General features: G+C 72.4%; 44 protein-coding genes. 26 read left to right on the top strand and 18 right to left on the bottom strand.

Annotation, left to right across the window (positions count from 1 at the left end):
- Nucleotides 1-186: 186 nt before the first annotated feature.
- From ACFXKG_RS37165 to ACFXKG_RS37155, 3 genes are all read right to left on the bottom strand, one after another.
- Nucleotides 187-903 (bottom strand): DUF5995 family protein, encoded by a 717-nt coding sequence (locus ACFXKG_RS37165; RefSeq protein ID WP_384848728.1) that lies wholly within the window; start codon nucleotides 901-903, stop codon nucleotides 187-189.
- A 50-nt stretch (nucleotides 904-953) separates the two neighbouring features.
- Entirely contained in the window at nucleotides 954-1,775 is an 822-nt protein-coding gene (locus tag ACFXKG_RS37160) for a lipase family protein (RefSeq protein ID WP_384848725.1), read from the bottom strand.
- A gap of 230 nt (nucleotides 1,776-2,005) precedes the next feature.
- Nucleotides 2,006-2,458, bottom strand: coding sequence for an anthrone oxygenase family protein (locus ACFXKG_RS37155; protein ID WP_384848723.1), 453 nt, complete (start codon nucleotides 2,456-2,458; stop codon nucleotides 2,006-2,008).
- A 92-nt stretch (nucleotides 2,459-2,550) separates the two neighbouring features.
- Between ACFXKG_RS37155 and ACFXKG_RS37150 the strand changes: the two genes are divergently transcribed.
- The gene (locus ACFXKG_RS37150) at nucleotides 2,551-3,132 is read left to right on the top strand and encodes a TetR/AcrR family transcriptional regulator (RefSeq protein ID WP_384848720.1); all 582 of its coding nucleotides are present in this window, start codon (nucleotides 2,551-2,553) and stop codon (nucleotides 3,130-3,132) included.
- A 76-nt stretch (nucleotides 3,133-3,208) separates the two neighbouring features.
- Here the strand turns inward: ACFXKG_RS37150 and ACFXKG_RS37145 are convergent, their stop codons facing one another.
- A complete protein-coding gene (locus ACFXKG_RS37145; protein ID WP_384848717.1) occupies nucleotides 3,209-4,588 on the bottom strand; it encodes a DEAD/DEAH box helicase in 1,380 nt (459 codons plus the stop codon).
- A 403-nt stretch (nucleotides 4,589-4,991) separates the two neighbouring features.
- Here ACFXKG_RS37145 and ACFXKG_RS37140 point away from each other — a divergent pair, with 403 nt between their 5' ends.
- From ACFXKG_RS37140 to ACFXKG_RS37130, 3 genes are read left to right on the top strand one after another with little or no spacing between them, the layout of a single operon-like run.
- Nucleotides 4,992-6,086: a Rieske 2Fe-2S domain-containing protein gene (locus tag ACFXKG_RS37140; RefSeq protein ID WP_384848714.1), complete on the top strand. Its 1,095-nt coding sequence runs from the start codon at nucleotides 4,992-4,994 to the stop codon at nucleotides 6,084-6,086.
- Nucleotides 6,083-6,274 (top strand): hypothetical protein, encoded by a 192-nt coding sequence (locus ACFXKG_RS37135; protein ID WP_384848711.1) that lies wholly within the window; start codon nucleotides 6,083-6,085, stop codon nucleotides 6,272-6,274. Before ACFXKG_RS37140 ends, ACFXKG_RS37135 begins: the two co-directional genes overlap by 4 nt.
- On the top strand, nucleotides 6,271-7,230 hold the full coding sequence (locus tag ACFXKG_RS37130; protein WP_384848709.1) for a PDR/VanB family oxidoreductase: 960 nt from the start codon (nucleotides 6,271-6,273) through the stop codon (nucleotides 7,228-7,230). Before ACFXKG_RS37135 ends, ACFXKG_RS37130 begins: the two co-directional genes overlap by 4 nt.
- Before the next feature lie 37 nt (nucleotides 7,231-7,267).
- Here ACFXKG_RS37130 and ACFXKG_RS37125 read toward each other — a convergent pair whose 3' ends face one another.
- The 4 genes from ACFXKG_RS37125 to ACFXKG_RS37110 form a co-directional block, all read right to left on the bottom strand.
- Nucleotides 7,268-8,332, bottom strand: coding sequence for a FecCD family ABC transporter permease (locus ACFXKG_RS37125; RefSeq protein ID WP_384848734.1), 1,065 nt, complete (start codon nucleotides 8,330-8,332; stop codon nucleotides 7,268-7,270).
- Between the two features lie 22 nt (nucleotides 8,333-8,354).
- Entirely contained in the window at nucleotides 8,355-9,392 is a 1,038-nt protein-coding gene (locus ACFXKG_RS37120) for a FecCD family ABC transporter permease (RefSeq protein WP_384848706.1), read from the bottom strand.
- 15 nt (nucleotides 9,393-9,407) lie between these two features.
- Nucleotides 9,408-10,460 (bottom strand): iron-siderophore ABC transporter substrate-binding protein, encoded by a 1,053-nt coding sequence (locus ACFXKG_RS37115; protein ID WP_384848703.1) that lies wholly within the window; start codon nucleotides 10,458-10,460, stop codon nucleotides 9,408-9,410.
- Nucleotides 10,461-10,624: 164 nt separating this feature from the next.
- Entirely contained in the window at nucleotides 10,625-12,652 is a 2,028-nt protein-coding gene (locus tag ACFXKG_RS37110; RefSeq protein ID WP_384848700.1) for a GTP-binding protein, read from the bottom strand.
- Nucleotides 12,653-12,966: 314 nt separating this feature from the next.
- On the opposite strand from ACFXKG_RS37110, the gene ACFXKG_RS37105 reads away from it, so the two are divergent.
- The 6 genes from ACFXKG_RS37105 to ACFXKG_RS37080 all read left to right on the top strand — a co-directional run bounded on the left by ACFXKG_RS37105 (nucleotide 12,967) and on the right by ACFXKG_RS37080 (nucleotide 21,353).
- Nucleotides 12,967-13,635, top strand: a complete 669-nt coding sequence (locus ACFXKG_RS37105; protein ID WP_384848697.1) for an antibiotic biosynthesis monooxygenase — start codon at nucleotides 12,967-12,969, stop codon at nucleotides 13,633-13,635.
- Between the two features lie 80 nt (nucleotides 13,636-13,715).
- On the top strand, nucleotides 13,716-15,923 hold the full coding sequence (gene pabB, locus ACFXKG_RS37100; RefSeq protein WP_384848694.1) for an aminodeoxychorismate synthase component I: 2,208 nt from the start codon (nucleotides 13,716-13,718) through the stop codon (nucleotides 15,921-15,923).
- Nucleotides 15,920-17,515 carry an AMP-binding protein gene (locus ACFXKG_RS37095; protein WP_384848691.1) on the top strand — a complete coding sequence of 532 codons (1,596 nt, stop codon included), beginning with the start codon at nucleotides 15,920-15,922 and terminating at the stop codon, nucleotides 17,513-17,515. Before pabB ends, ACFXKG_RS37095 begins: the two co-directional genes overlap by 4 nt.
- A gap of 41 nt (nucleotides 17,516-17,556) precedes the next feature.
- Nucleotides 17,557-19,203 carry a class I adenylate-forming enzyme family protein gene (locus ACFXKG_RS37090; RefSeq protein ID WP_384848688.1) on the top strand — a complete coding sequence of 549 codons (1,647 nt, stop codon included), beginning with the start codon at nucleotides 17,557-17,559 and terminating at the stop codon, nucleotides 19,201-19,203.
- A 1-nt stretch (nucleotide 19,204) separates the two neighbouring features.
- Nucleotides 19,205-20,431, top strand: coding sequence for an FAD-dependent monooxygenase (locus ACFXKG_RS37085; protein ID WP_384848685.1), 1,227 nt, complete (start codon nucleotides 19,205-19,207; stop codon nucleotides 20,429-20,431).
- Nucleotides 20,432-20,471: 40 nt separating this feature from the next.
- Nucleotides 20,472-21,353 carry an aminotransferase class IV gene (locus tag ACFXKG_RS37080; RefSeq protein ID WP_384848682.1) on the top strand — a complete coding sequence of 294 codons (882 nt, stop codon included), beginning with the start codon at nucleotides 20,472-20,474 and terminating at the stop codon, nucleotides 21,351-21,353.
- A gap of 147 nt (nucleotides 21,354-21,500) precedes the next feature.
- On the opposite strand, the gene ACFXKG_RS37075 is transcribed toward ACFXKG_RS37080, so the two are convergent.
- Complete coding sequence (locus tag ACFXKG_RS37075) at nucleotides 21,501-21,992, bottom strand: carboxymuconolactone decarboxylase family protein (protein WP_384848679.1); 492 nt, start codon at nucleotides 21,990-21,992, stop codon at nucleotides 21,501-21,503.
- A 272-nt stretch (nucleotides 21,993-22,264) separates the two neighbouring features.
- Between ACFXKG_RS37075 and ACFXKG_RS37070 the strand changes: the two genes are divergently transcribed.
- Nucleotides 22,265-23,305 carry a sporulation protein gene (locus tag ACFXKG_RS37070; RefSeq protein WP_384848676.1) on the top strand — a complete coding sequence of 347 codons (1,041 nt, stop codon included), beginning with the start codon at nucleotides 22,265-22,267 and terminating at the stop codon, nucleotides 23,303-23,305.
- Nucleotides 23,306-23,652: 347 nt separating this feature from the next.
- Here the strand turns inward: ACFXKG_RS37070 and ACFXKG_RS37065 are convergent, their stop codons facing one another.
- From ACFXKG_RS37065 to ACFXKG_RS37055, 3 genes are read right to left on the bottom strand one after another with little or no spacing between them, the layout of a single operon-like run.
- Nucleotides 23,653-24,549, bottom strand: a complete 897-nt coding sequence (locus ACFXKG_RS37065) for a biotin-dependent carboxyltransferase family protein (protein WP_384848673.1) — start codon at nucleotides 24,547-24,549, stop codon at nucleotides 23,653-23,655.
- On the bottom strand, nucleotides 24,546-25,193 hold the full coding sequence (locus tag ACFXKG_RS37060) for an allophanate hydrolase subunit 1 (protein WP_384848670.1): 648 nt from the start codon (nucleotides 25,191-25,193) through the stop codon (nucleotides 24,546-24,548). Before ACFXKG_RS37060 ends, ACFXKG_RS37065 begins: the two co-directional genes overlap by 4 nt.
- The gene (locus tag ACFXKG_RS37055; RefSeq protein WP_384848667.1) at nucleotides 25,190-25,951 is read right to left on the bottom strand and encodes a LamB/YcsF family protein; all 762 of its coding nucleotides are present in this window, start codon (nucleotides 25,949-25,951) and stop codon (nucleotides 25,190-25,192) included. Before ACFXKG_RS37055 ends, ACFXKG_RS37060 begins: the two co-directional genes overlap by 4 nt.
- 332 nt (nucleotides 25,952-26,283) lie before the next feature.
- On the opposite strand from ACFXKG_RS37055, the gene ACFXKG_RS37050 reads away from it, so the two are divergent.
- Nucleotides 26,284-28,143, top strand: a complete 1,860-nt coding sequence (locus tag ACFXKG_RS37050) for a glycoside hydrolase family 9 protein (RefSeq protein WP_384848664.1) — start codon at nucleotides 26,284-26,286, stop codon at nucleotides 28,141-28,143.
- Between the two features lie 86 nt (nucleotides 28,144-28,229).
- Here ACFXKG_RS37050 and ACFXKG_RS37045 read toward each other — a convergent pair whose 3' ends face one another.
- The 4 genes from ACFXKG_RS37045 to ACFXKG_RS37030 all read right to left on the bottom strand — a co-directional run bounded on the left by ACFXKG_RS37045 (nucleotide 28,230) and on the right by ACFXKG_RS37030 (nucleotide 35,054).
- Nucleotides 28,230-29,441: an aldose epimerase family protein gene (locus ACFXKG_RS37045; RefSeq protein WP_384848661.1), complete on the bottom strand. Its 1,212-nt coding sequence runs from the start codon at nucleotides 29,439-29,441 to the stop codon at nucleotides 28,230-28,232.
- An 86-nt stretch (nucleotides 29,442-29,527) separates the two neighbouring features.
- Nucleotides 29,528-32,080, bottom strand: coding sequence for an alpha-L-arabinofuranosidase C-terminal domain-containing protein (locus tag ACFXKG_RS37040; RefSeq protein WP_384848658.1), 2,553 nt, complete (start codon nucleotides 32,078-32,080; stop codon nucleotides 29,528-29,530).
- Between the two features lie 393 nt (nucleotides 32,081-32,473).
- On the bottom strand, nucleotides 32,474-33,814 hold the full coding sequence (locus tag ACFXKG_RS37035) for a Gfo/Idh/MocA family protein (protein ID WP_384848655.1): 1,341 nt from the start codon (nucleotides 33,812-33,814) through the stop codon (nucleotides 32,474-32,476).
- A 241-nt stretch (nucleotides 33,815-34,055) separates the two neighbouring features.
- Nucleotides 34,056-35,054, bottom strand: coding sequence for a LacI family DNA-binding transcriptional regulator (locus ACFXKG_RS37030; protein WP_384848652.1), 999 nt, complete (start codon nucleotides 35,052-35,054; stop codon nucleotides 34,056-34,058).
- Nucleotides 35,055-35,127: 73 nt separating this feature from the next.
- On the opposite strand from ACFXKG_RS37030, the gene ACFXKG_RS37025 reads away from it, so the two are divergent.
- The 9 genes from ACFXKG_RS37025 (at nucleotide 35,128) to ACFXKG_RS36985 (ending at nucleotide 45,855) form a co-directional block, all read left to right on the top strand.
- On the top strand, nucleotides 35,128-36,246 hold the full coding sequence (locus ACFXKG_RS37025; RefSeq protein ID WP_384848650.1) for a Gfo/Idh/MocA family protein: 1,119 nt from the start codon (nucleotides 35,128-35,130) through the stop codon (nucleotides 36,244-36,246).
- Nucleotides 36,243-37,172: a PmoA family protein gene (locus ACFXKG_RS37020; protein WP_384848647.1), complete on the top strand. Its 930-nt coding sequence runs from the start codon at nucleotides 36,243-36,245 to the stop codon at nucleotides 37,170-37,172. The genes ACFXKG_RS37025 and ACFXKG_RS37020 overlap by 4 nt, the downstream gene beginning before the upstream one ends.
- Nucleotides 37,169-37,912: a cupin gene (locus ACFXKG_RS37015; protein WP_384848644.1), complete on the top strand. Its 744-nt coding sequence runs from the start codon at nucleotides 37,169-37,171 to the stop codon at nucleotides 37,910-37,912. The genes ACFXKG_RS37020 and ACFXKG_RS37015 overlap by 4 nt, the downstream gene beginning before the upstream one ends.
- A 45-nt stretch (nucleotides 37,913-37,957) precedes the next feature.
- On the top strand, nucleotides 37,958-39,238 hold the full coding sequence (locus ACFXKG_RS37010) for an ABC transporter substrate-binding protein (protein WP_384848641.1): 1,281 nt from the start codon (nucleotides 37,958-37,960) through the stop codon (nucleotides 39,236-39,238).
- Complete coding sequence (locus ACFXKG_RS37005) at nucleotides 39,239-40,195, top strand: carbohydrate ABC transporter permease (protein WP_384848638.1); 957 nt, start codon at nucleotides 39,239-39,241, stop codon at nucleotides 40,193-40,195. It begins immediately after the preceding gene.
- Nucleotides 40,192-41,076 (top strand): carbohydrate ABC transporter permease, encoded by an 885-nt coding sequence (locus tag ACFXKG_RS37000; protein WP_384848635.1) that lies wholly within the window; start codon nucleotides 40,192-40,194, stop codon nucleotides 41,074-41,076. The genes ACFXKG_RS37005 and ACFXKG_RS37000 overlap by 4 nt, the downstream gene beginning before the upstream one ends.
- Entirely contained in the window at nucleotides 41,073-41,687 is a 615-nt protein-coding gene (locus tag ACFXKG_RS36995) for a hypothetical protein (protein WP_384848632.1), read from the top strand. Before ACFXKG_RS37000 ends, ACFXKG_RS36995 begins: the two co-directional genes overlap by 4 nt.
- A 301-nt stretch (nucleotides 41,688-41,988) precedes the next feature.
- Entirely contained in the window at nucleotides 41,989-43,761 is a 1,773-nt protein-coding gene (locus ACFXKG_RS36990) for an FG-GAP repeat domain-containing protein (protein ID WP_384848629.1), read from the top strand.
- A gap of 330 nt (nucleotides 43,762-44,091) precedes the next feature.
- Nucleotides 44,092-45,855, top strand: a complete 1,764-nt coding sequence (locus tag ACFXKG_RS36985) for a lysyl oxidase family protein (RefSeq protein WP_384848626.1) — start codon at nucleotides 44,092-44,094, stop codon at nucleotides 45,853-45,855.
- A 158-nt stretch (nucleotides 45,856-46,013) separates the two neighbouring features.
- Here ACFXKG_RS36985 and ACFXKG_RS36980 read toward each other — a convergent pair whose 3' ends face one another.
- Entirely contained in the window at nucleotides 46,014-46,442 is a 429-nt protein-coding gene (locus ACFXKG_RS36980; protein WP_384848623.1) for a DoxX family protein, read from the bottom strand.
- Between the two features lie 54 nt (nucleotides 46,443-46,496).
- Between ACFXKG_RS36980 and ACFXKG_RS36975 the strand changes: the two genes are divergently transcribed.
- Together ACFXKG_RS36975 and ACFXKG_RS36970 are read left to right on the top strand one after the other, a co-directional pair.
- Nucleotides 46,497-46,814 carry a MarR family winged helix-turn-helix transcriptional regulator gene (locus tag ACFXKG_RS36975; RefSeq protein ID WP_384848620.1) on the top strand — a complete coding sequence of 106 codons (318 nt, stop codon included), beginning with the start codon at nucleotides 46,497-46,499 and terminating at the stop codon, nucleotides 46,812-46,814.
- A 205-nt stretch (nucleotides 46,815-47,019) separates the two neighbouring features.
- Entirely contained in the window at nucleotides 47,020-48,243 is a 1,224-nt protein-coding gene (locus ACFXKG_RS36970) for a S8 family peptidase (RefSeq protein WP_384848617.1), read from the top strand.
- A gap of 72 nt (nucleotides 48,244-48,315) precedes the next feature.
- Here ACFXKG_RS36970 and ACFXKG_RS36965 read toward each other — a convergent pair whose 3' ends face one another.
- Nucleotides 48,316-51,198, bottom strand: coding sequence for a glycoside hydrolase family 3 C-terminal domain-containing protein (locus ACFXKG_RS36965; RefSeq protein ID WP_384848614.1), 2,883 nt, complete (start codon nucleotides 51,196-51,198; stop codon nucleotides 48,316-48,318).
- A 455-nt stretch (nucleotides 51,199-51,653) separates the two neighbouring features.
- Between ACFXKG_RS36965 and ACFXKG_RS36960 the strand changes: the two genes are divergently transcribed.
- From ACFXKG_RS36960 to ACFXKG_RS36950, 3 genes are all read left to right on the top strand, one after another.
- Nucleotides 51,654-53,333, top strand: coding sequence for an extracellular solute-binding protein (locus ACFXKG_RS36960; protein ID WP_384848611.1), 1,680 nt, complete (start codon nucleotides 51,654-51,656; stop codon nucleotides 53,331-53,333).
- Nucleotides 53,334-53,446: 113 nt separating this feature from the next.
- Entirely contained in the window at nucleotides 53,447-54,424 is a 978-nt protein-coding gene (locus tag ACFXKG_RS36955; protein WP_384848731.1) for an ABC transporter permease, read from the top strand.
- Entirely contained in the window at nucleotides 54,421-55,413 is a 993-nt protein-coding gene (locus ACFXKG_RS36950; protein ID WP_384848608.1) for a carbohydrate ABC transporter permease, read from the top strand. Before ACFXKG_RS36955 ends, ACFXKG_RS36950 begins: the two co-directional genes overlap by 4 nt.
- Nucleotides 55,414-55,633: the final 220 nt, after the last annotated feature.

Below are 55,633 nucleotides of genomic sequence, written 5' to 3'. Positions count from 1 at the left end.
CTTCGTGGGGGTGGACCCGCTGGTGGCGATTATGATCGGGGGGGCCGGCGGGCGGGGGGGCCTGACAAGGGGCCGCGGCGTTCGTCTCCGGGCCGGGGGCCCCCGGGCGTCGGGGGACTTTCGCCGTCCGCGCGGCGAACGTCCCCGGACCCCGATTTCTCCGGAGGTCCCGAAGGTCCGGAGGTCCTAGGCCGGCGGCGGGGGGACGACGGGCAGCAGGATGCTCTCGCCGACGACGCCGACGGCTTCCCCGAGGGCGATCTCGTGGCCGCTGTAGGCCAGCGGGTTGATGCCGTTCTTCTCGCGCCACAGGACCTGGGCGGTGTCCCAGGCGGCTTCGCGGGCGGCGGCCATGGAGAACTTGCTCAGCGCGTGCTTGAGCGTCTCGGCGTCCTGGGTGGCGACCTTGACGATCTGGATCTCGAACTCGGCGCGCACCTCCGCCTCGACGCTCGCGAGCAGGTCGTTGACCTTCTCGTAGTCCTGGTGGACCGGAGGGGTGCCGGGGGTGGTGCGGCGTTCGGCGCAGGTCTCGACGACGGCGACGGCGAGGTCGTGGTTGATGTGCGCGTTCATCCCGGCGAGGGCGAACTGGATCGGCCAGATGACGTGGTTGTCGCGGGCCCGGAACAGCGGCGCCCAGGCCGCGTCGACGGAACGGCCCGCGATCGCCGCGTCGACGTTGCGCAGGTACATCCCGGCGAAGATGACGTCCATGCGCTCCAGGAACGCGCTGTCCTGGAACGTGCCTTCGGTGACGTTCCGCTTCACCAGTTCGGTGACCTTCAGGTACATGCGGTTGAAGCAGCCGACGCCGTCGCTCGGGTCGAGATCGGCGCCGATCTGCCGCATACGGGCGATGGCTTCGTCGATGGTGGTGGGCGCGTTCGTGACGGTGGCCATGAATGGTTCTCCTTCGGTGGCGAGGGGGTGCGGGGGGGCGGGGAACGCGGTCAGGGGAGGTTCTTCTCCAGGGCGGACAGGTAGCTGCGCATCGCGTGGTCGCGGATCCCGTCCGTGGCCGGGGCGAGGGCGTCGGCGGTCAGCCCGGCGGCACGGTCGGCGAGGCCGCCCATCAGCGTCATCGACTCGCGGATCTTTCCGTGGGAGTCGATGTGGCGCAGGGCGTCGACATGGGCGAAGACGGGCTCGGGCGGCAGCTGGGGGACGATATCGTTGTTGTTGACGAAGCGGTACATGCGGCGGCCGAAGCCCTTGTTGTACGCCGTGGCCAGGATCCGGTCGCAGGTGCGGGGCTGGCCGTAGGTGTAGACGCCGTCGGCGGTCAGCTTCGGGGCCTCCAGGTGCATCCGGGCGCCGGCGAGCATGGCCAGCGCGCCGCCGAGGCTGTGTCCGGTGAACCACACGCTCTGGTTGTTCCCGCGCAGTTCGCCGAGGGCGGCGCGCACATCGGGAAAGATCGATTCCAGTGCCTGGGCGAAGCCGTGGTGGACGTAGCCGGTGCCGCCCGGGCCGGGGCTCGGCGGTGTGGTGGCGTCGGTGAGCCAGTCCTTGATCTGCTGCGGCTCCGTGCCGCGGAACGCGGTGACGATCATGTCGTCGCCGGCCATGGTGTACGCCTGGGTGTCCTGCAGGGGGAACGGCGGGGTGAAGCGGGTCTCGTGGTGGCGCACCTGGTCGAAGCCCCATTCACGGGCCTGACGTTCGATGGTGGCCTCGTCCTGGTAGGCGAGTTCGGACGCCAGGGCCAGCCAGTAGGCACGCTCCGGGCTGTAAGCGGTCGAGCGCTGGTCGATCACGACGGGGGCGGTCACGGGGGAGGGCTCCTTCCTTCACGGCGGCGAGGAAGGCCGGCGACCCCACCGGTCGCGCACAGCCACTTCCGCCACGGACAGTGAGGGAAACTTCGCACCGGCACGGTCCTGGCACCGGACCGACACGCCTGCCGGGATCCGGACGGCCTACGCTTCCCCTGCCACCGGCGCAGCGCACCACACCGGTGGCTGACGGAACCACGGGCGGTGAGCCCTGCCCGGCCGCGACCCTAGCCCTGGACGGCAGCGACCGCGAAGAGTGCGAAGGCGAGCACGATGACCGCCACCCGGACGTGGTGGAACCGGTCCCACCGTCCCATCTGCTCCTTCCAGTCCCCGGGTACGCCCTCGTGCGACCAGGTCGCGACCCGCGCGTTGATCGGCACCAGCAGCAGGACCGACATCACCACGCTCAGCACGAGCAGCGCCGTGCCCGCGCAGACGAGCGTCGCGCCCGCGCCGCCCCATGCCGACCCGGCCCACAACGCGCCGAGAACGACCGAGCCGATGTACCAGAACGGCATGATCCGGCCGAGAACCCGCGCCCCGTCGCTCCGGGCGTCGAGTCCGCCGTCGTCCGGAAGCCGGTCGAGGATCGGATTGACGAAGAACGCCACCGAGAACTCCACCCCCACCATGACCCCGACCACGACCACGGTCACCACAGCCAGTACGTCCTGCATGTGCCCTCCCCATCACTTCCTAGCGTCGCTAGGACTCGATTCGATGCTAGCCATAGCATCGCTCGATTGTCTAGCGCTGCTAGCATCGTGTCATGTCCGTACAGGAACGCAAGGAACGCGAGCGGGCCGACCGCCACCGTCTGATCGTCTCCACAGCCCGCGAACTCGCCGAGACCCAGGGCTGGGACGCCGTCACCACACGCCGTCTCGCCGAGCGCATCGACTACAGCCAGCCCGTGCTCTACAGCCACTTCCGCGGCAGGAACGACATCGTCGGGGCCGTCGCGCTGGAAGGGTTCGCCGAACTCACCACCGCACTACGGGCCGCGGCACCCGAGGGGACCGGGGGCCGGGGCACGGCCGGCGCGCTGGCCCGCGCCTACACCGACTTCGCCGCGCGCAACCCCGCCGTCCACGACGCCATGTTCACCCTCGACAACGGCCTCCCCTACGCCGACGACGCCACCCCACCGCCGCTCCGGGACGCCTTCCAGGCCCTGCTCGGCGCACTGGCCGACCCCGCGCACCCCGACCAACCGGACCTGTTCGCCGAGACGTTCTGGGCCGCGCTCCACGGGGTGGCGACCCTCACCCGCACCGGACGCCTCCCCGCCGACCGGGTCGCCGACCGCCTCACCCTCCTGGTCGACCGCTTCGTCCCGCACGCCCGGTGAGCCGGTCCGGGGCGGCGGGCGCGCGTGTGCCCGGGCCGGGTACGGGATCCGGGCTCGGGTCCGGCCCGAGCCGGGATCAGCCGCCGCGCCGCACCCGGGCCGCCTTGCGGGCCTCCGCGAGCTTGTGGGCCTCGCTGCTCCTGCGGGACGGCCTGCCGCCGGAGCCGCTCTTCGCGTCCTTGGTGCTGCCCAGGCCACGGAACGGGGCGTTGTGGTTCTTGGGCCGCGGCGCGGCGGGCCCGCCGTCGAGGGGCGTTCCGGAGGGGGCCTTGGCGCCGGTGATCCGGCTCAGCTCCGCCTCGCCGGATCGCACGGTGGTGACCTTGGGGGCGACGTCGGCGTCCGCCATGACCTGGCTCGTCTCGCGGCGCTGTCCCGGCAGGACGAGCGTCACGACGGTGCCGGAGCGGCCGGCCCGGGCCGTCCGGCCCGCGCGGTGCAGATAGTCCTTGGGATCGGTGGCCGGGTCCACATTGACCACGAGGTCGAGGTCGTCGACATGCAGGCCGCGCGCAGCGACGTTCGTCGCGACCAGAGCCGTGACCTGCCCATTCTTGAACTGGGCCAGGGTCCGGGTGCGCTGTGGCTGGGACTTCCCGCTGTGCAGGGCGGCGGCCGCCACACCGCTGGCCCGCAGATGCCGCGTGAGCTGATCGACACCGTGCTTGGTGTCCAGGAACAGCAGGACGCGGCCGTCCCGGGCGGCGATCTCCGTGGTCACGGCATACCGGTCCGGGCCGTGCACGGCGAAGACATGGTGCTCGATCCCGCAGACCGCGCTGGACGAGGGGTCCACGGAGTGGACGGCGGGGTCGCGCAGGTAGTCCCGCACCAGCTGGTCGACATCGCGGTCCAGGGTGGCGGAGAACAGCATGCGCTGCCCGTCGGGACGCACCTGGTCCAGGGCTTCGGTGACCTGTGGCAGGAACCCCATGTCACACATCTGGTCGGCCTCGTCCAGGACCGTGATGCGCACCTGTCCCAGCCGGCATCCCTTGCGGTCGATGAGGTCGTGCAGTCGGCCGGGCGTGGCGACGACGATCTCGGCGCCGTCCCGCAGCACGGCGGCCTGCCGTCCGACGGACACCCCGCCCACCACGGTCGCGAGCCGCAGCCGCAGCGCCTCGGCATACGGGGTGAGCGCCTCACCGACCTGCTGGGCCAGTTCCCTGGTGGGTACCAGAACGAGCGCCAGCGGCTCCTTGGGCCGCGCGCGCCGCCCGGCCGTCCGGGCGAGCATCCCCAGGCCGAAGGCGAGCGTCTTGCCGGATCCGGTGCGGCCCCGGCCCAGGACGTCCCGTCCCGCGAGCGCGTCGGGCAGTGCCGCCGCCTGGATGGGGAAGGGCACCGTCACACCGTGCTCTTCGAGCGCCCGCAGGATTTCGGCCGGCAGCCCCAGCTCCGCGAAGGACGCCGCCGGGGGCGGAGCCGTGGTGGCGTCCGACACCTCTGACATCTCATCCGGCTGCCGGGCATCGGCACGTACTGATTCGCTCACAGAGAGCCTTCCTCCGAAGGGACCGTACCGAGGAAGGCGCGGCGGGGACGCGGCCACCGGCCGGGGGACCGTGAACCGGGCACCGGGCACAGCGACGCTGCAAACGCTCCACGCTAGCACGGGGCGCACCGCCCGGGCCGCCCACGGCGGCGCCGCCCGGCCGCGGAACGACGGCCGGACCCGGCTGTGCGGATTGTCGGTCGCGTACCACGGCGATTCCAGATCAACTCTCCGGACGCAACTCTCAGAACGTGCCTTTCACATCGCACCTTCCGTACGGCGGAAGCCGTATTGCGTCCCTATTGCTTCCCTGTGACGGGCTTTCGGACAATGGCGCCACCACAGAGACGGGAGCAGGCCCATGCCGCACATCACCGCATTCGCCAGGAACCAGTGGTACGTGGCGGCCTACGGCCGTGAGGTCGGCCGGGAACTGCTCGGGCGTACGGTCCTGGACGAGCCGATCGCGTTCTACCGCACCGAGGCCCGCGCCGGGGCGCCCGGCGAGGTGGTCGCTCTCGCCGACCGCTGTGTGCACCGGCGTTACCCCCTCTCGGCCGGCCGGCTCGACGGGGACACGGTGGTCTGCGGTTACCACGGCTTCACGTACGACACGAGCGGGACGTGTGTGTACGTCCCCGGGCAGAAACGCGTGCCGCGCACCGCCCGGGTGAGCTCCTATCCGGTGGTGGAGCAGGACTCCCTCGTCTGGGTCTGGATCGGCGACCCCGCGCTCGCCGACACCGGCGTGATCCCGCGGGCGCCGCACCTGGCGGACGGCGCGCGCTGGACCACGGTCGGCGGCATGGAGCCCATCGACTGCGGCTACGGGCTGCTGGTCGACAATCTGCTGGACCTCTCGCACGAGACGTATCTGCACGGCGGGTACATCGGCACCCCGGAGGTCGCCGAGACTCCGATGACCACCGAGGTCGACGAGGGCGCCGGCATCGTCCGGGTGAGCAGGCACATGGACGACGCCGCGTGCCCGCCGTTCTACTCCCGCTCCACGGGTATCGAGGGCCGCATCACCCGCTGGCAGGACATCGAGTACCACGCCCCGTGCCTCTACCTGCTGCACAGCAGGATCGCCCCGCGCGGTGTGCTCCCGAACGCCGACGGCGGCGACCCGGACGCGTTCCACGTCGAGATCACCTACGCGATCACGCCGTCCACCGGCCGTCATGTCTACGACTTCTGGTCCGTCTCCCGCGACTTCGGCCACGGCGACGAGGAGATGTCGGCCTTCCTCCACGACTTCAACCGCGAGGTCGTCCGGCAGGACGTCGACGCGCTGAATCTGCTGCAGAAGGCGCTCGACACCGAGCCCCCCGGCTACCAGGAACTCAGCATCAACATCGACACCGGCGGCCTCGCCGCCCGCCGTATCCTCGCCCGCCTCGCCGCGCAGGGGGCGCGGCCGGCCGCCGCCACCGCCCCGGCGGGCTCCCGGTGAACCGCCCGCCCGGCGCCGAGGTCTACCGGGTCGACTGGACACCGGGCAGCGACGAACTCCACGGCACCTGCCACTGCGGGGCCGAACGGTCCGGGCAGGACCCGGTGGAGATGTGGGAGTGGATGCTCGGCCACCCCACCGGACACTCCCCCGGACAAGCCCCCGGCGCCGCGGAGGAGGACGGGTGAGCGGCGCCGCCCCCGAGCCCGAGAGCGAGTTGGTCGTCGCCGGACGCGCCGACGAGGCCGAGGGGATCGTCTCGCTGACGCTCCGCCACGCGGACGGCGGCCCCCTGCCCGTCTGGGAACCCGGCGCCCATATCGACCTGATCCCCGGCGCCGGTCCCACCCGGCAGTACTCGCTCTGCGGCGACCCCGCCGACCGGACCGCGTGGCGCATAGCGGTACGTCACGAACCGGCCGGGCGCGGCGGATCGGCGTACGTCCACGACCGGCTCACTCCCGGTACGGCGGTACGGGTCCGCGGTCCCCGTAACCACTTCGCCCTGCGGCCCGCCGCGCGCTACCTCTTCATCGCGGGCGGCATCGGGATCACACCGATCCTGCCCATGACCGCCGCCGCCGAGGCCGCGGGCGCGCGGTGGACCCTGCTGTACGGCGGCCGGACCCGCGCGTCCATGGCCTTCCTGGACCGGCTGGCCCGGTACGGGGACCGGGTGCGGCCGTCGCCGCGGGACGAGACGGGGCCGCTCGACCTGGCGTCGTACCTCGGCGCGCCGGAGCCGGGGACGCTGGTCTACTGCTGCGGCCCGGAACCCCTGCTCGACGCGGTGGCCGAACGGTGCCGCGACTGGCCCGCGGGGGCGCTGAGCGTGGAGCGGTTCTCGGCCGGGGGCTCCGATCCCCGAGCGGACTCCGGCGGGTTCGAGGTGGAGCTGGCCCGCTCCGGGCTGACCCTCACGGTGGAGCCGGGGCGCAGCATCCTGGACACCGTCGAGGCGGCCGGGGTGCCGGTGCTCTCCTCCTGCCGGGAGGGCACCTGCGGCACCTGTGAGACCGATGTGCTGGCGGGCGAGCCGGACCACCGTGACACGCTGCTCACGGCGGAGGAGCGGGCGGCCGGGAGGACGATGATGATCTGTGTCTCCCGCTGCCGGGGACCGAGACTGGTCCTGGATCTGTGACGCCGGCCCGCGCCGGCGCGAGGACCCGCCCGCCTCGCTACAGCACCCCCTTGCGCCACTCGCGGATCAGCAGATATCCGAGATACGCGCCCCCGACGGCCAGGGTGTAGATGCCGACCGGCAGGTTCTCGAAGAGCGGCAGTTGCTGTGCGCAGAGGTCCGCGAGCACCAGCAGCAGAGCCCCCATCAGGGTGGAGAGCAGCAGGTGCGGGCCCGAGCCGCGGGTGAGGCGCCGGGCGATCTGCGGGGCCGTCAGGGCGATGAAGGCGATCGGCCCCGAGACGCTGACCGCGCCGGCGGAGAGGACGATCGACAGGACGACGGCGGTGGTCTTCGTGGTCCTGGGCTCCGAGCCCAGTCCCCCGGCGATCTCGTCGCCCATCTCCGCGATGTCGAGACGGCGCGCGATCAGCGCGGTGCAGGGGGCGACGAGGAGCAGGACCAGCCAGATGGTGCCGGCGTGGTCCCAGGACCGGGCCGCCAGGCTGCCGTTGAGGTAGGCGGTCAGGACGGCCGCCTTGTCGCGCTCCACGGCGTAGACGACGTACTGCGTGACCGCCGTGGCGATGGCGGCCACCCCGATACCGGCCACGACCAGGCGCCCCGGGTTGCGGAATCCGCTGCCCGTCGACACGTACACCAGCGCCATGGCGAGCACCGCCCCGGCCAGGGCGCCGAGCGGCACGGGTACGGTGCCGGGCAGCAGCAGCGCCACGATGGCGGCGCCCGCGCCGGCGCCCGCGCCCAGACCGATCACGTCCGGGCTGCCCAGCGGGTTGCGGGTGACCGACTGGAAGAGCGCGCCGGACAGCCCGAGCGCCGCGCCCGTGCCGACCGCCACCGTCAGCCGCGGCCCGCGCAGTCGCTCCAGGACGAAGGCGTCCGTCCCGCGCGCGCCGCCGGTGACGGCGTCCGCGAGATCCGGGAGCGGGATGCCGAGCCGTCCCAGGGACAGCGTGGCGACGGCGGCGGCCAGCGTCAGGACCGCCGTGACGAGGGCGATCACGACCGATCTGCGCCGTACCGGCACCGCCACCGTGCGCCCGAGGGTGAGACAGCCGCGTGGCGCGGCGGTGCGGGCCATGGTCTGACTCCCCGTCATGCGCTCCCCCATGTGCTGCCCCTCATGTGCTGCCCTTCATCCCGCGCACGGCCACCAGCAGCGCGGGCGCCCCGACGAACGCCGTCACCACCCCGACCATCAGCTCCTGCGGGCGCAGGACGATCCGGCCCAGCACGTCCGCCAGGAGCAGCAGCGCGGGACCGGCGATCGCCGAGAACACGATCTGTATCCGGAAGTCGACGCCGACCACGGCGCGCACGATGTGCGGTACGGCGAGGCCGACGAAGGCGATGGGGCCGACCGCGGCCGTCGCCGCGGCGCTGAGCAGGGTCGCGGCGATCAGTCCGCCGGCCCGCAGCAGCGCCGGGTGCGCGCCGAGCGAGGCGGCCGACGCGTCGCCGAGGGCGAGCGCGTTGAGGCCGGGGCCCAGCAGCAGCGCGAGGACGAGTCCGGTCGCGGCGAACGGCTGGACGGACCAGAGCACGTCGAAGTCCCGGCCGCCGAGCGCGCCGACCACCCAGTAGCGGTAGCTGTCGAAGACCTTCGGTCTGCTCAGCGTCACCGCCTGGATGAACGCCATCAGCACCGCGGAGAGGACGGCTCCCGCCAGGACCAGCCGCACCAGGCTCGTACTCGCCCCCGCGGAGCCGATGACATGGACCAGGAACCCGGCCAGCAGGGCGCCGGGCAGCGCCCACCACATGGTGTCGGAGCGGCCCGACGCGCCCAGGAAGGCCGTCGCCGCGACGATGCTCGCGGCCGCGCCGGCGTTGATCCCGAGCAGCCCCGGATCCGCGAGGGGGTTGCGGGTGACCCCCTGCATCAGGGTGCCGGCGACGGCGAGGCAGACTCCCGCCAGCGCGCCGAGCGCCGTCCGCGGGTAACGGCTCTCGACGACGGTGGCGACATAGGGGTCGGCGGTCCCCGCAAGGACGTCCAGGACGTCCCCGAACGATGTGGTCCTGCTGCCGAACATCACGCTCGCGGTCCCCGCGAGGACGAGCAGGACGGCCCCGGTGAGCAGGGCGGGGACCCACCGGGCGGCCCCGGCACGCGAGGTGCCGGGGCCGCCCGTTCGGGCCGGTGCGGTGGTGGTCATCCGGTTCCGTACGCCTTACTTGTCGAGCTTGGCGACGGCCGCGTCGATCAGCGGGAGGTAGCGGTCGATGACCCAGGGAACGGTGAGCGGGTTGATGATCGAGGACGCGGTGACGAAGGAGGTGTCGTCACTGGCGACGAGCGAGTCGCGCTTGACGGCGGGGATCGCCGCGTACAGCTTCTGCGCCTCGGTCTCCTTACGGGTCTTGGCGTCCGAGTAGAAGGTGAAGACGAGGTCGCTGTCGGAGAGCTTCTCCGCGTTCTCCAGTCCGATCAGGGCCGAGTCGGTGCCCTTGGTCTCCTTGAACGTCTTCACCACCGGGTCGACGGTGAGGCCGAGGGAGGAGACCATCTCGACGCGCTGCTCCTCCGGGAGGAAGACGCCGAGTGTGCCCGGGCCGGAGGTGTAGATGTACGAGAACGAGACGTTCTTGTACTTCGGCCGGGTCGCGGCGGCGTCCGCGAGCTGCTTCTCGATCGTCGAGATGAGCTTCTTCGCGTCGTCCGGCTGCCCCAGCGCCTTGGCGATGATCTCGATCTGCTCGTCCCAGTTGGTGCTCCAGGCCAGTTCGGGGTAGGCGACGGTCGGCGCGATGTCGGAGAGGATGTCGAACTGCTCCTGGGTGACACCCGACCAGGGGGCCAGGATCACATCGGGTTCGAGTTCGGTGATGGCCTCGAAGTCGATGTCCTCCCCGCCGGCGAACTGCTTCGGCAGTTTGCCGCCGGCCTTGGTCACCGCGTCGTGGATCCACGGCAGGTAGCCGGTCCTGTCACTGCCCCACTCGTAGCTCTCGATGCCCACGGGCGTGTGGCCGAGGGCGATCGCGGTCTCCGCGGACCCCTGCCCCAGGGTCACGACCCGCTCGGGCTGCTCGGTGATCTCCGCCGATCCGAGGGCGCTCTTGATCGTGACCGGGAACGCCCCGTCACTCGCCCCGCTCCCGGCCGGGGCAGCGGACTTCTCGTCGCCGTCCGACGAACAGCCGCCGAGAACCAGGGTGAGCGCGGCGGCGGTCGCCGTGACGGCGAGGGTCCGACGACGCACGCGGGTGAACCAGGATGGCATGGGTGTTCCTCAGGTTTCGTGGGCAGCACAGATCGCAACTTCTTAGGCAAGCCTAAGCTAAGTCGGATTTTCCTTTCAACCGGCCCGCGCGCCCGCCTCCGGTCGCGCGGGCGCGCCTTCCGCCGTTCTCGGCCGCCGTGCCGTGTCGCCCGCCCCCGGTTCCGTCAGTCGTCGTCCCGCCGGACACCCACGCGGCGCTGCACGCGCAGCAGGTACTCCGTGCGGTGCAGCGGGTCGTGGTCGGTGCGCGGTCGTGCCGGGGGCGCGCCCGGGACCTGCCGGTAGTGGTCGAAGAAATACTCCAGCACGCCCTCGCCGCTGGTCAGCGACGGAAGTTGGAGTTCGAGTCCGTGCACCGAAGCGGCCGGGATGTCACCCTCCACGAGGTACGAGGCGCCCTGCGGCGCCGAGGTCCTCGGGACGGCTCGCAGCCGGGCCAGTACGGGGAGCACCGCGCCGAAGAGGTCGGCCGGGATGTCGAGCCGGAAGCGGTGCACCGGCTCGTACACCCGGGTGCCGGCCCGCTGCAGCGCGTCCATCAGGACCAGTGGGGTCAGGTGGCGGAAGTCGCCCGCCGTGCTCGACATGCTCTTGTCGAAGACGGCGTGGGAGTGGCTCTGCCGCGGGGCGTAGCCGGAGTGGGTCAGGGTGACCAGGCAGTCGGTGACCCGCCACCCGTACAGCCCCTGCTCCAGGGTCTCGGTGACGGTCTCCCGGACGGCCTTGATGAACGCGTAGGGCATGGAGCCGAGTTCGACGCCGAGCCGGAACTCGACACCGCTGCCGGCGGGTGCCGGTTCGACGCGCAGGCCGACGGTGGCGAGGAACGGGTTGGCGTCCTTGTCGAGGATCTCGGCGGCGGCGCCGGTGCCGGCCGGCCGCTCGATGTGGAGGGTCGTCGTCTCCCGGAACGTGACGCCGATGCCGAAGTCGTCCGCGAGCGTCGCCTGGATCACCTCCTTCTGCACCTCGCCGTAGAGCGAGACGGAGGTCTCCTGCCGTACGTCGTCCCGGCGCAGCCCGATCAGCGGGTCCTGTTCGGCGAGGCGGACCAGCGCGAGATGCAGTGCTCCCCGGTCGGCGGCGCGCACCGGGGTGACGACGGTCTCCAGGGTCGGCGGGGCGAAGTGGTGGGCGGGCGCGGGTCCGGGGCGCGGTGTGCCGATCGTGTCGCCGATCCGGATGTCCGCGAGTCCCGCCAGCGTTCCGATCCGGCCGGCGGTGAGCGCGTCGCCGGGGACGGCGGGGCCGCGCTCGAACACACCGATCGCGGTGACCTTGCCCGTCCGCTCGGCCGCGTCCCGGGGGACGGGGTGGAGCGGCAGCCGGTCGCGTACCCGGACCGTGCCGGAGAACATCCGGACGTAGGCGATCTTCTCGCCCGCCGGGCCGCGGTCGATCTTGAAGACGGAGCCCGAGACGGGTCCCCCGGCGTCGCCGCGCGCCGTCGGCAGCAGTTCGGTGATCCCGGCCATCAGTGCCTCGACTCCCGCGCCGGTGATGGCCGAGCCGAAGAACACCGGGTGCACCAGCGACCGCCGGGTCTGCGCGGCGAGTTCGCCGCGGAGCCGGGCGTACCGGAGGGGCGCGCCGTCGTCGACGTACGCGGCCAGGAGCGCGTCGTCGTGGTCGGCGAGGAGCGCGGCCAGTTCGGCGGCGAACGCCGGGTCGGCGGGTCCGTACGGCCGGGCGTGGGCGCCGGGGGTGCCGAGCCCGCCGGCCGCGGTGAGGGCGATGCCCGACGGGGCGAGCTTCTCCGTGATGCCGCGCAGGACGCGCGCGTACCCGGCGCCCGGCCGGTCGATCTTGTTGACGAAGACGAGGGTGGGGATGCGCAGCCGCCGCAGGGTCCGCATCAGCACGCGGGTCTGCGCCTGGACGCCTTCCACGGCGGAGACGACGAGGACGGCGCCGTCGAGCACGCTCAGGACGCGTTCGACCTCGGCGATGAAGTCCGGGTGGCCCGGGGTGTCGATCAGGTTGACCGTGGTGTCGCCGACGACGAAGGAGGCGACGGCGGACTTGATGGTGATGCCGCGTTGCCGCTCCAGCGCGAGGGAGTCGGTCTGGGTACTGCCGTCGTCGACGCTGCCGATCTCGTCGATGACGTCGGCGGCGTGGAGGAGCCGCTCGGTCAGGCTTGTCTTTCCGGCGTCAACATGCGCCAGGATTCCCAGGTTGAGCGTGTGCACGGAGTGTCATGTCCTCGGGGTAGACGGGGGTTCCTTTCGGGGTGGACATGAGAGATCCGCGCATGATCATCGCTCCTGGGTCGTCCGGTGCCGTACGGGTCGTCGGCGGCTGTGCGGGTGACGAGCGGCAGTTGATCAGAGGGCCGTCCGCGGAGGCAACCGGTTTACGCGGCGGCGGGGAGACGCGGACGGGCGGGGCCGGAGGGCGGGTGTCTGCCGCGCAGGCCGGAGGGGTGTGAAGGGTCTCCGCCAAGGATTCACAGGATTCGTCCGGAACCGTTTGAACACATGGCACAGTGCTTTCGTATTCAAGGATGTCCGGCTCGATGAATTGGGATCACCGGCCAAGGGATCACAGACATCGCGATGCCCAAAAGGAGGTCACGGCCGGAGTGCCGAACGAACCGATCACCGTCACGACCGCCTACCATGTCGCGCCGGGCCGCGAAAGCGAGTTCCGCTCATGGGCGATGGCGGTGCTGGGCGCGGCGGCCCGCGTTCCGGGTTATCTGGGCGGAGGTGTCCTCGCCCCCGGGAACATCGGATCGGAATGGCATGTCATTCACCGGTTCGACTCGGACCATTCCACGGCGGCGTGGGAGGAGTCGGCCGCCCGGACGCAGTTGGTGTCGTACGGGGATCAGCTCGCCCGGGAGACCGGGCACCGGAGGATACGAGGTCTCAGCGCCTGGTTCGAGGGACCGCCGGAGGTGGCGCCGCCGACGCCGCCCCGGCCGCCGCCGAAATGGAAGCTGTGGTTCGTGAACATGGGCGCCGTCTTTCCGCCGGTGCTCGTCTTCAACCTGACGGTGATCCCCTACTTAGGCGGTCTCAACGCACTCGTACGCACACTCATTCTCTGCCTGAGCGTGACGGCCATTGTCACCTGGGTGCTGATGCCGCGTCTTCAGCGCTTCCTCAAGAAATGGCTGTATCCCCCTCTCCAGGCGCTCCGCGGACGGCACAAGCGCCGGGCCGCTTGAAAGGAACGCGCGGAAACAAGGGGCACGGGACGAGGCATGGAACCGCAAGGCCCCGGAAAGACGAAAAGGAGGTGGGCCGGGTGAAGACTCTGCTCATCGACAATTACGACTCGTACACGTACAACCTGTTCCAGCTCATCGCCGAGGTCAACGGCGAGGAGCCGGTCGTACTGCTCAACGACGCGCCGGGCGGCGCGGAGCTGGATCTGCGGAAGTTCGACAACGTCGTGGTGTCCCCGGGGCCGGGACACCCCGGCACGGCGCGCGACTTCGGTATCGGTACGGCGCTGCTCGCCCGGTCCGGGATACCCGTGCTCGGGGTGTGTCTGGGCCATCAGGGCATCGCGGTGGGCGAGTTGGCCCAGGTGGTCGCGGCGCCCCGCCCCCGGCACGGCCATCTCTCCGTCATCCGGCACGACGGCCGGGAGCTGTTCCGCGGGATACCGCAGAACTTCACCGCGGTGCGCTACCACTCGCTGGCCGTACGCGAGCCGCTGCCGCCGACCCTGGAGGCCACCGCGTGGGCCGAGGACGGGGTGCTGATGGGGCTGCGGCACCGGACCCGGCCGATGTGGGGCGTGCAGTTCCACCCCGAGTCGATCCTCACCGAGTTCGGCCACCGGATGCTCGCCAACTTCGCGGAACTCACCGCCTCCTGGTCGCGTTCGGGCCATGCGCGCACCGGGAGACGGCGGACCGTGGCCGCCCCCCGCACCACGGTGAAGGTGAAGGCGGACGCGGAGGCGGAGGCCGCACCGGCCGGCGGGGCCCCGGCCTCCAGGGCCCGGCCCCGCACCACCGGAACGGGCGACTACCGCCTGCACAGCAGGATGATCGACACCGCCGTGGACCCCGAGGCCGCGTTCACCCGGATGTGCGCCGCCGCGCCGCGCGCGTTCTGGCTGGACAGCGCGCGGGTCGAGGCCGGCCGGTCCCGCTTCTCGTTCTTCGGGGACGGCACGGGCCCGCTCGCCGAGTTCGTACGGTACGACGTCGGATCGGGGCACTGCGAGACCGAGCGGACCGGGCAGGCCGTGCGCCGCGTGCCGGGCAGCGTGTTCGACCATCTCGCGCGCCAGTTGGCCGACCGTGCGGTGGACGCGCCCGAGCTGCCCTTCGACTTCACGGGCGGCTACGTCGGGTACTTCGGGTACGAGATGAAGGCCGAGTGCGGGTCCCCCAACCAGCACCGGGCCGAAACCCCCGACGCCTGCTGGCTGTTCGCCGACCGGATCGTGGCGGTGGACCACCAGGAGGGCACCACGTACGCGGTCGCCCTCGCCGAGAACACCCCGCGCGGGGCGCGGGAGGCCGCCGACTGGCTCGACTCGGCGGTGGCCGAGCTGAGTTGCGTGCCCGCGGCCCGCGAGCCCGCCGCGCCGCGCCCGGCCGTCGCCGACCTCGGCGCCGCCGAGCCGTGGCTGGAGCGCGACCGCAGAACCTATCTCGCCGACATCGAGTCCTGCCAGCGCGAGCTGGCCGCCGGGGTGAGCTACGAGATCTGCCTCACCAACGCCGCCGATCTGCCGGCGCCGCCCGACGCCTACGACTTCTACCGGGTGCTGCGCCGCCACAACCCGGCCCCGTACGCGGCCTATCTGCAATTCGGCGACGTCGATGTGGCGTGCTCGTCGCCCGAGCGGTTCCTGCGGATCGACCGGGACGGCACCGTGGAGGCCAAGCCGATCAAGGGCACGGCACCGCGCAGCGAGCGGCCCGAGGAGGACGCCCGGCTGCGGGAGTCGCTCGCCGCCGACGAGAAGACCAGGTCCGAGAACCTGATGATCGTCGACCTGCTCCGCAACGACCTGGGCCGGGTCTGCCGGACCGGCACCGTGCGGGTGCCCCGGCTGATGGCGACCGAGACCTACGCGACCGTGCACCAGCTCGTCTCCACGGTGCGGGGCGAGCTCCAGGAGGACCGGAGCGCGCTGGACTGCGTACGCGCCTGCTTCCCCGGCGGTTCGATGACCGGGGCGCCGAAGCTGCGCACCCTGGAGATCATCGACCGCCTCGAAACCCGGGCCCGCGGGGTGTACTCCGGCGCCATCGGCTATCTGAGCTGCAACGGCGCCGCGGACCTCAACATCGTCATCCGTACGGCCGTGTTCAGCGGCGGCCGGATGCGGCTCGGGGCGGGCGGCGCCATCGTCCTCGGCTCCGACCCCGTGGCGGAGTACGACGAGATGCTGCTCAAGACCGCCGCCCCCATGCGCGCCTACCGGGACCACACGGTCCTCTCCGGCGCCCCGCACCCCGCTGTCCCCGTAGAGGAGCCGGTCCGTTGACGCCCCCCACCACCCTGCGCCTGACCCCGCGCCCCTCCGCCGCGCCACCTGATCCCCGCGCCGTCGCCGACGGACACCCGGGGCGTCCGGGCACCGCCAGGAGCCGTCCGGGCAACCTGGCCGCCGACCTCGCCGACCTGGCGGAGCGGCACGGCTGGACCCGTCGGCCGGCGTTCCACCAGGAGCACCGGGTCTGGACGCACGGAGAGGTGCACGACCTCGCGGCACGCGCCGCCACCGTGCTGGCCGACCGGGGGGTCGCCCCCGGTGACCGGGTGCTGCTCGCGCTCCCCGACTCCATCGCCTGGGTGACCACGTTCCTCGCGCTGGCGCGGCTCGGCGCCACCGCGGTCCTGGTCAATCCCGAACTGCCGCGCTCCGACCACGCGTTCATGGCCGAGGACGCCGGGGTCACCCTGGGCGTGACCGGTCCCGGGCTGGAGGACAGGATCCCGCCGGAGCGGCGGCTGTTCAGCGACCAGCTCCTGGCGCTCGCCTGCACCGCGGAACCGGCCGCCGCCCGCCCCGCCGGGTCCGGCACCCCGCTGTACATCCAGTACACGTCCGGCACGACCGGGCGCCCCAAGGGTGTGGTGCACCGCCACGGGGACCCGGAGGCGTACTACGAGTTCATCGGGAGGCGGCTGCTGCGGATCGGGCCCGACGACGTCACCCTGTCGGTCTCCAAGCTCTTCTTCGCGTACGGCTTCGGCAACGCGTTCGTCTTCCCGCTCTTCTCCGGGTCCTCCGCGGTCCTGGTCGACCGGCGCCCCTCCCCCGCCGCCGTGGACGAACTGGTGGCACGCCACCGGGTGACCCTGCTGTACTCCGTGCCGTCGGCGTACGCGGCGCTGGTCGCCGACCGGGCGGACGGACACGCGGCGTGCTTCGCCTCCGTACGCGCCGCGGTCTCGGCCGGTGAGGGGATGCCCGCCGGACTGGGCGAGCGGGTCTCCGAACTGCTCGGCGCGCCCGTCCTGGAGCAGATCGGCTCGACCGAGGTGGGACACGCCTTCTGTGCCAACGGCCTCTCCCACAACACGCCGGGGACCGTGGGCCGACCGGTGCCGGGGTACGAGGTGCAGCTGCGGGACGGCGCCGGGGCGCCGGTGCCGGACGGCGAGGAGGGCGAACTGTGGGTGAAGGGGCCCACGGTGACCTCCGCGTACCTCAACCTGCCCGAGGACAGCGCCCGTACCCGGGCCGGCGGCTGGCTGGCCACCCGGGACCGCGCCCGGCGCGAGCCCGACGGCACGTACCGCCATCTCGGCAGGACGGACGACATGGAGATGGTGGGCGGCATCACCGTGTCACCACTGGAGATCGAGGCCGTGCTGCGCACGCACCCGGCGGTCCGTGAGGTGGCCGTGTCGGCCGTCACCGACGACGAGGGCGCCACCCGGCTGCGGGCGTTCGTGGTGCCGGCCGCGCCGGCCGAGGACGCCGAAGCGCTGGCCGCGGAGATCACCGCACTCGCCAGGAAGCGGCTCGCCCCGTTCAAGGTGCCGAGGACGGTCCGTGTCGTGGAGTCGCTGCCGCGCACCCCGACCGGCAAGCTCCGCCGCCATCTCGTCCGCGGAGGCTCCTGGTGAACTCATCGCGGACATACGGACGTTCAGAATGGAACCGCCCCATGCGACAGCCCCTCCTCTCCGAGCGCGGTTTCTCGCTCGGGATGATGTTCCAGCAGGCCGCCCGCCGGTACGGCGCGGTCCCCGTCACTCTGGACCGGCCGCTGGACGTGAGCCCCGGGGCCGGGCTCGACCTCAGCTATCCGGAACTGGCCGATCTCGTGGACGACCTCTCCGCGCGGCTCTGGGCGGCGGGCGTCAGACCGACCGAGCGGGTCGCCATCCACAAGACGGACAACGTCGACATCGTGGTGCTGGCCTGCGCGGTCTCCCGGATCGGGGCCGTGCCCGCGCTGCTCTCGCCCGGGCTGCACGGCCGGGTCGCCGGTGAGCTGCTGGACCGTCTCGATCAACCCTGGCTGCTCACCGACCGGGCCACGCTGGACGGTTCGCTGCGGGACGCGGGCACGCCCGCGGCGGAGGCCGGCGCGCCGGGCGCCCGCGCCCCCGGGATCGCCGGGCTGGTCCGGCAGGTGCTCACCGTCGACCCGAGCGGCGGCGCCGCCGCGGAGCCGGGTGGCGCCGTACCACTGGACACGTACGTCGGCGCGCCGCCGCACGCGCCGGTACGGCTCCACCCGCGCGAACCCTCGCTGATCACCCACAGCTCGGGCACCACGGGGGTGCCGAAGCTGGCGGTGCACTGCGCCAACACGATGTGGAACCGGCTGGTCCCGCAGAAGGCGATGGGCTGGCCGACCCGCGGCGAGAGCGCGGCGCTGCACCTGTCCTTCGTGCACTCCCGCTTCTACCATCTGCTCGGTGTGCTGCTGCACTTCGGCAGCCCGCTGCTGCTGATCGTCGACCCCGACCCGGCGTCGGCGGGGCCGCTGCTCGCCCGGCACCGGCCCGGCATCGTCGAGACCCATCCCAACACCTTCGTGCTGTGGGAGGAGCTCGCGGACGCGCCCGGTGCGCCGCTGTCCTGGGTGCGTTCGTACGGGTCCACCTTCGACGCCATCCATCCGCGCACCGTCCGCAAGCTGCTGGGCGCCTCCCGGCGGCGCGCGCCCTGGCTCGTACAGCTCTACGGGCAGAGCGAGACGGGTCCGGTGGCGTTCCAGTGGTATTCGCGGCGCGGCGCCGCGAAGGCGGACGGCAGGCGGGTGGGGACGGCGATCCCCGGGTTCACCCGGGTCCGGATCGCGGACGGCGAGGGACGCCCGGCCGCGCCCGGCACACCGGGCCGTATCGAGGCCCGCACCCGGGGCCGCATCCTCACCTATCTGGGGGCGCAGGAGACCTACGACCGGCAACTGCGCGACGGCTGGTGGCAGATGGGGGACGTGGGGTACCGCGGCCGCTGGGGCGGGCTCTATCTGATGGACCGGGAGATCGACCTGATCGACGAGGTGAACAGCAATCTGGCGGTGGAGGACGTGCTGATGTCCCGCCTGGACGAGCTGCGCGAGGTCGTGATCGTGCCGGGCGCGGAACGCGAGCCGGTGCCGGTGGTGTGTGTCCGGGGCGACGAGCCGCTGGACACCCGGCGGTGGCGTGCGGCCACCGCGGATCTGCCCGTGATGTCGGCGCCGCTGCAGTGGCGGTTCGACGATCTGCCGAGGACGTCGACGTGGAAGATCAAACGGGTGGAGATCACGGCCATGCTCACCGAGGGTGTCCTGCCCGCCGTCCGTTTCGGAGGCTGAGATGACCTCGGTCATGGTGGTGGGCGCCGGACCCGTGGGCCTGTCGGCGGCGCTCGCGCTACGGGCGGGCGGACTGCCGGTCACCGTGCTGGAGGCCGATCCGAAGGGCCGCGAACGGCCGGGCAGCCGGGCCCTGTTCGTGCACCGGGAGACCTTGCAGCTGCTGGAGCGGATGCGCCCGGGGCTCGCGGCCGAGTTCGTCGCGTACGGCCGGACCTGGCACACCCGACGCACCCTGTACCGGGGGCGTGAGGTGTACGCGCGGACCTTCCCCGCGCCCTCCCCCGCGCCGGCCGGGGACGCGGCGGGCGCGGCGGCCGTGCGGAGCACACCGTTCACGAGTCTGCGGCAGGTGGACACGGAGAGGTTCCTGCTCGCGGCGTGCGAGGCCGCCGGTGTGCGCTTCGAGTGGGGGGCGCGGGTCGAGCAGGTGCGGGTGTCGAAGGACCGGGTCGGCATCACCACCGGCGACGGCAGGGACTGGTCGGGCAGCCATGTGATAGCGGCCGACGGCGCCCGTTCGACGGTGCGGGCCCAGCTCGACATCCCGATGCGGGGGGTCCGGTCCGAGGGCTTCCACGTGGTGGTGGACGTCGCCGACATCCCGGGCGCGGAGCTGCCCCTGGAGCGGGTGTTCCACTACGAGCATCCGGGGGCGGGCGGGCGCACGGTGATGCGGGTCCCGTTCACCGGCGGGTTCCAGGTCGATCTCCAGTGCCGGGACGACGACGAGCCCGAGGCGTACGGGACGAAGGAGGCGGTACGGAGGTGGCTGCCCCGGCTCGTGGGGGAGGGTTACGACGAGCGGGTGCTGTGGGTGTCGACGTACCGCTTCCTCCGCAAGGTGGCCGCCGAGTTCACCGATCCGGGGCGCCGGGTGCTCTTCGTCGGCGAGGCGGCGCACCTCTTTCCGCCGTTCGGCGCGCGCGGCATGAACAGCGGGATCGCGGACGCGGCGGCCGCGGCCTCGGCCGTCGCCGAGGGGATCGCCACGGGGTCGGCGCGCCCCGTCGAGGAGTTCGCCGCGGCCCGGCGGGCGGCGGCGCTGTTCAACAGCGCGGCGGCGGGGGCGGCGCTCGACCATCTCCGGCCGCGGCGGGCCGTCCGGGTCAAGCAGCGCGCCGCGGCGGCGCTCTCTCCCGTACTGCCGTGGTGCGGCGAATGGCTGGAGCGCGCGCCGTACGGTCCCCGGCACGGCTCTCCGGCCGGCGCGGGCCGCACATACTGACGACAGGCTGGGTGTGACGGACGACAGGAGGGACGACCGGATGGCGGCGACACCGACCGATCACGCGGACGCGGTCACGGAACGGGTTCTGGGCTGGGAGCCCGGCCACGGCTTCACCGTTCTGGCGGAGCCGGCCGGGGGGCCGGCGCAGGCCGGCGGCCCGGCCGGGGCAGGGGGCGCCGGCGGGTCCGGCGGGGCGCTGCCGGCCGCGGACTCGTGGCTGGTCGTCGACGGGCGGGTACGGGCGTTCTCCCGGCACCGCGAGCGGTTTCTGCGCGCCTGCGCCGAGACCATGGAGCTGCCCCACGGTCAACTGGCGGCGTTCTGGCAGGACATGACGGCCGCACTGCCGCGCCAGGGGATGTGGTTCCCCCGGGTGGAACTGGCGCCGCCTGGACGTACTCCGCTGCTGAGGCTGCGGTTACGGGCCGCTCCGCCGCTCACCTCGCGGGTGCGGGTCTGGGCGGACGGCCAGCAGGACCCGCGGACGGTCCCCCGGCGCAAGGGCCCGGACCTGGACACACTCGCCGGGGTACGGCGGCGGGCGGCCGCCCACGGGGCCGACGAGGCGCTGCTCACCTCCGCGTCGGGGCTGGTGCTGGAGGCCGCGTACTCCAGTGTGCTGTGGTGGGAGGAGGGGACGCTCTGTGTGCCCTCGCCGGCGCTTCCGGTGCTGGCGGGGGTCACCACGGCGGTCATCCGCGAACGGGCCCGCCGGGCGCGGATCCCGTTCGTCGCCCGTGACCGCACGGTGGCCGAGCTGGCCGGACGTGAGGTGTGGCTGGTCAACGCGCTGCACGGGATCCGTCCGGTGACGGCCTGGACGGGGCGGCCGATGGAGGCGGGGGCGGCGACCCGCGCGCCGGAGTGGCGGGAATGGCTGGCCGGTATCACCGAGCCGCTTCCGGTGGACTGGCCGTGAACCCCGCCGAAAGGATGTCCGGCACCGGAATCTGACCTCCGGACACGGATACCCCGCAAGCGGAAGCCCGGGAATTCGAACGCGGATATCGCGCCGAGCCGTTCTGAACGGCTCGGCGCGATATCCGCGTTTCTCCGTATCCCTGGTTCAGGAATTCTTGGGGACCGGCTGGTACGCGCCCGGAATCATCCGGGTGGCGATGGCGATGCGGTTGTACGCGTTGATGACGGTGGCCGCCCAGATCAACGCGGCGACCTGCGCCTCCTCGAAGACGGCGGCGGCCTCCGCGTACACCGGGTCCGGCACCTGCCCGTCGTGCACCAGGGTCACGGCCTCGGTCAGCGCGAGGGCGGCACGCTCCCGCTCGGTGAAGAACGGCGTCTCCCGCCAGGCGTTCAGCGCGTAGATACGGTGCTCCGCCTCGCCCTGGGCACGGGCGTCCTTCGTATGCATGTCGAGGCAGAAGGCGCAGCCGTTGATCTGCGAGGCGCGAATCCTGATCAGTTCCAGGATTTCCGGCTCGACCTTGGCGTCGGCCGCCGCGGAAACGGCGGCGGCGTGCAGAGCGCCCATGGCACCGGAGACGTCCGGGGTGAGTTTCTTCAGCGGTACACGGGGAGCGGATTCATTGCTGGTCATACCCCGAACTCTATTCCCAGGAAGGGCGGTCGGGGAACGGAACCGAGAAATACCGGAAGAGCTTTCCGCGGGTTCCGGGGTACGGAGGGCCGCCCGGGCCCGGCGGGGAGGCCGCCCCACCGCCCGAGTGGCTGGAAACCGTCGCTCCCGGGGCGCGTCTTGGGAATCGCTTTACCCTCTGGGGTAGTTCTGGGGGCTCCCCACGCCCCGCCGGTCCTCAGCGGGGATCCGTGCAGGGAACGACAGAAGCATATGAAGGAGTGGACGCCACGATGGTGTTCAAGAAACTGCTCGGAGCCGTCGGTGTCGGCGGGCCCTCGGTCGACACGGTGCTGGACAGCACGACCGCCGTCCCCGGCGGTCCCCTGACCGGCCGGGTGCTGGTGCGCGGCGGCGGGGCGGACGTGGAGATCGAGCAGATCACGCTGGATCTGGTCGCCCGTGTGGAGGCGGAGGGCGAGGACGGCGAGACCGACGGGACCGTGGTCTTCGACCGTGCGGTGGTCGGCGGCGGCTTCCGGCTGGCCGAGGAGAGCGAGTACGCCGTGCCGTTCTCGCTGACCCTCCCGTGGGAGACGCCGGTGACCGAACTGCACGGCCAGCCGCTGGGCGTGGTGCTGGGCGTACGGACCGAGCTGGCCGTGGCCGGAGCCCGCGACAAGGGCGATCTCGACCAGCTCCGCGTGGCGCCGCTGCCGGTCCAGGAGGCGATCCTGGAGGCTCTCGGACAGCTCGGCTGGGGTTTCAAATCAGCCGACTTGGAGCTGGGGCACATCCACGGCTCCGGCCAGCAGCTGCCCTTCTACCAGGAGCTGGAACTCAACCCGCCGGCGCAGTACGCGCACACGGTGAACGAGATCGAGGTGACCTTCCTCGCCACACCCGGCGGGATGGAGGTCGTCATCGAGGCCGACAAGCGCGGCGGACTCTTCTCCGGCGGCCACGACACCGTGCACCGGTTCGCCGTCTCGCACCACGACGTGGCGCGGACGGCGTGGAACACCGAGGTCGAGGGATGGCTGCGGCAGGTCGTCGACGCGCACGCCGCGCGGGCCGGCTCGTACGGCGCCCACGGGCAGGGTGGTTACGGCGGTTACGGCCACCAGGGCGGGCACGGCGGCTACCCCGACCACGGTCATGGTGAGCACCACTCCGGTGAGCGCCGCTCCGGGCCGAGCACGGGGGCCGTGGTGGCCGGCGTCGCCGCGGGTGTGGCGGTCGGCATCGTGGGCGGCATGGTCGCGGCGGAGGTCGTCGACGAGATCGGCGACGCCTTCGAGGGCGACGAGGACGAGGGCGGGGACGAGGAGTAGCGGCCGTCCCGGGGCCGGGGCCGCACCCGCGGCCGGGCTTCGGGACGGCGGACCGTCGTCGCCGAGCGGCAACGGCGGCCCGGCGGCACTCAGGTGCGGACGCACGAAGGCCCCGGCTGGACGGGGGATTCCAGCCGGGGCCGTTCCGGTGCGGTCGCGGAGGGCGGTCGCCTTTCGGCGTTCCCGGGCGCTCGGGGGGAGGCCCGGGGACACGGTTCCCTCCGCGTCCACATATGTATGAACGGTAAACCATTGCATCGCGTTCCCGTTCCGCGCCCCGTTCTTCTATGAGACGGACCACAGCCGCGCTCCCGGCCCGGCTCGGTGGCCGGAGCCGTGGCGCCGGGTCAGTGGCCGGACCCGTGACGCCGGAAGCGCACGGTCGCGCCCGGCGGAAGCTGCCCGGCGAGGGAGAGGTCGTCCGCGTGGACGACCCCGATGACCGGATAGCCGCCGGTGACCGGGTGGTCGGCGAGGAAGAGGATCGGCAGCCCGTTCGGGGGCACTTGGAGCGCGCCGCGGACCATGCCCTCGGTCGGCAGCTCATCGTGCCTCCCGCGTACGAGGGCGGGGCCGGCCAGCCGCACCCCTACCCGGTTGCTCCGGCTGGTGGCCTCCCAGCGTGCCCGGTAGAGGGTCTCGCGCGACGTCTCGTCGAACCAGTCGTCCCGCGGCCCCGGCACCACCCGGAGGGTGAACTCCCGTGGCGGGGCGGCGCACGGCGCCAGATCCACGCCGGGCAGCGGCCCCGCGGCCGGTGCGACGGCCAGCAGCTCGCCCGCCGTCAGGGGCGGCGGGCCGAGGCCCGAGAGCAGATCGGCCGACCGGGAGCCGAGGGTGGGCGGTACGTCGAGCCCGCCCCGTACGGCGAGATAGGTGCGCAGCCCGGAGGAGGGCGGCCCCAGTTCGAGGAGGTGCCCGTCGGCCGCGGCGACCGGGGCGTTCATCCCCGCGGCCGCGCCGCCGAGCCGGACCGGGCAGGGCGCTCCGGTGAGGGCGAGGTGGAGCACGCCCGGTGCCCCGTCCGGGCCGCGGGAGTGGATCCGGGCGCGCAGCCCGCCGAGGGTGATCTCCAGCGCCGCGGTGTTCTCCGGGTTGCCGAGCAGCCGGTTGGCGAGGGTGAGGGAGGCGGTGTCCGCGGCGCCGGACGCCGTCACACCGAGATGGGCCCAGCCGGGCCTGCCGAGGTCCTGGACGGTGGTCAGCGGTCCCGGGGCGAGGATCTCCAGGTGACGCCCGTTCACCGGCCGACCTCCCGCAGCCGGACGGCCCTGCCGGGTACGAGCAGCGCCGGCGGGTCGCGCCGCTCGTCCCACAGGGTGAGCGAGGTGGTGCCCAGGAGGTGCCAGCCGCCGGGTGAGGGGCGGGGGTAGACGCCGGTGTAGCCGCCCGCCACGGCGACGGAGCCCGCCGGCACCTCGGTGCGGGGCTCCGCACGGCGGTCCAGCGCGAGCAGCGGGTCGGTGCCGGTCAGATAGCCGAAGCCGGGCGCGAATCCGGCGAAGGCCACGGTGTACCGAGGCGCGGTGTGACGGGCGATCACCTCGGCCGGGGTCAGCCCGGTGCGCCGCGCCACCTCGTCGAGATCGGCGCCGTCGTACCGTACGGGGACGGTCAGTTCGCCGTGGGGGCCGGCCGCGGGAGGCCCTACGGTACGGGGCGCCCGGGCGCGGCGGGTCACCTCGCGGGCAAGCGTCTCGCGCCCGGTGACCCCGGGGTCGTAGGTGATCAGCAGGGTGCGGGCGGCGGCGATCAGTTCCCGTACGCCGCGCGGTGTGTCGTCCGCCAGCGCGGCGCGCAGGGCGAGGACGGCGTCGAGTCCGTCGAGTTCGGCGAGGAGCGCCGCGCTGCCCATGGGCCGCAGGACGGGGCCGGCCGGCGCGGTCATCGTCCGGTGAAGGGCCGGGGGCCGTGGCCCGTACGGGTGAGGGTGTCGCGGAGGCGGCGGGCGATGTCCACCGCGCCCGGGGTGTCGCCGTGGACGCAGAGGGAGTCGGCTCGGACGGGGACGTCGGTGCCGTCGACGGCTCGGACCACGCCCTCGGTGACCAGGCGCAGGGAGCGCGCCACGATCACCTCGGGGTCGTGCAGTACGGCGCCGGATTCACGGCGGGGGACGAGGGTGCCCCGGGGGGTGTACGCGCGGTCGGCGAACGCCTCCTGGAAGCAGGGCAGTCCGGCGCGGCCGGCGTGGCGCAGCCAGGCGCTGCCGGGCAGCCCGAGCACGGGCAGGGCGGGGTCGTAGCGGTGCACGGCCTCGGCCACGGCGGCGGCCTGCTCCTCGTGGTGGACGATCGCGTTGTAGAGGGCGCCGTGGGGTTTGACGTAGGTGACACGGGTGCCGGCGAGGCGGGCGAAGCCGTCGAGGGCGGCGATCTGGTAGACGACGTCGTTGACGAGTTCCGGCGGGTCCACGTCGATGAAGCGGCGGCCGAAGCCGGGCAGGTCGCGGTAGCCGACCTGGGCGCCGATCGCGACACCGCGGCGGGCCGCCGCCTCGCAGACGCGCCGCATCACGGTCGGGTCGCCAGCGTGGAAGCCGCAGGCGACGTTGGCGCTGGTGACGAGGGCGAGGAGGGCGTCGTCGTCGCCGAGGCGCCAGGCGCCGAAGCCTTCGCCGAGGTCGCTGTTGAGGTCGATCGTCATGGACACACCTGCCAGGTCGGGAGGTTCCGGTTGCGGTCGGGGTTCCGGTTGCGGTCGGGGTTCCGGTTGCCGTTGCCGTTGCCGTTACGGTCGAAGTTCCGGTTGCGGTTGCGGTTGCGGTTGCGGTTGCGGGGACGGTTCCATCATGTCGGTCCGCGCGGCCCCCTCCCGCGCCCCGCGCCGTACGCTCCGGCCCGGTGGCGGCGCCGGGTTCTTTTCCGCGCCGCACACATTGACCGCTTGACGTGTCCATGCAACGCTCCGATTGGGAGCGCTCCCATCCCCGCGCTCCCGCCCCCGTGTTCGAGCCGCCTGCGAAGGGGTCCCCCACCATGCCCGTTCCGACGTATCCGCTCCGCGGTCCACGCCGTACCGTCTCCTGGCTCGCCGCCGCGGCGCTCTCGGCCGCGCTGCTGGTCACCGGTCCCGCGACCACGTCCGCCGTCGGCGCCGACGTCTCCGGGGCCGCCCGGTCCGCCGCGGCGGACACCCCGGTGCGCACCAATCAGCTCGGCTATCTGCCGGACGGCCCCAAGCGCGCCACCGTCGTGACCGCGTCGGCGGCGCCGCTCACCTGGCAGCTCAGAAACGCCGCGGGCGCGGTCGTCGCCTCCGGGGCCACCACCGTCCGGGGCACCGACACCGCCTCGCGCGACGCCACCCACCTCGCGGACTTCTCCTCCTACACGGGTACGGGAAGCAACTTCACCCTCGTCGTGGACGGGCGGAGCAGCCATCCCTTCGCCATCGGCACCGGGCTCTACCGGGCGCTCCGTTCGGACGCGATGTCCTTCTTCCACCAGCAGCGCAGCGGCATCGCGATAGAGGCGTCGCTCGCGGGCGCGGGGTACGGGCGCCCCGCCGGACATCTCGGGGTCGCGCCGAACAAGGGTGACACGAGCGTGCCCTGCCAGGCCGGGGTCTGCGACTACAGCCGCGATGTGCGGGGCGGCTGGTACGACGCGGGGGACCACGGCAAGTACGTCGTCAACGGGGGCCTGTCCACCTGGCTGATGGTCAACGCGTACGAACGCGCCGGTCGGGCCGGTACGGCCGGGGCGCTGGGCGATTCCACGCTCCGGATCCCGGAGCGCGGCAACGGCGTCCCCGACATGCTGGACGAGGCGCGCTGGGAGCTGGACTTCCTGCTGCGGATGCAGGTGCCGGCGGACAAGCCGCGCGCCGGGATGGCGTTCCACAAGATCCATGACGCGGCCTGGACGGCGCTGCCCACCCGGCCCGAGCAGGACGGCCAGCAGCGGGAGCTGCACCGCCCGTCGACGGCGGCGACCCTCAACCTGGCGGCCACCGCCGCCCAGTGCGCCCGGGTCTACGCCCCGTACGACGCGGCGTTCGCGGCCCGCTGTCTGGACTCGGCCCGGCGCGCCTGGACGGCGGCCCGCGCCAACCCGGCGCTGATCGCGCCGGATTCGGACGGGACGGGCGGTGGTGCCTACGGTGACGCGACGGTGAGCGACGAGTTCTACTGGGCCGCCGCCGAGCTGTACGCGACGACCGGGGAGGCCGCGTACCGCGACGCCGTCACCACCTCGCCCTGGCACACCTCCGCGAACGCCCTCACCGCGTTCGGATTCGGCTGGGCCGACACGGCGGCGCTCGGCCGGCTCACCCTCGCCACCGTGCCCACCGGGCTCGCCGCGTCCGACACGGCCCGGATCCGCGCCTCGGTGACCGCGGCCGCCGACGGCCACCTCGCCACGATGGCGGGTCAGGGGTACGCGGTGCCGCTCCCCGCGAGCGGGTACGTGTGGGGCTCGAACGGCCAGGTCGCCAACAACGCGGTGGTGCTGGCCGTGGCGTACGACCTGACGGGCGGGCAGCGCTACCACGCCGGGGCGGTCGAGACGCTCGACTACCTGCTGGGCCGCAACGCACTCGACCTGTCCTACGTCACCGGGTACGGCGAGCGGTCCTCGCAGAACCAGCACCACCGGTTCTGGGCGCACCAGGCGGACCCGTCACTCCCCCGCCCGCCGGCGGGCTCGCTCGCGGGCGGCCCCAACGCGGGGCTCCAGGACCCGGTCGCGCAGGAGCGGCTGCCCGGGTGCGCGCCGGCCGCCTGCTACATCGACGACATCGGCTCGTACTCCACCAACGAGGTGGCGGTCAACTGGAACGCCCCGCTGGTGTGGCTCGCGGCCTTCGCCGCCGAGCCGTCCACCCGCGGCTGAACCCGCCCCGCGTGCGGCTGAGCGCGCGCCGCACCGTGCGGGGACGGGCCCCCGAGCGTGTCGGGGGCCCGTCTCCCGGTGTGCGCTCAGGCGTGGAAGGAGTGCTCCGTCGTGGACCGGTAGGTGTCACCCGGGCGCAGGACGGTCGAGGGGAACGAGGGCTGGTTCGGGGAGTCGGGGAAGTGCTGGGTCTCCAGGCACAGTCCGTCGCCCTGCCGGTAGATCCGGCCCGCGGTGCCGGTCAGGGTACCGACGAGGAAGTTCCCCGAGTAGAACTGCACCCCCGGCTCGGTCGTCGCGATCCGTACGGTGCGCCCGGAGCCCGGGTCCCGGAGGGTGGCCGCGGGCCGGGGTGCGGTGGTGAGGCCCTTGTCGAGCACCCAGTTGTGGTCGAAGCCCTGGCCGCGCACGAGCTGGGGGTGGCCCGCGCGGATGTCCCGGCCCACGGGTTTGCCCGTACGGAAGTCGAAGGGCGTCCCCGCCACCCTCGCCAGCTCCCCCGTCGGGATCAGGGTGGTGTCGACGGGGGTGAAGCGGGAGGCCTCCAGGGTCAGTTCGTGGCCGTACACATCGCCGCTCCCCTCCCCGGCGAGGTTGAAGTAGGTGTGGTTGGTGAGGTTGACGACGGTGGCCCGGTCCGTGGTGGCCGCGTAGTCGATGCGCCAGGTGCCGCGCGGTGTGAGGGTGTACGTCACCTTCACCTTGAGCGTGCCGGGGTAGCCCATCTCGCCGTCGGGGCTGATGTGGCGCAGGACGAGGCCCACTCCGGTGGCGTCCGTGAAGGGCTCGACGTCCCAGACCCTCTTGTCGAACCCCTTGGTGCCGCCGTGCAGGGTGTTCGGCCCGTCGTTCAGGGGGAGTTGGTAGGTCCGGCCGTCGAGGGTGAAGCGGCCCCCGGCGATCCGGTTCCCGTACCGTCCGATCAGGGCGCCGAAGAAGGTGGTCGCCGTGAGGTAGTCGTCCAGGTTGTCGAAGCCGAGGGAGACGTTCGTGCGGCGGCCGCGCCGGTCGGGGATCTCCAGGGACTGGACGATGCCGCCGTAGCTGAGCACCTTGAGGCGGGTACCGCCGTTCTCCAGGGTCCAGCGGTGCACCTTGGTGCCGTCGGCGAGCCGGCCGAAGAGCTCCCGGGCGGGGGCCCTGCCCCCCGAGGCGGCCCGGGCCTGGCCGGTCACGGCGGCGGTCAGGCCGACCGCGGCGGCGCCCGCCAGCACGGTGCGTCTGGTCGCCGGGCCGGCGCCCGTCCGGTGGCGGTCCTTCGTCGCTTCCGCTTCTGTGTGCAGCGGCTCAGTGGTCATGCGTGCGGCTCCTGACAGAGGGGATGAGAGGTGTGGGTGGTGGAGGTCGTACGGCGCCCCGTTGGGGGCCGGCGGAGCGGTGGGTGTCACCGCAGTCCCAGGCGTACGAAGGTGATCGAGTTCGGCGGGAAGGTGTGGGTGAAGCGCGCGTCGGCCCCGGTGAGGGTGGAGGTGCGCGGTGTGATCGGCTGCTCGTCGGCGGTGTTGACGGCGTCCGGGTCACCGCTGAGGGTGGTCAGCCGCGCGGTGGGCGCGACGCGGGTGGACCGGCCGAGGTCGATGGTGGTACGGGCCGCGGCGTCCTGGGCGTTGACGACCTTGACGACGAGGTCCTTCCCGTCGCGCGTGACGACCTGCCGGAAGGGTTCGGCCACCTTGTCGTCGGTGAACCTGCCCCACTCCTCGCCGTCGAGGAAGAGGGTGACCTCGCGGTCCCGGACCGAGACGCGCAGGTCGTACTCGCGGCCGGTCTCGATCGTCGTGCTGTCCTCGGTCATCGACTGCTTGGCACCGCCGACCGCCTTCTCCACCGCGGAGCGGGTGTTGTTCCAGCCGCCGAGGTTCCACCAGTAGTAGTTGCCGGTGTCCTTGACGCCGAAGGCGACCAGGAAGCCCTCCTTGCCGGAGCGCTTGGTGGCCTTCACGTTCAGGTCGTAGTTCCGCCAGGCCGGGTCGCCCGCCGTGACCAGGGTGTTCTCGGCCGCCGCGTCGGACTGGACGTAACGGCCGTCCTCGACGGTCCAGGCGCCGGCGCCCGCCGCCTTCGTCCACCGGCCGTCGCCGTCGGAGAAGTCGTCGTCGAGGAGTGTGGTGCCGTCCTCGCCGGTGACGCGTACGTCGTCGTAGGCGGCGCTGGTGGCCCAGGTGGAGAGGCCGACGGCGCCCTCGATCGGTCCGGAGAGGGCCGGGGTGGCGCTCGCCGTGCTCGGGACGACCCGGTCGCCGGTGTTGGTCATGAACAGCTTCTGCGTCTCGTAGCTGGTCGAGCCCCAGGACCGTGTGTTGTCGAACCAGATCATGTCGGGCCGCCACTGCACCGCGCCGGTGTGGGCCAGCAGCGGGGCGTACGAGGCGAGTTTGACGACGTCCGCGTTGCGTTCGAGGCCGGTCATGAAGGCGGCTTCGGCGAGCGCGTTGCGGAAGCGGTTGTCCTGGGAGGCGTACTCGCCGAGGAACACCTTGGGCCCCGAGCGGTCGTAGCCGTCGTAGCGGTCGTTGTTCTCCAGGAACCACTGCGGGCTGCGGTAGTAGTGCTCGTCGACCATGTCGACCTTCGCGTCCCGGTTGAGCTGCCAGGCCCGGTCGAAGGTGGTACCGCTGGCGTCGGGGCCGGAGTTGGAGATGACGGTGATGTCCGGGTACCGGGCCTCGACGGCCTTCCTGAACTCGGTGAAGCGCTCGAAGAACGCGTCGGGCAGGTTCTCCTCGTTGCCGACCTCGATGTGGGTGAGACCGAAGGGCTTCGGATGCCCCATGGCCGCCCGCTTCTTGCCCCAGACCGAGGTGGCCGGGCCGTTGGCGAACTCGATCAGGTCCAGGGTGTCCTGGACGTGGCGCCGCAGCAGGGCCGGGTCGTCGGTCACCTGGTTCTGGCCGCATCCGGTGACGAGGGCGGGCACCACCGGCAGGGCCATCGCACCGATGTCCTCGGCGTACTGGAAGTACTCGTAGTAGCCGAGTCCGTAACTCTGGTTGTAGCCCCAGAAGTTGGCGTTGGTCGCGCGCTGTTCGACCGGTCCGATCGTGTCCTTCCACTGGTAGGACCGCTTGCGCTGCCAGCCCGACGCCTCGTCGTACCCCTCGTGGCTGCCGGTGTTGACGAGGCAGCCGCCGGGGAAGCGGACGAACCCGGGCTTCAGGGCGGCGATCTTCTCGGCGAGGTCCTTGCGCAGTCCGCCCGGGCGGCCCTTGTAGGTGTCCCGGGGGAAGAGCGAGACCATGTCGAGCCGTACGGTGCCGGTGCCGCCCGCGGTGACGGCGAGGCGCCCCGCGGTGCTCGTGGCGGTGGCGGTGAAGGTGGCGGTGTACTTGGTCCAGGTGTCGCCGCGCGCGGTGACACGCAGCGGGGGCGCGAGGGCTGCGCCGTCGGCGTCGCGCAGGGCGAGTGTCAGGGGGGTGCCGGCGGGCCGGTCGGTGCGCGCCCGGACGGAGACGTCGTACCGCTTGCCCTCGGCCACCGCGATCCCGGTGCTGTAGCCGGAGTTGACGACGCCGGTGCCCTCGGCCGACCCGTCGGGGTCCAGCCGCAGATAGGTCCGGTTGCGCTCGTGGAGGCGGTCGCCGTCGTCGACGGCGGCGACCGTGCCGGTGCCGGTGGGGGTCCACGCGGTCATCGGCGTGTAGGAGGCGTTGTCGGCCCTGCTGTACTCGAACGACCGGTTCTGGACGAGTTCGGCGTACAGGCCGCCGTCCGCGGCGCGGTTGATGTCCTCGTAGAAGACGCCGTACATGGTGTCGTCGATCCGGGGGCCCGTACCGCGGGTGTCGATGTCGAGCGTGTAGTCGGTGGTGTCCTGGGCGGCGTTCACGGCGGTGTCCCGCGCCGTCTCCCGCGCGGCACTCGCGGGCGCCTGGAGCGCGTTGGCCGTCACCAGGAGCGCCACAGCCGTGAGAGCCGGCCTCCAGCGTGTGCGTGGCATGAGTGTCTGCGGCTCCTCGTTCGATATCTCGGACGATGGTCAGAACTTCGAACGGCAAGATAGGGAGGAGCGTGCGGAGGCGTCAATGGTTCGCGCAGAGCCGGATGAATCCGGGGTGGCGGAGTGCGGACGCGCCGATGCCCGGACCGGTGTGGTCCGGGCATCGGTGTGCCGACTCGTCGGTGCCGCACGGTAGTTGGGGGCGAGGGCGAGGAGTGTGCCCGGGGCCGGACTCCGGCCGGTGGCCGCGCGACGGGCCCGGGGATCCGAGGGCAGGGGCGGTCCCGGGGCCGGACTCCGGCCGGTGGCCGGGCGGCTGCCCCGGATCCGGGGCAGCGGCGGGCCCGGGATCCGGGGCGGGGGCAGGCGTGGCGCCCCGGAGCGGGCGCCGGGTCAGATGTCCAGGACGTCGCGGGTGTGGACCGGCAGCCCGGTGGCGAGGGACTCGTTGGCGGCCAGGCCGGTCACCAGCGACCGGGCGCCGTCGGCGGCGTCCGCCGCCCGCCCCAGCGCGTCGGAGCCGTCCCCGGGCGCGCCGAAGAGGTCGGCGAGCATCCGTACGTCCCCGCCTCCGTGGCCGCCCTCCCCGGTCGCCACCTTCACCTCGCGCGGCTCCGCCCAGAAGGGCCGGAGCAGCAGCTCCGTCCGGCCCGCGGTGTCGCCCACGGCGGCTCCGTGCAGCACGGCTCCGCCGCCCGCCGCGCGCGCGGCGGGCCGGGCCCAGGTGGACTCCTCGACCAGCAGCTCCAGCCGGCCCCGGCTCCCGTTGAACGCGATCCGGTACCCCTCCCAGGGGGCGTACGCCGTGAGGTGGTAGGTCAGGGTCGCCCCCGACGCGTACCGCACCAGGACCGCCATGTCGTCCTCGATGGTGACCCCGGGGCCGAACACGTTCTGGTCGCGGTGGTAGCCGTCCTCGCCCTCCGCGTCCAGGTACAGGGAGGTGAGCACGGGTGAGTCCGCCAGCCGCACCGCGAAGGGGTCGTCCTCGGCGGCCGGGGCGCCGTGGGCCCGGTCGTACTCCCGGGCCAGCCCCCGGCGCCGCCCGTTCTCCGCGCCGTAGAAGAACAGGCCGCCCTGTGCGAAGACCGTCCGCGGGGTGCTGTCCAGCCACCAGTTGACCAGGTCGAAGTGGTGGGTCGCCTTGTGCACCAGCAGGCCGCCGGAGTTCGCCTTCTCCCGGTGCCACCGCCGGAAGTAGTCCGCGCCGTGCCGCAGGTCCAGCAGCCACTCGAAGTGGACCGAGCCCACCTCGCCGATCGCGCCCGAGGCGAGGGTCTCCCGTACCGCCGCGTGCACCGGGTTGTACCGGTAGTTGAACGCCACCCGCACCTCGCGCCCCGTCCGCCGCCGGGCATCGAGGATCCGCCGCGCCTTGGCCGCGTCCGTCGTCATCGGCTTCTCGGTCACCACGTCGCACCCGGCCTCCAGGGCCTCGACGATGTACCGGTCGTGCGTACGGTCCACGCTGCACACCACCACCAGGTCGACCCGCTCGCGGCGCAGCATCTCCCCGAACGCGTCCGCGCCGTAGGCGGGTACGGGCGGCAGCCCCGGGCGCGCGGCGGCCAGCCACTCGTTGTGGACGGCCATCCGGTGCCCGTTGACGTCGCAGAACCCGACCAGTTCCACGCGGTCCGCGTACTCCCCCGCCAGCGCCTCGGTGAACAACTGCGCCCGGGCGCCCAGACCCACCACGGCACAGCGGCGACGACGCACGGTGGGGTCCTGCATGGGGATCTCCGCTCGCTCGGGTGAGGATCCCGGGTCGGGATTCCGGGATTTCCGCGGCAACGATTGCATGCCGGCGCGTCACCGACAAGGGTGCCCTCCGGCGGTGTGTTCGCTGCTGATTCCGGAGATTTCATTGACTCGGTCGTTCTTGCGGGCGTAACTTCCCGGCCAGTTGGAAACTGACTGGCAACGTTTGCAGACACTCGCTCCCCGTCGACCGAAGGGCTCGGAAGTGCGCAGGTCAGCCCCGGCCGACGACGGCCGTCGACCCCCGTACCACGAGGTGGGTCGGCAGGACGCGCTGCAGGGGTTCGGCGCCTTCGACGGCCGGGGTGCCCAGGATCCGGAAGAGCAGGTCGACGGCGGCCCGCGAGCCGTGCGACTTGGGTACGGAGACGGTGGTCAGCGGCGGGGCGGCCATCCCGGACAGGGCGATGTCGTCGCAGCCGACCACGCTCATCTCCTCCGGCACCCGGACGCCCCGCGCGGTGAACCGGCTGATCAGTCCGAACGCGACGATGTCGTTGAAGGCCACCACCGCGCTCGCACCGCTGGCCAGCACCACGTCGGCCGCGCCGGTGATGCCCCCGTCGAAGTGCGGCGCGACGCTCCCGACATGGACAATCTCGACCTTGCCGGTCTCGGCCATGGCCTCGATGCCGGCCGCGCGCTCGCGCGCCGCCCAGGTGGAGCGCGGCCCGCCCACGTAGGCGATCCTGCGGTGTCCGAGGGCGTGCAGATGCGTGAGCGCGTCGCCCATGCCCTCGACGAGATCGGCGGTGACGCTCGCGAAGCCGGGCTCCTTGCGGTGCAGCAGCACGATCGGCTTGGCGGTCAGGGCGGGCAGCGACGCCAGCTCCTCGCCGCTGAGGTGCGGGGAGCACAGCACGATGCCGTCGACCTCCGGGGCCAGGGTGCGGATCGCGTCCAGCTCCAGTCCCTCGTCGCGCTCGGCGTCGCTGACGAACACGGCGTGGCCGAGGCCCCGCGCCCGCGCCTGCACCCCCTTGCAGATGTCCGCGAAGAATGGGTTCAGCAGATCAGGCACGATCAGTCCGAGGTGCCCCGTACGCCCGGTGATCAGGCCGCGTGCCGAAGGGTTCGGCTGATAGCCGAGCCGGTCCGCCGCGGCCCGTACCCGCTCGCGCGTCGCCTCGCTCACCGTTCCGCCGGGCGCCAGCGCCCGGGACACCGTGGACGGGGAGACCCCGGCCACCTTCGCAACCTCTCGAATCGTCACCTGCACGCCCCGAAGGTTGACACCCCGCACCACCGGCGTCAATGAAGATCGGTTTCCATCCGAGGAGCACCGCATGGACCAGCCCCCCGCCCGCCTGCGCGCCGCCGTCGTCGGCACCGGCGCCATCGTCACCGGAAGCCATCTCCCCGCCCTCCGCTCCCACGCCGACCGGATCGAGCTGGTCGCCGCGGTCGACGTGGACCAGGACCGGCTGGACGCGTTCCGCGCGACGGCCGCCGACGGCGGTACGGCGGTCGAGGGGTTCGGCTCGCTCGACGCGATGCTCGGCGCCGTCCGCCCCGACCTGGTCCTCATCGGCACCCCGCCCTCCCTGCACCGCGCGCAGACGGTCGCCGCGCTGGAGGCGGGCGCCTGGGTGCTGTGCGAGAAGCCGCTGACCCTGTCGCTGGCGGAGTACGACGAGATCGCCGCGGCCGAGGCGGCGTCCGGGGCGTACGCCTCGGTGGTCTTCCAGCACCGGTACGGCTCCGGGGCGGCGCATGCCCGGGAGCTGATCGCGGGCGGTGAACTGGGCGCCCCGCTGGTCGCGCACTGCCAGACCACCTGGCACCGCGACAGCGCGTACTACGCGGTGCCGTGGCGCGGCCGGTGGTCCAGCGAGGGCGGCGGCCCCACGATGGGGCACGGCATCCACCAGTACGACCTGCTGCTGCATCTGCTGGGCGACTGGACCGAGATCCGCGCCATGGCGTCCCGGCTGGTCCACGACACGGAGAGCGAGGATGTCTCGACGGCGCTGGTGCGGTTCGCGAACGGCGCCCTCGCCACCGTCGTCAACAGCGTCCTGTCGCCGGACGAGGTGAGCCGGATCCGGATCGACTGCGCCGACGCCACGGTCGAACTGACGCACCTTTACGGCCATACGAACGCGGACTGGGTCTACACCCCGGCCCCGCACGTCGGGGCGGAGCGGGCCGACGCCTGGCGCACCCCGGCGGCGGATGTGCCCAGCTCGCACGCGGCGCAACTGGGCACCGTACTCGACGCCATGGCGGCCGGGATCCGGCCGCCGGGCAGCGGCGCCGAGGCGCGGCGCACGGTCGAATTCGCCGCGGCACTCTACAAGGCGGCGTTCAGTGGGCAGCCTGTGCACGCGGGCGGGATCACCCCCACCGACTCCTACTACACGGCCATGCACGGCGGCCACCCCGACTGGAGCCCCCAGCGATGACGATTCAGGTCACCCACACCCACGGCGAGCGGATCTCGGTCCGGCACGGCGGCGTCGAGCTGCTGTCCTACGTCTACCGGCCCGATCCCGACCCCTTCGAGGCGCGGAAACCGTACATCCATCCCCTGCGCACCCTCGCGGGCCGACCGGTCACCGGCTACCGTCCCAACGACCACCGGTGGCACAAGGGGCTGCAGATGACGGCCAGTCATCTGTCCGGGCAGAACTTCTGGGGCGGCAACTCGTACGTCCACGGCGAGGGGTATCTGCCGATCCGCGAGCGGGTCGGTTCGATGCGCCACGACGGTTTCCCCGTCTTCGCCGTGGAGGAGAACCGGTTCGGCTTCGTCGAGGACCTCACCTGGGTGGAGAACGGCGGCGCCGAGTGGGCCCGTGAGGAGCGCGGCATCACCGTCCACTCGGTGGACGAGGACGCCGGGGCCTGGGCGCTGGACTGGACGATCCGGCTGACGAACCTGCGCGCCGAGCCCCTGCTGTTCGGCTCGCCGACCACCGCGGGGCGCGAGATGGCCGGGTACACCGGGCTCCAGTGGCGCGGCCCCCGGGACTTCACCGGCGGCGCCGTCCTCGGCCCGCCCGGCGCGGGTGAGCCCGAACCGGAGAGCCTGATGGGGACTCAGGGCCCCTGGCTGGCCTTCACCGGCGAGCACGACGACGTGGACGGGCACTCCACGCTGGTCTTCGCGCACGCGCCGGAGAACGACGAGGACTACGGCGCGATCCACGCCTCGCACTGGTTCGTACGCTCCGAGCCCATCCCGACCGTGGCGTTCTCCTGGGCGTTCTTCGAGGAGTTCGCGCTGCCGCCGGGCGAGTCCTTCGCGTACCGCTACCGGGTGGTCGTCGCCGACGGCGCCTGGGACCGCGAGCGGGTCGGCGCGCATCTCAAGGGTCTGCCGTGGTGAGCCTGCCGCACCCGCTGCCGGGGGCCGTCGGGCTCTCGCACCTGAGCGCCTACGACTGGGAGGCGGCCGACGGGGTGTGCGGTGGCAGCCCGCATCTGCATCTGGTGTGCACGGAGGCGTACGTCGTCACGGGCGGCCGGGGCGCGGTGCAGACGCTGTCGCCCGGTGGCTACCGGGAGACGCCGCTGGAGGCCGGCGCCGTGGCCTGGTTCACGCCGGGCACCGTGCACCGCATGGTGCAGGGCGGCGGGCTGCGCATCACGGTCCTGATGCAGAACAGCGGTCTGCCGGAGGCCGGCGACGCCGTCTTCACCTTTCCGCCCGACTACCTCGCGGACCCCGAACGGTACGCCGCCGCGGCGGCGCTGCCCGCGAAGTCCGGCCCCGAGGCGGAGGCCGCCGCGCGGCGGCGCAGGGATCTCGCCGTGAGCGGCTATCTGGTCCTGCGGGAGGCGCTGGAGGCGGGTGACAACGGTCCGTACCGGGAGTTCCAGCGGGCCGCGGCCCGGCTGGTCCGCCCCAAGGTGGCCGCGTGGCGGGAGCTGTGGCGGGCCGGCGCGCTGGCGACGGCGGAGCGCACGGGCGCGCAGCTCGACGCGCTGGAGGCCGGGGAGCCGGAGTATCTGGCCAATTCACGGGCGTACGACAGCGGTCCCAGCCGGCTGGGCGGTTACGGCATGTGCGGGCGCCGCGACGAGTACGAGCTGCCCGGGACGACCCTCCCGCAGCCGGGCGCGTAACCACCGCACACCAGGACGTACAGGGAAAGGAGAAGTGAGTCCAGCATGCCCGGAAACAGGACGACGAGGTCCTGCGCGCTCCTCGTGACGCTCACGCTCAGCGCCCTGCTCACCGCCTGCGGCGGGGGCGACGGGACGAGCACCGGCGGGAAGGTGACCCTGCGCTACACCTGGTGGGGGAACCCCGACCGGGCGGCCCGTACCGACGAGGCCGTCGCGCTGTTCGAGAGCAGGCACCCGGGGATCGTCGTCCAGACGTCGTTCGCCGGCTACGACGCGTACAAGCAGAAGCTGGCCACGCAGGCGGCCGGCGGCGACGCGCCCGATGTGATGCAGCTCGACTACCGGATGATCGACCAGTACGCGACGGGCGGGGTCCTGCTGGACCTCGGTACGCAGCCGAAGGCCCTGCGGACGGACGAGATCGACCCGGGGCTGCTGGCCACCGGGGCGGTGGACGGCACGCAGTACGCGCTCGTGCAGGCGCGCGGCACGGAGGCGGTCGTGTACGACGCGAAGGAGTGGCGGGCGGCCGGGGTCGCCCCGCCGCGGGCGGGCTGGACCTGGAACGACTGGGCGGACGCGGTACGGCAGTTGGCGGAGCGCACCGGGAAGCCCGGCGCCGTCGACCCCGGCCAGAGCGAGGACTGCTTCGAGGTGTGGCTGCGCGGCCAGGGCAAGTCCCTCTACACGAAGGGCGGCGGGCTCGGTTTCACGGCCGGGGACCTGACGCGCTGGTGGACCTTCACCGACGGGCTGCGGCGCGAGGGCGCGGTCTCCCCCGCCGAGCAGACGACCCAGCTCGACGGTTCGGTGGAGAACACCCCGCTCGGCCGCGGCAAGGCGGTCTCCGACTTCAACTGGGACGCGCCGTCGAGCGGCTTCACGCCGCTCGTGGCGAACGGGGTGACCCTGGCGCCGATGCCGTCGGGCGAGGACGGCACGCCGGGGCAGTACTTCAAGCCGTCGATGTTCATGGGGGCCGCCGCCGGCACCGGGCATCCGAAGGAGGCGGCCCAGCTCATCGACTTCATGATCAACGACAAGGACGCGGCGAAGATCCTCGGCGCGAGCCGCGGCATCCCGGTCAACGAGTCGATCCGCGCGGACGTGGTCCCCGGGCTCAAGGACTTCGACCGGACGGTCGCCGACTACCAGGCCACGGTCGAGGGCGCCCTCAACGACCCTCCGCAGGCCCCGCCCTCGGGTGACAGCGCCCTGCAGACCACCTTCAGCCGCGACTACGACCAGGTGTCGTTCGGGCGGATGTCGCCGCGCGAGGCGGCCGAGGACTACGTCACCCAGGCGAAGGCGGAGCTGAGGTAGATGACCACCACCGACATACCCGCGGCCCGGGCGCGCGGCGGGGCCTCACCGGCGCCGCACCGGCCGCGCCGGCGCCGGCGCGAGGGCGCCGCGTGGGTCTTCCTCTCCCCCTGGGTGCTCGGCGCGAGCGTGCTGACGCTGCTGCCGATGGCCGTCTCGCTCTATCTGTCGTTCACCGACTACGACATGTTCAACGCGCCGAACTGGGTGGGGCTGCGCAACTACACGCAGATGTTCACCGAGGACCCGCGCTACTGGCGGTCGGTCGGCGCGACCCTGGGGTACGTCGTGATCGCCGTGCCCCTGCAGCTCGGGCTCGCGCTGGCCGTGGCGCTGGCCCTGAAGTCCGTACGGCGCGGCAAGGGGTTCTACCGGTCCGCGTTCTACGCGCCGTCGCTGCTGGGCGCGTCCATGTCGATCGCGCTGGTCTGGCGGGCGATCTTCAACGACGGCGGCACGGTCGACACGCTGCTCGATTCCCTTGGCCTCGGCACCGGCGGCTGGGTCAACCGGCCCGGCTGGGCGCTGCTGGCCGTGGCACTGCTGACGGTGTGGCAGTTCGGCTCCCCGATGGTGATCTTCCTGGCGGGGCTCCAGCAGATCCCGTCGGAGCTGTACGAGGCGGCGGCCGTGGACGGGGCGAGCCGGTGGCGGCAGTTCCTCTCCATCACGCTGCCGATGCTGTCGCCGGTCCTCTTCTTCAACCTGGTGCTCCAGACCATCCAGGCGTTCCAGGTGTTCACGCCCGCGTTCGCGGTCAGCGCGGGGAAGGGCGGTCCGGCGGACTCCACGCTCTTCTACACGCTGTACCTCTACGACCGCGGCTTCGTCGCCTCGCACATGGGCTACGCCTCCGCCATGGCCTGGGTGCTGCTGCTCGCGATCGGCGCCGTCACCGTGGTGCTGTTCCGTACCTCGCGTTCCTGGGTCTTCTACGCCGACGAGGAGGCCCGATGACCACCACGACGACCCCCGCCACCGCCCCGACCGCCGTGTCCCGCAAGCCCGTTCCGTGGCGCCGGATCGCCCTGCACGCCGGGTGTCTGGCCGTGCTGCTGGTGATGCTGTATCCGCTGGCCTGGCTGCTGGCCACCTCGCTCAAGCCCGCCGACGAGGTGATCGCCAGTCTCCGGCTGCTGCCGGGAAGGCTGGAGTGGTCGAACTACACGACCGCCCTGGACGGCGTGAACGACGTGACCGTGTGGCGGATGCTCACCAACTCGCTGCTGATCGCGGGCGGCGCGGTCGTGGGCAACGTGCTGAGCTGCTCGCTGGCGGCCTACGCCTTCGCGCGGCTGCGCTTCCGCTTCCGCGGGCCGCTCTTCGCGTTCATGATCGCGACGATCATGCTGCCGCACCACGCGGTGCTGATCCCGCAGTACATCATCTTCAACCAGCTCGGGATGGTGAACACCTACTGGCCGCTGATCCTGCCGAAGTTCCTCGCCACGGAGGCGTTCTTCGTCTTCCTCATCGTGCAGTTCATGCGCGGGCTGCCGCGTGAGCTGGAGGAGGCGGCGAGGATCGACGGCTGCGGTCCGTTCCGCAGCTTCTTCTCGATCATCCTGCCGCTGATCAGGCCCGCGCTGATCACCACGGCGATCTTCACGTTCATCTGGACGTGGAACGACTTCTTCACCCAGCTGATCTATCTCTTCTCCCCGGAGAAGTTCACGCTGACGCTGGCGCTGCGGTCGTTCGTGGACGCCTCCAGCCAGTCGGCGTTCGGCCCGATGTTCGCGATGTCGGTGATCGCGCTGCTGCCGATCGTGCTGTTCTTCCTCGCCTTCCAGCGGTTCCTGGTCGAGGGCATGGCGAACTCCGGGATCAAGGGATGAGCGCGGCACCGGCCCGGGAGCCGGGCGAGATCTTCGGGCCGCGCGTGACGCTCTTCGCCGATGTGCTGAGCATCGGTCTGATCACGGCCGTGGTCTGTCTGCCGCTGGTCACCGTGCCCGCGGCGCTCTCCACCGCCTGTGAGGTGCTGCGCGGCGGCCGGCGGGACCGGCCGGCCACCGCGGGCCGGTACCTGACCGTACTGCGGGAGCGGCTGCGCCCCGGCGATCTCGCCGCGGGGGCGCTGGCCCTCGCGGGGGCGCTGCTGCTGGCGGCGGACCTGGCGCTGGCCGGCGCCGGGCTGCCGGGGGCGCGGGTGTTCGCCGTGGTGGCGGGGGTGATCGGCGCCGGTGCGGCGGTGATCGGCCTGCGCGCGTGCGCGCGCCCCGAGTCGCTCACGGACTGGCGCCCGGCGGTGCTCGGGGCGGCCCGGGACGTGCTCCGGGACCCGGGCGGCAGCGCGCTGGTGCTGCTCGCGCTGGCCGCCGCCGTGCTCTGCGGGTGGATGATGCTGCCGCTGGCCTTTCTGGCGCCGGGGCCGCTCGCGCTGGCGCTCACCGCGATCGACGTACGGGACCGGGGCGCGGCGCGCGGCGGGCGGTCCGGCCCCTGACGGATCCGGGTACCGGTCACCGGGCGTTCACCTCCGGCGTACCGGATGACCCCGCGCCGGCCACACGTTCCTCCCCTTTCGTACACTGATCGTCCAGCTCTGCTTCACAACTCACTTGCTTTCAGGCGCGGCTGGCGGTTACACCTACGTGCACGACCTGGGGAGGGCGTCATCGCTGACGGGGGCAGCTTCCGCCGTGCCACGAGCCGGCGGTCCGCCGTGTCGGGCCGGCGCGCACACCATCGCACCGCCGCCGCGCCACGCGCCGACGGCGCCCTCCCACCCACTGACTGGAGGATGTATGTCCACTCCCGCGAGACCCCGGGCCCGGTGGCGCCGACGCATCACCCTGCCCGCCGCGCTCACCTGCGCCACGGTACTGACCGGCGGCGTCCTGGCCGCTCCGGCCTCGGCCGACGGGGCGCCCGGCGGGCCGCAGGGCACCGTCACCCTGCCGGTGCCGGACGGCGCCGAGCGTCCCGCCTTCGCCGTCCCGGACCGCAGCTCCGCCAAGGCCAAGGGCTCCGCCTCGGCGCGGGCGGCGGCGCGCGCCGCGGTCAACCGCTCCGACTTCAACGGCAACGGCCTCGGTGAGCTGGTCTACCGGACCAACTACGGTTCCGTGTGGGTGGACTGGGCCACCGGCGGCGCCGAGGTCATCCCCGAGGACGCGGCCGAGGTCAAGGACCTGCTCCTGCCCGGCGACCTCACCGGCGACGGCAAGCCGGACATCCTCACCCTCTCCCCCACCGGCGCCCTGCGGCTGCACAACGGCGCGAACGCCACCACCGACGGCGGGATGTCCTCGTACACCACCCTCTCCACGGGGTGGCAGGCGTACAACAAGCTGTTCGTCCCCGGCGATCTGAACGGGGACGGCAAACCCGATCTGCTGGCGCGCAGCGCGGCGGGGCTCTTCCTCTTCCCCGGCACCGGTGCCGGTTTCGGCGCCGGGATCCAGGTCGGCGGCGCCGGGTGGAGCCAGTTCGACCAGCTCATCGGCGTGGACGACCTGAACGGGGACGGCTTCGCCGACATCCTCGTGCGCAACGCGACGGGGCTGTATCTCTACCCGGGCAACGGCAGCGTCAGCGGGTATCCGTTCCAGGAGCGGATCCAGCTCGGCGGCACCGGCTGGCTCCAGTACAACCAGATCGTCGGCGGCTCGGACCTGAGCGGGAACGGCACCCCGGACCTGGTGGCCCGTGCGTACGACGGCACCCTCTACTACTACGAGGGCAACGCCGACGGCACTCTCGCCGCCCGCGAGACGATCGGCGAGAACTGGGGCACGCTCACCCAGTTCGCGGGCGCGGGCAATCCGCCGCACTTCGGCAAGGACGGGGTGTTCGCCCGTACCCCGAACGGCGACCTCTTCTACTACTTCGCCACCGGTACGGGACGCCTCAGCGAGCGGTACCTCGTCGGTGAGGGCTGGGACCCGGCCGACTCGCGGCTGACGCACTCCGTGTCGCTGCGGGCGAACGGCATCTCGGACCTGATCGAGCACAGCACGTACGACGGGGCCCTGTACAACACGGGCCTCTACGCGGCCGACAAGCCGCAGCTCGCGGGCGGTTCGAAGGCGTACAACCTCGTGATGGGCCCCGGCGACCTCGACGGCGACGGCAAGAGCGACCTGCTCTCCCGCAGTTCCACCGCGCTGTACTTCAACGCGGGCAGCGGCAACGGGCTTTCGGTGAAGGCCCGGGTGCAGGTCGGCGGCAGCGGCTGGATGCAGTTCAACACGATCGTCGGCGCCGGTGACCTGACCGGCGACGGCCGCGCGGACCTGGTCGCGCGCAGCTCCGAGGGGCTGTTCCTGTACGCGGGCACGGGCGACGCGAGCGCGCCGTTCGGCCCGAAGACGCAGGTCGGCGGGGCCGGTTGGAGCCAGTACAACAAGCTCACCGCGCCCGGCGACCTGAACGGCGACGGCCGCGCGGACCTGCTGGCGTCCAACTCGGCGGGCGAGCTGTACTTCTACGCGGGTACGGGCCTCGCCGCCACCCCCTTCAAGGAGCGCGTGAAGATCGGATCCGGCGGCTGGAACCAGTACGCCGACCTCGTCTGACCGCACCACCCCTCCTCCTGGGGACCACGGCGCCCCGGCCGACTCGTTCGGCCGGGGCGCTCCGTCATGTCCGGGGCCACCGGAGCACGGCCACGTACCACGCCTGCCGCACCGGGGAAAGTGGTCGTACCTCACCTTGGCCGGATCCACGGGAGAGTGTTCAATTCCGGCCAACGATCGGCTGCTTCGGGGACCGAGGCAACCGGAAGGCACCTCATCGGATCTCACAGGTTGCTCACAGCTCGGCCCGGCACATCGGGATGTACCGGTACGAATCGCGAGCGTCACCCCCATCCCCCCTGCCCCGTGGCAGACCCAGACGAGGAACCGATGACCAGACCTCAGCACAGCCGCACGCGGCGTTCGGCGGTCGCCGGCGCCGCGGCGCTCGCCGTCGTCGCGGGCGTGGCCGGAGCCGCGCCCGTCGCCGGAGCCGCCACGCCCACCGCTCCGCAACTCGACCTGATAGCCGCCTCCGCCTCCGTGACACTCGACCGGTGGGAGGGCGAGTCGGGGGTGTACGTGGACCTCGGCACGTATGTCACCGTCGAGGGCGGACCCCTGGAGTTCCGGGTGAAGCGCGCGGCCGACTACAAGACGCCCGTGGTCGCCCAGCAGATCATCCACAAGGGCGGCACGACCCGGGTCAAGACCCTCCCGGAAGGAATGGTGAAGGACTTCACCGGCCTCCAGGACTTCCTCCGGATCACCTTCACCGACGCGGCCGGCAAGAAGGTGCTGTCGACCAGCGAGACCTTCTGCCCGAACAACGCGTCGGGACGGATCCGGCCCGACGCCCCGGCGACCTCGAAGTATCCGGAGAGCTGCCCGGCCAACCCCTTCACCCTCGGCTCGGTGTGGGGCGTCGAGAACGGCTGGGCGACCAACACCAGCCGGCAGTACGAGGGGAAGCAGGTCGATCTGGCGGCCGGCGAGTACACCGCCACCGTCTCCGTGGCGAAGCGCTACCGCGAGCTGTTCAACATGGCGAACAAGCCGCAGACGGTCAAGGTGATCGTGCGGCAGCGCACGGACGACGAGGGCGCGGGACTCGCCCGGTCGGCGCGGAAGCCGACGGCGTCCGGAGCCCCGGACCACGCCATGGCCGGCCACGCCATGAACGGCGGGTCCATGAACGGCGGATCCATGGCCGGTCACTCCATGGGCTCCGGTGCGAAGGCCGGCGCCCCCGCCTCGGCGCACGGCGGCCACCCCGACGGCCGGGGCGCCGACGCCCCCACCACGCCCGAGCTCCCGCACGTGCTCAAGAACGGTGGCGCGGCCGTCAGCCGGTCGGCCCAGCCCGGCGACGCCACCGGCAGGAACGACGGTTCGCGGGTCAAGCCCGGACTGAAGGCCGCGGCCCAGCGCCCGACCGGCCGCGCGAGCGTGCCGGACGTCCCCAAGCCCGACCTGCGGGCCCTGCCCGCCTGGGACATCGCCATCACGGACGGCGAGGACGGCGACATCGCGGGCAAGGACTACCTGGCGTTCAGCGCCAACGTGTGGAACGCGGGCCCCGCGCCGCTGGTGGTGGACGGCTTCCGTACGCCCGGCAAGGACCTGATGGACGCGTACCAGTACTACTACGACGCGTCCGGCAAGCAGGTCGGCTACTCCCCCTCCGGGACGATGGAGTGGGACGCCCGGGTGGGCCACGAGCACTGGCACTTCACGGACTTCGCCAGCTACCGGCTGCTCAGCGCCGACCAGAGCGAGATCGTGCGCAGCGGCAAGGAGGCGTTCTGCCTGGCCAACACCGATGCCATCGACTACACGGTGGAGAACGCCAACTGGGCTCCGTACAACACCGATCTGTCCACCGCGTGCGGTGTGGAGAACTCGATCTCGGTGCGCGAGGTGCTGGACGTCGGCTCCGGTGACACGTACACCCAGTACCGTCCCGGCCAGTCCTTCGACGTCACGGACCTGCCGAACGGCACCTACTACATCCAGGTGATCGCCAACCCCGAGCACCGGCTGCACGAGACCGACCTGTCCAACAACGTCGCGCTGCGCAAGGTGGTCCTGAAGGGCAAGCCCGGCGCCCGCACGGTGACCGTGCCCCCGCACCACCTGATCACCGCTCCCTGACCGGAGCCCCCTGAACCGCCCCGGTCCCGCGCTGCCCACACCGCCCGGGACCGGGGCTTCGGTGCGCCTGCCCGGCACCGCGGCCCGGCCCGGCCCGGCCCGGTCCGGCCTGGTCCGGCCTGGTCCGGCCTGGTCCGGCCTGGTCCGGTCCGTCCGCGTCAGAAGGCGTACAGCCCGAACCGCCCCCAGGCCACCCCCGCGGCCAGGATCAGCAGCACCGCGTTCAGCACCGGAAAGGCGACCTCCCCGCGCCGCGCGTGCACCGCCATCGCACCGGCCATCGTGACCACCAGCCCGGTCGCGGCGAGCGGCACCAGCACCGGAGCGATGCCGGTCACCGCCGGGAGGATCAGCCCGGTCGCGGCCAGCACCTCAAGGACGCCGAGCGCCTTGATCCCGGGCGGCCGCCAGCCCTCGTACAGGCCCAGGCCTGAGGCGATCAGCTGCTCCCGCGACCGCAGCAGCTTCGTACCGCCGGAGAACAGGAACACGGCCGGGAGCAGACCTGGATCACCCTGGTCGCCCTGCCGTTCCGGCTGCCGGCCGCCCTCGACGCGCAGCTGCAACGCGACGCCGGGCTCAGCCACTTCGAGTACCTGATCCTCGCCGGCCTGTCCGAGGCCCCGGGGCGCACGCTGCGGATGAGCGCGCCGGCCCTGCTCTCCGAGGGCTCGCTCCCGCGCCCCTCGCAGGCCGTCGGCCGCCTGGAGAAGCGCGGCTGGGTGCGCCGCACACCGGACCCGGCCGACGGCCGCTACACGCTCGCGATCCTCACCGGCGACGGCCTCGACAAGATCGCCGCGACCGCGCCCGGCCATGTCGCCGAGGTACGCCGTCTGGTCTTCGACCCGATGACCAAGGCGCAGCCGAAACAACTGCGCGAGATCGGCGCCCGGGTACTGGGCGCCGTAAACCCGGACGGCCCGCCCCCGGGAACCCATCCCTTCCGAGTGCGGTGAGACCGCGGCGGCAGCCGCACCGAGCGCCGCCCCGGCGTGTGTTCCACCCATATGTCCGCAGGCGGGCGGATCCTCAATTCCAGTTCATTTCCTTGCCATGTCATGACTATGACAGCCCGTCAGTTCTTCTTGTCCCCGGCCGTCGGGCTCCGCGATCGTTTCCGTATCGCACCCCCGCGCACCACGATGAGGAGGACCCCTCACCATGGCAGTGATACGTACCACCAGGAACCGGATCGCCGCGGCCGTCACCGCGGTCGCGGCCACCGCCGCCCTCGGCGCCGTCTCCCTTCCCGCCCAGGCGGCGACCGCCCCGTCCGCCCCCGCCCTCGGAACGGTCGTCGGCGCGGGCGCCGAGGACGCCGTGAGCGGCAGCTACATCGTCACGCTCAAGGAGAGTTCCGGCCTCAAGGCCGCCTCGGCCTCGGGCCGCGATGTGGTCGCCGAGTACGGCGGCACCGTCCGGCGGACCTACACGGCCGCGCTCAACGGCTACGCCGCCACCCTGTCGGCGGCCCAGGCACGCAGACTCGCCGCCGACCCGGCGGTCGACCAGGTCTTCCAGGACCGCACCGTACGCGCCCTCGGCACCCAGACCAACCCGCCGTCCTGGGGTCTCGACCGGATCGACCAGGCGTCGTTGCCGCTCAACAGCTCGTACACCTACCCCGACACGGCGGGCGAGGGCGCGACGGTGTACGTCATCGACACCGGAGTCCGCATCACGCACCAGGACTTCGGCGGCCGGGCGTCGTACGGGTACGACGCCGTCGACAACGACAACACCGCGCAGGACGGCAACGGCCACGGCACGCATGTCGCCGCCAACGCCGCGGGCACCGCGTACGGGGTGGCCAAGAAGGCCAGGATCGTGGCCGTACGGGTCCTCAACAACGCGGGATCGGGCACGACGGCCCAGGTCGTCGCCGGAATCGACTGGGTCACCAGGAACCACAGCGGCCCGTCCGTCGCCAACGTCTCCCTCGGCGGCGGCGCCGATGCCGCGCTGGACACGGCGGTGCAGAACTCGATCGCGAGCGGGGTGACCTACGCGATCGCCGCCGGAAACAGCAACGCCAACGCGCAGAACTACTCGCCCGCCCGGGTCCCGGAGGCGATCACCGTCGGGGCGACGACCAGCTCCGACGCGCGGGCGAGCTACTCCAACTACGGCGCGCGGGTGGACCTCTTCGCCCCCGGCAGCTCCATCACCAGCGCGTGGAACTCCTCGGACACGGCGACCAGTTCGATCTCCGGGACCTCGATGGCCACCCCGCACGTCGCCGGCGCCGCAGCCGTCTATCTCGCCGGGCACCCCGCCGCCACCCCGGCGCAGGTCTCCACGGCGCTCGTGAACGGCGCCACCTCGGGGGTGGTGACCGGACCGGGCAGCGGCTCGCCCAACAAGCTGCTGCGGCTCGTACCGTAAGAGTCCTGCGGCCTGAACGGTGATCCACGGACGCCCGTCGCCTCTCCGGCGGCGGGCGTCAGCGCGTCCGGGTCAGCCGCCGAACCCGACACGGGCCAGGCGCACCGACCCGTTGAGCGTGAGGCGCAGATCCGCGACTCCGGTGAGCGGTGCCTCCGTGTGGAGCGTCTCCGCGTTCAGCGTCGTGTAGTCGTACGGGCCGCCCCCCGCCGGCGGTACCTCGACGAGCGCCACCGCCCCGCCGCCCGCGAGGGCGACCTCCACGGAGCCCTCGCCCGCCACCTCTACGGAGACGGTGCGCACCCCGTCCCCGAAGTCGCACTCCCTGAAGAGGAGTTCACCCGAGCCGTCGAGCGCGGTCACCGCGTCGCCGGCCGTCTTCGTCCGGTCGACGAGCGCGGTACCGGTCTGCTCGTCGTAGTCGGCGGCGGCCAGGCCGTCCTTGCGCACGGAGCGGGGGCGCGGGGCCTGCCCCGGGACGGCGACCGGCACCGAACAGCGGATGTCCGCGCTGGAGGCCGCGGCCTCGAAGACATACGTCCCCGCCGGTACGGTCCACGCCCCGTGCGCCACGTCGTAGTGGCCGAGGGCGGCCGTGGGGACGGTCAGTCCGACCGTACGGGAGGCCCCGGCGGCGAGCCGGATCCGGGCGTGGCCGATCAGCCGCCGGTGCGGGCTCCCCGGGCGGGGCCCGGCCTCGCGCACGTAGAGCTGCACGACCTCGTCGGAGGCGCGGGCGCCGGTGTTGGTGACCGTGACGCGGGCGCGGACGGTGGCGTCGAGGGGGCCTGGCGGGTCCACCACCAGGCCGTCGTAGTCGAAGGACGTGTACGACAGGCCGTGGCCGAAGGCGTAGAGCGGTGTGCCGTCGAAGTAGAGGTAGGTCTGCCTGCCGCCGATGATGTCGTAGTCGAGCAGGCCGGGCAGATCGGTGTCGGCCGCGTACCAGGTCTGCGGCAGCCGGCCCGCCGGTGACACGTCACCGGCGAGGATCCGGGCGAGCGCGGTGCCCGCGGCCTGGCCGCCGTGCGCCGTCCACAGCAGTGCCGGGAGTGCGGTGTGCGCGTCGGGCACGGCGTAGGGGTAGGCCGAGGTCAGGGCGAGGACGGTGCGCGGATTGGCGGCGTGGGCGGCGCGCCACAGCCGGTCCTGCTGCCCGGGCAGGGCGAGGGTGTCGCGGTCCTCGGTCTCGCGTCCGTTGATGTGCGGGTCGTTGCCCGCGACCACGACGACGACGTCCGCCCCGGCCGCCGCGCGGGCGACCGCCTCCTCCCCGCGCTCGGTGCACACGATCTCGAACGGTTCGCCCCGGTCGGCAACCTTCAGGCCGTCGGCGGCGACAGAGACGTATCGGCCGGTTCCCAGGTGCAGGAGGAGGTGCCCGCCCCGATGCTCCTCGAACCGGAAGGTCTCCTGGACGACCCAGCCGCCCGGCTGGTCCGCGGCGGCGCGTACGTATCCGTCCTCGGCGACCGAGAGATAGCGGCCGTCGGGCGCGCGCAGGGTGAGGACGCCGCCACCCCAGTCGATCAGGGCGAGCTCGGCCGCGTCCGCGTCGTCCGCCCCGCCGGTCAGCGGGGGCAGGTCGGTGCGGCCCGCGAGCAGCGCCGGGTCGAGCGCGCCCTCCGCGCCGCGCGCCGCCGGCCACGCGGCCTCCGGGCCGGCGGGTTCCGGTACGGCGACCCAGCCGCCGTACTCCGTGGCCCGCAGCCGCACCCGGTCCGCGCCCTCGGCGAAGGTGATCCGGTCCGTCCCGAACCGCTCGCGCATCCCGTCGAGCGGGGTGGAGCGGTGGATCAGGGTGCCGCTGTACCAGTCGAGTTTGCACTCGTCGGCGAGGAGTCCGACCACGGCGATCCGCCGGCCGGACGCGAGCGGCAGCAGGCCGTCGTTCTTGAGCAGGACGACGGCCTGTTCGGCCGCCTCCTCGGCGAGCGCGCGGTGGTGCGGTGTGTCCCAGCCGCCCGCGGGCCCGATGTCCGCGTACGGGTCGAGGCCCGGGTCGAACTCGCCGAGCGAGAAGCGGACGGTGAGCTGGCGCCGTACCGCCGTGTCGATGTCGTCCTCGTCGATCAGCCCCCGCTCCAGGGCGCCCCGGATCCGGGCGACCGTCGGGGCGGGGTCGGTGCCGTGGTCGGTGAAGCTGTCGACGCCCGCGCGCAGCGCGGCCGCGGTGGCCTCCTCGTGGGTGTCGAAGTACGCCTCGGAGTCGACGAGGTTGCTGGGGGCGCCCGCGTCGGAGCAGACGAGCAGTTCCCGGCCGGTCCAGGTGCGCAGGTGCTCGCGCAGATACGGCGAGACATGGTTGGGGCGCCCGTTGACGAGGTTGTACGCGGGCATGACACCGGCCACGGAGCCCGCCTCGACGACCGCGCGGAAGGCCCGCAGGTCGTACTCGTGCAGCACGCGGGGGCGGACCGAGGAGGAGGTGGTGTCCCGGTCGGTCTCGTTGTTGTGGGCGAGCCAGTGCTTGAGCACCGGCGCCGTGCGCCAGAAGTCGGGGTGGTCGCCGCGCAGGCCCCGGGTGTAGGCGACGGCGGTGGCGGCGGTCAGCCATGGGTCCTCCGCGTACCCCTCCTCGTTCCTGCCCCACCAGGGGTGGCGCAGCAGATTGACGGTGGGCGCCCAGACGTTGAGGCCGACCCGGTCGTCGCGGGTGCGCATGGCCCGTGCCTCGGTGGAGACGGCCTCGCCGATCCGGCGCACGAGGTCCTCGTTCCAGGTGGCGCCGAGCCCGACGGCCTGGGGGAAGACGGTCGCCGGGCCCATCCAGGCCACCCCGTGCAGGGCCTCCTGCCCGGTGCGGAAGGCCGCGACGCCCAGGCGTTCCACCGCCGGCGCGTACTGGTGCAGCAGGGCGGTCTTCTCGTCGAGGGTGAGCCGGCCGAGGAGATCACCGACGCGTTCGGCGCGGGGCAACTGCGGGTCGCGGAAGGGCGGCTGGTCTGGCGTCACGGGCGGTTCCTCTTGGCGGAGTTGGCGGAGGACGGGACGGGTTCTTGGATCGAGCGGACTTTCGGACTTTCGAAGCGCTTCGATGCTCCGAGTCTCTTCGTCGCATGTCAAGGCGTTCCTCAGCACCGATCCATCAACTCCTGGGTGCCTCAACACGGTTCAGTCATGCCCCTGTTGATGAGGCACGACGCGCCGTCAAGGAATCTTGGGACCGACTCTTGTGCCCCTCGGGGCGTTGATTTAACCTCGCAGCAACATCGAAGCGCTTCGACAGTTCATGGCCGACTTCCGGGATGGCCCGGTCGTTCACCAGCTGCTTCGGATCGGCCGGATCCTCGGCTCACGCTCGTCCCCCGTACGACATGCACCCCGTACGACTCGCACCCGCGTACGACATCGCAGCCGACCGGCGGCCCTCCGCCGGGTGTTCCGGCGCACCACGAAGGGTTGACGCAATGACGCCGAAGTCCTCCTCCGCCCCCAGCCGGAGAAGCTTCCTCGCCTCCACGGCGGTCGCCGCCGCCGCGGTGGCCGGCGGGGCCCCGCTGCTGACCGCCTGCGGTGGTGGGCAGAGCGGCAAGAAGGAGGGCGCCACCTCCGGGAAGGACGCGCGGAAGATCCTTCCGGCCTTCGCGGCGCAGAGTGTCGTGCCGCCGGACATCCCGTCCAGGAACGGGTCTTCGGCGGGGTTCACCCGCTTCATCCCCACGGCCGAGCAGAAGTCCTCCGTCGCCGGGAAGCTCGGCAAGGGGAGCACCATCAAGATCATGTCCCCGTTCTGGGGCACACCGCCGGCCGGTTCGAACGCGTACTACCAGGCGATGAACGAGGCGATAGGGGTCCGCACCGTCTGGCAGAACCAGGACGGGAACACCTATGACGAGAAGCTCGGCGCGGTGCTCGCCTCCAGTGACATCCCCGACGTGGTGATCGTGCCCAGCTGGAATCTGACGGGCAAGATCCCCGGCGCCGTCAACGCCAAGTTCGAGGATCTCGGTCCCTATCTGTCCGGTGACAAGGTCAAGGACTTCCCGAACCTCGCGGCCGTACCGACCGACGCGTGGCAGCGCTCGATCTTCGGCGGCGCGCTGCGCGGCATCCCGATGCCCGCCTCGTACGTCGTGAACATCGCCCCTTTCTACCGCAAGGACATCTTCGACAAGGAGGGCTACGAACTTCCCACCACGGCGGACGGGTTCCTCTCCTTCGCCAAGGAGATCACCAGCGCCCGGTCGAAGGTCTGGGCCTGCGACGACCTGAAGTGGACCGCCTTCAACGTGTTCGGGGTGCCGCCGGGCAGCGACAAGGCGCTGTGGTGGGACCTGGTCGACGGCAAGCTCGTCAACCGGATCGAGACCACCGAGTACCTCGAAGCGCTGGAGTGGATGAGGAAGCTGTATGCGGCCGATGTCGTGCACCCGGACGCCAGGGCTGTCCAGGGCGACGGGGGCAACCGGTTCGTCTCGGGGCAGGTGCTGATCTACAACCAGGACCTGTCGAGCTGGTACGGCAAGTCCGTCGAGCAGACCGGCAAGCCCAAGGCCGAGTTCGAGATGGGCGCGATGGACATCTTCGGCCATGACGGCGGGGATCCCCGGCTCTACGCCCAGCAGCCCGCGGGGATGTGGGCCTTCGTCAGGAAGGGCTCGCCGGAGAAGCTCGTCAGGGATGTGCTCGCCGTCTCCAACTTCACCGCCGCGCCGTACGGCACCACGGAGCGGATGCTCACCGACTACGGGGTGGAGGGCACCCACTTCTCGGTGAAGGACGGGCTGCCGGTCAAGAACGACCAGGGCAACATCGATATCGTCGGCGCCTTCGACTACACCGGTGACCCGGCCGCGTACATCGCCCACCCGGACCGCCCCGAGATCGCGAAGGCCCAGGTCGAGTGGCAGCAGCGCATGGGCGCCTTCACCAAGAAGACCGCCTTCTACGGGCTGACCGTCACCGAGCCCAACCGCTGGACCAATCTCGCGGACAACTTCGAACAGCTGGAGGACGACGTCGTCCGCGGCCGGAAGAAGGTCGGCGACATGCAGCAGGCCGTCTCCGACTGGAAGAGCCAGGGCGGCGACAAGCTGCGCGACTGGTACAAGAAGCTGCTCGACGCGTCCGGACCGGCCGCGAACTGACGCGAGGGAACGAGGAGTTCATCGTGTCGCACAGCACAGTGCCGGACGCGCCGCCCGCCGGGGACGGCGAGCCGGCCGGAGCGGCGGACGTACCGCGGTCACGGGCCGGGGCCCTGCCCCGGGCGGTGGAGAGGAAGCCGGGGCGGCGGAAGGGGAGCGGGCCGAAGCTCGGGGGGCGGATCCGGCTGCGGCGGGACCGGACGCTCCTCCTGATGGTCCTGCCGGCGCTGCTGCTGGTCCTGGTCTTCAACTACGTACCGATCCTCGGCAATGTCGTCGCCTTCCAGGACTACGACCCGTACCTCAGCGACAACGGCTTCGTCGCCATGGTGCAGAGCCCGTGGGTGGGCTTCGAGCAGTTCCAGCGGATCTTCGCCGACTCGGCGTTCTGGGCGGCGGCGCGGAACACCCTGGTCCTGTTCTTCCTCCAGCTCGTGCTGTACTTCCCGGTCCCCATCGCGCTCGCCCTGCTCATCAACAGTGTGATCAGGCCCCGGGTGCGGGCGGTGGCGCAGGCCGTCATGTATCTGCCGCACTTCTTCTCCTGGGTGCTGGTCGTCACCGTCTTCCAGCAGATCTTCGGCGGCGCGGGGATCATCGCGCAGACCCTGCGCCAACACGGGATCGACGGCTTCGACCTGATGACCGACCCGGGCGTCTTCAAGTTCCTGGTGACGGCCGAGGGCGTCTGGAAGGACGCCGGGTGGGGCATCATCGTCTTCCTCGCCGCGCTCTCCTCCGTCAACCACGAGCTGTACGAGGCGGCGGCCATGGACGGCGCGGGCCGCTGGCGGCGGATGTGGCACGTCACCCTGCCCGCCCTGCGCCCGGTGATCGCGCTGCTGCTGGTGCTGCGGGTGGGCGACGCGCTGACCGTCGGTTTCGAGCAGATCCTCCTCCAGCGGGACGCCGTGGGACGTGACGCGGCGGAAGTGCTGGACACCTTCGTGTGGTGGTCGGGCATCAGGAACCAGGACTTCAGCTACGCGGCGGCGGCCGGTCTGGTCAAGGGCGTCATCGGGCTCGGGCTGGTCCTCACGGCCAACAAGGTCGCCCATCTCATGGGTGAGCAGGGGGTGTACAAGAAGTGAGTCTCACCGACCCCGGTACGGACACGGCCACCCGCGCCGCCGGGGGCCCCGGGGCCTCCGGTACGGGCGGCGGGGCGCCGCGTCCGCCGGGCCGCCGGGCCGCCCCGCCGCGCCCCGTCTGGGAGGAGGAGCCGACCAGGGCGGGCCTGGCGGGCAAGGGCATCGCGCTGACCGCCGCCTGCCTCGCGATTCTCTTCCCGCTGTGGATCGTGATCGTCACCAGCCTCTCCTCCCGGGAGACCATCGCCGAGGCCGGCGGGCTGGTGGTGGTCCCCAAGGACCTCACCTTCATCGCCTACCAGGAACTGCTCGGCGGTGGCCAGGTGCAGCGCGCGGCCCTGGTCAGCCTCGGGGTGACCCTGGTGGGCACGCTCTTCAGCATGACGGTGTCCGTCCTGTGCGCGTACGGGCTCGTCCGTACCAACTCGCTCGGGCACCGCTGGATCCTGCTGACCCTCCTCGCCACGATGTTCTTCGGGGCCGGACTGATCCCCACGTATCTGCTGGTGCAGGCGCTCGGGCTGACCGACAGCTATCTGGCGCTGATCCTGCCGAGCGCCGTGAGCGTCTTCAACATCCTGGTGCTGCGCTCGTTCTTCATGAACATCTCGCCGGAACTGATGGACAGCGCGCGCATCGACGGCGCGGGCGATCTGCGGATCCTCTGGCAGATCGTCATGCCGCTCTCCCGCGCCGTCATCGCCGTCATCGCGCTGTTCTACGCGGTCGGCTACTGGAGCGCCTGGTTCAACGCGTCGATCTACCTGACCGACCAGGAGATGATGCCGCTGCAGAACGTGATGATCCAGCTCGTGCAGAAGCAGGAGCCGCCGGCCGGACTCGGCCAGCAGATCAAGACCGGACAGCTCTCGCCGCTCTCGGTGCAGATGGCCGTCATGGTGCTGGCGCTGCTCCCCGTGGCGGTCGTCTCGCCGTTCGTCCAGAAGCACTTCAGGAAGGGCATGCTCACCGGCGCCGTCAAGGGCTGACCGCGCCCCGCCGTGCCGCGTGCCCTCCCCCACACACAGCACCGCCCGTACAGCACAGCACCCCGTTCGTCACGCCCCCCACCGACGGAAGGTGACGTCATGTCCGAGCCGCACCAGGGACACAGCAGACGTACCGTGCTCACCACCGCGTCCGGCGCCGCCGCGGCGCTCGCCCTGACCGGCGCGTCCGCCGCGGCCGCCGCCCCCCGCGCCGCCGCCC

Origin of the sequence: Streptomyces sp. NPDC059255 (genome assembly GCF_042752355.1) — a bacterium.
In the GTDB taxonomy this organism is placed as follows: domain Bacteria; phylum Actinomycetota; class Actinomycetes; order Streptomycetales; family Streptomycetaceae; genus Streptomyces.
The sequence above is the reverse complement of the archived record's forward strand: the minus strand, read 5'-3'. Positions and strand labels throughout refer to the sequence as shown.

Coding starts and splice junctions, on each gene's coding strand:
- ACFXKG_RS37070 (WP_384848676.1), top strand. CDS start 22,265: ATGGTGTTCAAGAAACTGCTCGGAGCCGTCGGTGTCGGCGGGCCCTCG.
- ACFXKG_RS36970 (WP_384848617.1), top strand. CDS start 47,020: ATGGCAGTGATACGTACCACCAGGAACCGGATCGCCGCGGCCGTCACC.
- ACFXKG_RS37145 (WP_384848717.1), bottom strand. CDS start 4,588: ATGTCAGAGGTGTCGGACGCCACCACGGCTCCGCCCCCGGCGGCGTCC.
- ACFXKG_RS36995 (WP_384848632.1), top strand. CDS start 41,073: ATGAGCGCGGCACCGGCCCGGGAGCCGGGCGAGATCTTCGGGCCGCGC.
- ACFXKG_RS37080 (WP_384848682.1), top strand. CDS start 20,472: ATGGCGGCGACACCGACCGATCACGCGGACGCGGTCACGGAACGGGTT.
- ACFXKG_RS36990 (WP_384848629.1), top strand. CDS start 41,989: ATGTCCACTCCCGCGAGACCCCGGGCCCGGTGGCGCCGACGCATCACC.
- ACFXKG_RS37050 (WP_384848664.1), top strand. CDS start 26,284: ATGCCCGTTCCGACGTATCCGCTCCGCGGTCCACGCCGTACCGTCTCC.
- ACFXKG_RS36985 (WP_384848626.1), top strand. CDS start 44,092: ATGACCAGACCTCAGCACAGCCGCACGCGGCGTTCGGCGGTCGCCGGC.
- ACFXKG_RS37150 (WP_384848720.1), top strand. CDS start 2,551: ATGTCCGTACAGGAACGCAAGGAACGCGAGCGGGCCGACCGCCACCGT.
- ACFXKG_RS37025 (WP_384848650.1), top strand. CDS start 35,128: ATGGACCAGCCCCCCGCCCGCCTGCGCGCCGCCGTCGTCGGCACCGGC.
- ACFXKG_RS37155 (WP_384848723.1), bottom strand. CDS start 2,458: ATGCAGGACGTACTGGCTGTGGTGACCGTGGTCGTGGTCGGGGTCATG.
- ACFXKG_RS36960 (WP_384848611.1), top strand. CDS start 51,654: ATGACGCCGAAGTCCTCCTCCGCCCCCAGCCGGAGAAGCTTCCTCGCC.
- ACFXKG_RS37115 (WP_384848703.1), bottom strand. CDS start 10,460: ATGCCATCCTGGTTCACCCGCGTGCGTCGTCGGACCCTCGCCGTCACG.
- ACFXKG_RS37090 (WP_384848688.1), top strand. CDS start 17,557: ATGCGACAGCCCCTCCTCTCCGAGCGCGGTTTCTCGCTCGGGATGATG.
- ACFXKG_RS37035 (WP_384848655.1), bottom strand. CDS start 33,814: ATGCAGGACCCCACCGTGCGTCGTCGCCGCTGTGCCGTGGTGGGTCTG.
- ACFXKG_RS37085 (WP_384848685.1), top strand. CDS start 19,205: ATGACCTCGGTCATGGTGGTGGGCGCCGGACCCGTGGGCCTGTCGGCG.
- ACFXKG_RS37005 (WP_384848638.1), top strand. CDS start 39,239: ATGACCACCACCGACATACCCGCGGCCCGGGCGCGCGGCGGGGCCTCA.
- ACFXKG_RS37055 (WP_384848667.1), bottom strand. CDS start 25,951: ATGACGATCGACCTCAACAGCGACCTCGGCGAAGGCTTCGGCGCCTGG.
- ACFXKG_RS37125 (WP_384848734.1), bottom strand. CDS start 8,332: ATGACGGGGAGTCAGACCATGGCCCGCACCGCCGCGCCACGCGGCTGT.
- ACFXKG_RS37040 (WP_384848658.1), bottom strand. CDS start 32,080: ATGCCACGCACACGCTGGAGGCCGGCTCTCACGGCTGTGGCGCTCCTG.
- ACFXKG_RS37000 (WP_384848635.1), top strand. CDS start 40,192: ATGACCACCACGACGACCCCCGCCACCGCCCCGACCGCCGTGTCCCGC.
- ACFXKG_RS36975 (WP_384848620.1), top strand. CDS start 46,497: ATGAGCGCGCCGGCCCTGCTCTCCGAGGGCTCGCTCCCGCGCCCCTCG.
- ACFXKG_RS37120 (WP_384848706.1), bottom strand. CDS start 9,392: ATGACCACCACCGCACCGGCCCGAACGGGCGGCCCCGGCACCTCGCGT.
- ACFXKG_RS37140 (WP_384848714.1), top strand. CDS start 4,992: ATGCCGCACATCACCGCATTCGCCAGGAACCAGTGGTACGTGGCGGCC.
- ACFXKG_RS37105 (WP_384848697.1), top strand. CDS start 12,967: ATGTCCGGCTCGATGAATTGGGATCACCGGCCAAGGGATCACAGACAT.
- ACFXKG_RS37045 (WP_384848661.1), bottom strand. CDS start 29,441: ATGACCACTGAGCCGCTGCACACAGAAGCGGAAGCGACGAAGGACCGC.
- ACFXKG_RS37165 (WP_384848728.1), bottom strand. CDS start 903: ATGGCCACCGTCACGAACGCGCCCACCACCATCGACGAAGCCATCGCC.
- ACFXKG_RS37060 (WP_384848670.1), bottom strand. CDS start 25,193: ATGACCGCGCCGGCCGGCCCCGTCCTGCGGCCCATGGGCAGCGCGGCG.
- ACFXKG_RS37010 (WP_384848641.1), top strand. CDS start 37,958: ATGCCCGGAAACAGGACGACGAGGTCCTGCGCGCTCCTCGTGACGCTC.
- ACFXKG_RS37075 (WP_384848679.1), bottom strand. CDS start 21,992: ATGACCAGCAATGAATCCGCTCCCCGTGTACCGCTGAAGAAACTCACC.
- ACFXKG_RS37020 (WP_384848647.1), top strand. CDS start 36,243: ATGACGATTCAGGTCACCCACACCCACGGCGAGCGGATCTCGGTCCGG.